A 57,025-nucleotide genomic window follows, 5' to 3' on the forward strand; every position below is an offset into this window, starting at 1 on the left:
TCAGACCACGCATCCGCCCGGGACGGGTGGCCACGCGGCCTCCGGCGGCGAGGGGGCTTCCCGCCGTGATTTTCTCTACCTCGCCACCGGTGCCGTGGGTGCCATTGGTGTCGCGTCGGCCGTCTGGCCGTTCATCGACAGCATGAACCCGGCCGCCGACACCCTCGCGCTGGCTTCGATCGACGTGGATCTGGCCCCGGTCCAGGAAGGCCAGGCGATCACCGTCACCTGGCGCGGCAAGCCGGTCTTCGTCCGCCACCGCACCGCGAAGGAGATCGAGGAGGCCCGCACCGTCAACCTCGGCGACCTGCGCGACCCGGCCGCCGACGACGCCCGCGTGAAGAAGCCGGAATGGCTGATCGTCGTCGGCATCTGTACGCACTTGGGCTGCGTGCCGCTGGGCCAGAAGCCGACCGATCCGCGCGGCGACTACGACGGCTGGTTCTGCCCGTGCCACGGCTCGCACTACGACACCGCAGGGCGCATCCGCAAGGGTCCCGCCCCGGCCAACCTCGTCGTTCCGCAGTACGCTTTCACGAGCGACACCGCGGTCCGGCTCGGCTAAGCGGCCCTTAAGGTTCTGGAGACCCCAAGATGGCTCAGGCTCACGCCCCCCAGTTCAAAAACCCCGTCGTGAAGTGGATCGACAGCCGCCTGCCGATCTTCACGATGCTGGACCATGAGTACAACCAGTATCCGATGCCCCGGAACGTCAACTATCTGTGGGCGTTCGGTGCCATCGCCGGCATCATGCTGGTCATCATGATCGCCACCGGCCTCGTGCTGGCGATGCAGTATGCGGCCAACACGCACATCGCCTTCGAGTCGGTCGAGCGCATCATGCGCGACGTCAACTACGGCTGGCTGCTGCGCTACGTCCACGCCAACGGCGCGTCGATGTTCTTCATCGCCGTCTACATCCACATGTTCCGCGGTCTCTACTACGGCTCCTACAAGGCGCCGCGCGAGATCCTGTGGATCCTCGGCGTGTTCATCCTGCTGGCCATGATGGCGACCGCCTTCATGGGCTACGTGCTGCCGTGGGGCCAGATGAGCTTCTGGGGCGCCACCGTCATCACGAACCTGTTCTCGGCCTTCCCGCTGGTCGGCGACCCGATCGTGACCTGGCTGTGGGGCGGCTTCTCGGTCGACAACCCGACGCTGAACCGCTTCTTCGCGCTGCACTTCCTGCTGCCGTTCGTGCTGCTGGGTCTGGTCGTCCTCCACACCGCCGCCCTGCACGTCTCCGGCTCCAACAACCCGCTGGGCATCGACGCCAAGGGCCCGCAGGACACCGTGCCGTTCAACCCGTACGTCACGGTCAAGGACGGCTTCGCGGTCGTCGTGTTCCTGATCTTCTACGCGGGCTTCGTCTTCTTCGCCCCGAACTACCTCGGCCACCCGGACAACTACATCCCGGCCAACCCGCTGGTCACCCCGGCGCACATCGTTCCGGAATGGTACTTCCTGCCGTTCTACGCGATCCTGCGCGCGATCCCGGACAAGCTGGGCGGCGTGCTCGCCATGTTCGGCGCCATCGCGGTGCTGGCGGCCCTGCCGTGGCTCGACACCTCCAAGGTGCGCAGCTGCAAGTTCCGTCCGATCTACCGCCAGTTCTTCTGGATCCTGGCCATCGACGCCCTGGTTCTGGGCTACGCCGGCGCGATGCCCGCGGAAGGCGTGTGGCTGCTGGTCGCCCGCATCGGCACGGCCTACTACTTCTTCCACTTCCTGATCCTGCTGCCGCTGCTGGGCAAGCTGGAGCGTCCGCTGCCGCTCCCCGCCAGCATCTGCGAACCGGTTCTGAAGGGCGGTGGCCGCGTTGCCGCCGGCGCCCACGCCAAGCCCATGGAGAAGGCATAATGCGCTCTCTGAAGTCTGCCATCCTCTCCGCGGCCGTCGCCCTGGGTCTGGCCGGCGCCGCGCAGGCGTCGGAAGCGGTGCACATTCCCAAGCAGGAGTGGTCGCACAGCGGCGTGTTCGGCACCATCGACAAGGCCTCGGCGCAGCGCGGCTTCCAGATCTACAAGGAAGTCTGCTCGACCTGCCACTCGGCCAAGCTGGTCCCGATCCGCACGCTCGCCGGCATCGGCTTCAACGAGGACGAGCTGAAGGCGATCGCCGCCGGCTATGAGGTCCAGGCCGGTCCGAACGACGCGGGCGAGATGTTCATGCGTCCGGGCATCCCGGCCGACCGCTTCCCGTCGCCGTTCCCCAACGACAACGCCGCCCGCGCCGCCAACAACGGCGCCCTGCCGCCGGACCTGTCGCTGATGGCGAAGGCCCGCGTCGGCGGCGAGGACTACCTCTACGCCTTCCTGACCGGCTTCGAGGAGAACCCGCCGGAAGGCGTGACCCTGATGCCGGGCATGAACTACAACAAGTACTTCCCGGGCCATCAGGTGGGCATGCCCAACATCCTGATGCCGGACGGCGTGACCTACGCCGACGGCACCCCGGCGACGGTGCAGCAGCAGGCCCACGACATCAGCACCTTCCTGACCTTCATCGCCGAGCCGCACATGGATGCGCGCAAGCAGATGGGCGTGAAGGTGATCCTGTTCCTGATCGTGCTGGCCGGCCTGATGTACGCCACCAAGCGCAAGCTGTGGAGCACCCTGCACTGAGCCGTGTCCCGGCCCGGTGTGGATGATTGAAGACTGGACAGGGCGCCTTCGGGCGCCCTGTTCTTTTGTGGCCGAGGCTTTTACCGACGACCCCATTTCCAGGCGAAGGTGGTGCAGATGACCGACAGTCTGATCGACGAGATCGTGGATTTCTGGTTCGACGAGGCGACGAAGCCCTACTGGTTCCGCCAGTCCGACAGCTTCGACCGGGCGGTGCGCGACACGCTGCTTCCCCATCACGAGGCGGCGGCGGCGGGCCGCTACGATCACTGGCTGGAGGATGTGGACGGTTGCCTGGCTCTTTGCGTCCTGCTGGACCAGGTGCCGCGCAACGTCTTCCGCGGTTCCCCGCGGGCCTTCGCGACCGACGGCAAGGCGCTGGCGGTGGCCCGCCACGTGGTGGAGCAGGGCTACGACCTGGAATGCAGCGGGGACGAGCGGATCTTCCTTTACCTGCCGTTCGAGCATCAGGAGGACATGGATTGCCAGGATCTGTCCTGCACCCTGTTCCGGGAGCGGGTCGGCGATCCGGAGGTCGTGGATTACGCCGAGCGCCACCGCGCGGTCATCGCGCGCTTCGGCCGCTTCCCGCACCGCAACGCCGCGCTTGGCCGCGCGACGACGCCGGAGGAGGAGGCGTTTCTCAAGGAACCAGGCTCGTCCTTCTGACGGCCCCGCCATCCTGGACCCGCGGCTCCAGCCAGCGCTTCAGCGCGGCCAGCAGCTCGGGACGGCGCACGGGCTTGGGCACATAGTCGTTCATGCCGGCGGACACGCAGCGCTCGCGGTCCTCGGCGAAGCCGTGGGCGGTGACCGCGATGATCGGCACTCCGGCGCGGGGGCCGGTCAGCGCCCGGATCGCCCGGGTCGCGGCGATGCCATCCACCTCGGGCATGGCGACGTCCATCAGCACGGCGTCGTAGGGCGTTTCCGCCGTGGCGACGGTGGCGATGGCCTCCGCCCCGCCGTCGGCGGTGTCCACGGTGAAGCCGGCCTTGCGCATCAGCGCCGCCGTCAGCAGCCGGTTGGTCGGGCTGTCGTCCACCACCAGCAGGTGGCCGCCGTGCGCCATGGCCCAGGCGATCAGCCGGTCCTCCGCGGGCGAAAGCCGCAAGGACGAGGAGCCCGACGCGGCGCTCGGTGCCGGCCCGGTGTCGGAGGACTCGTCCGACGGTCGGTGCAAAATGGTGTGGTCCACGACGAGCCTTTGGCATTTTGCAATTCAATTTGCGCCGGACCGCCGCAGACTCTCGGTTTCCCGAGGGGATAAGATGGCCGGCAGGCTCAACCAAGCAAGCAACGGGCCAGTTGGTTACGAGATCGAACTTTTCCCGCCACCCGCGATCGGGGGGACGCGGGAACGCCAGCGTGGAGAAGGTATGATGGGATTGGTTGATCGGCTCTGGGTGGCGTTCGCGGCCCTGAACGGTGCGGTTGCGGTGGGTGCCGGCGCTTATGCCAGCCACGGGCTGGCCGGCGATCCGCGCGCGCAGGAGCTGTTCCGGCTGGCCGGACAGTATCAGATGTGGCACGCGCTGGCCCTGGTCGCCCTGGTCGCTCTGCTGCGCACCGCCGACGGCCCGGCGCGCCTGGCGCTGCGCCTGTCGGGTTGGCTGTTCGTGGCGGGAATCCTGCTCTTCAGCGGAACGCTCTACGCGACCGCCACCAGCGGCCCGCTGCCCTTCGCCATGACCGCCCCGACCGGCGGCAGCGCCTTCATCGTGGGCTGGCTGGTGCTGGCCCTGGCGGTTCTGCTGTTCGGGCGGCGCTTCCTCGGGCGGGTCTGAAACGAGAAGGGCGGCGCTCAGGCCGGGGCGCTGCTCGTTTCCTCGGCGGAGGTCGGCGACCCCTCGTCCTTCTTGCGGGTGACGGGTGCGCAGAACAGCTCATGGAGAGTCGCCATGATGGTCTGCGCTTCGTGACCGTTCAGTGAATAGTAGATGTTCTGGGCGGCGCGGCGCGTCCGCACCAGCTTGTCGCGGCGCAGGCGCGCCAGATGCTGGGACAGGGCCGATTGGCTGAGGTCGACCAACTCCTCCAACTCGCCGACCGACTTCTCGCCTTCGGTCAGGTAGCACAGGATGAGCAGGCGGCGCTCGTTGCTCATGGCTTTGAGCAGCGTGCTGGCCCGCCGTGCGTTGCTCTGCAGATCGGCAATGTTCATGAAACGACCGTTTCTGTCGGCGCCAAGCAACAGCGAACCGTTGCGCCCAACCCTTGCGCCGCAGCACCGCCGTTTATCGTTCGTGTTCAATCATATGGAAGAGTGTACCGCGCTGTCTACCCGTGGATGTCCCGTAGTCGAAAGAATGTTCCCCGTTCCGTGAAATCACCGTTCGTCGGGTTGGCGACCTTCAACGGGTTGAAGCCGCGCGCGCCGCCGTTCTAGACTCGCCGCCTCGAATCGTTGCGGCGGTGCCCAAAGGCGCCCAAAGGAGTGCAAGGAACGATGGCCGACCAGACGCTCGACGCCAAGGGGCTGCAATGCCCGTTGCCGGTGCTGCGCGCGCGCAAGGCGCTGAAGACGGTGCCGCCCGGATCGACGCTGACCGTCGAGGCGACCGACCCCAGCGCGCCCAAGGATTTCGCCGCCTTCTGCGAAGCCACCGGCAACCGGCTGGCCTCCAGCGTGGAGGAGGGGGGCGTCTACCGCTTCGTGATCGAACGCTGCGCCTGACGTCGCGCAAAGAGGACACGCCTGCACGCCCGCCGCGAAAAAGGGGTGGAGACGGCGGTTGGGGGATGTGACGATAAGCCCCGCAATCATCCTGTACTTTCATTAGCGATCCGGGAAGAATGGGTGCAGGGAAATGCCTCGAACACGAACGAAAAAGACAGAAAAGCATGTTCACCACCCTGTTCACCCACGCCGCCTGCCTGGACCACGACACAGGGCTGGGCCATCCGGAGTGCGCCGACCGGCTTCGTGCGGTTCTGGCGGCTCTTGAGACCGAAGAATTCTACATGCTCGAACGGCAGGAGGCGCCGCTCGCCACCCTTGAGCAGCTGTCGCGCGCACACCCGCGGGAACATGTCGAGCGCATCCTCGCCCTGGTGCCGGAGCTGGAGCATGCGGGAATCGACGCGGACACGGTGATGTCCCCCGGTTCGGGCGAGGCCGCGCTGCGCGCCGCCGGCGCGGTGGTCGCGGCGGTGGACGCGGTGGCGTCGGGCCATTCGCGCAACGCCTTCTGCGCCGTGCGCCCGCCGGGGCATCACGCCGAATACGAAAAGGCCATGGGCTTCTGTCTGTTCAACAACGCTGCGGTCGGTGCCTATCACGCGCGGGCGGCGCACGGGCTGCAGCGGGTGGCGGTGATGGATTTCGACGTCCACCACGGCAACGGCACGCAGGACATCTTCCAGCGCGACCCGGACCTGCTCTACTGCTCGACCCATCAGTCGCCGCTCTATCCCGGCACGGGCGACGCGGGGGAGAAGGGCGAGTATGGCAACTGCGTCAACGCGCCGCTCGCCGCCATGTCCGGCTCGCCGGAGTTCCGGCACGCGATGACCCACATCATCCTGCCGGCCATCGACCATTTCAAACCGGACCTGCTGATCATCTCCGCCGGGTTCGACGCCCATTCGCGCGACCCGCTGGCCGGGCTTCACCTGACCGACGACGACTTCGCCTGGGCCACGCGCAAGCTGGGCGATCTGGCCCGCACCCATTGCGGGGCGCGCATCGTGTCGGTGCTGGAGGGCGGTTACAACCTGCGCGCCCTGGCCACGGCCACCGCGGCGCACGTGCGCGAATTGATGTATTGCTGAGCTTTCTGATTCTCTCGGCCGATTCTTCCGGCTAGGCCCGTGGTGGGAGCGTGATACGCCCGCCGCGGGCCTTGCGCATTTGGGGGCTGAGCCATAATTTCGGTTTTCGGTCCCATCGCGGGCACCCCATCGTATGGATCATTCGCCGGATGGATCATGGCTGACGCAGCTCACATACCCCCCGACATCGCCGCCCTCAGCTTCGAGGACGCGCTGGCCGAGCTTGAGCGCATCGTGCGCCAGCTCGAGGACGGGCGCGGCAAGCTCGACGACGCGATCTCCTCCTACGAGCGCGGTACTGCGCTGAAGCGGCATTGCGAGGCGAAGCTGCGCGAGGCCCAGGCCAAGATCGACCGCATCACCGTTGCCGCCGACGGCACCCTCGGCACCGAACCCGCCCGGATCGACTGACGTGCAGACCGACCTCAAGACAGCCATGGCCGACATGGCCGCCGATGTGGAGCGTGCGATCCTGCACCTCCTGCCGACGACCGACCTTCCCGAATCGCGTGTGCTGGAGGCGATGCGCTACGGCTGCCTGAACGGCGGCAAGCGTCTGCGCCCCTTCCTGGTGTGCCAGTCCGCGGCGCTGTTCGGCGTCAACCCGGACTGCGCGCTGCGCGTCGCCGTGGCGGTGGAGTTCGTCCACAGCTACTCGCTGGTCCACGACGACCTGCCGGCGATGGACGACGGCGATCTGCGCCGCGGACAGCCGACCGTGCACCGCAAGTTCGACGAGGCGACGGCGATCCTGGCCGGCGACGGGCTGCTGACCTACGCCTTCGAGGTGCTGGCCGACCCGGCGACCCACGAAGACCCGAACGTGCGCTGCCAGCTCGTGGCGGCGCTGGCCAAGGCGGCCGGGCCGCACGGCATGGTCGGCGGCCAGATGCTCGACCTGATCGCCGAGCATGAGACCTTCGACCTCGGCACGACGACGCGGCTCCAGCGCATGAAGACCGGCGACATGATCGCCTTTTCCTGCGAGGCCGGCGGCATCCTGGGCAAGGCCCCGCCGCCGCAGCGCCTTGCGCTGCGCGCCTACGCCCACGACCTCGGGCTGGCCTTCCAGATCGTCGACGACCTGCTGGACATCGAGGGGACGGAAGCCGAGACCGGCAAGTCGGTCGGTCGCGACGCGCAGGCCGGAAAGGCGACCTTCGTGTCCATCCTCGGGCAGGACCGTGCCCGCTCGCAGGCCGCCATGCTGGCCGTCCAGGCCAAGGCGCACCTGGAGATCTTCGACGGGCGCGCCGATATCCTCAAAGCGGTCGCCGACTTCGTCGTCGCGCGGCGGACCTGAACGGAGGACGTTTCCAACGTGACCCTCAACGACAAGACGCCGCTTCTCGACCTCGTCCGCACCCCCGCCGACCTGCGCGCGCTCAAGCCCGAGCAGCTCCGGCAGGTGGCCGACGAGCTGCGGACCGAGACCATCAGCGCGGTGTCGGTGACCGGCGGTCATCTGGGCGCCGGGCTGGGGGTGGTCGAGCTGACCGTCGCCCTGCATTACGTGTTCCAGACCCCGGCCGACCGGCTGATCTGGGACGTCGGGCATCAGTGCTACCCGCACAAGATCCTGACCGGGCGCCGCGACCGCATCCGCACCCTGCGCACCGGCGGCGGCCTGTCGGGCTTCACCAACCGGTCGGAGAGCGAGTACGACCCGTTCGGTGCCGGCCACAGCTCCACCTCCATCTCGGCGGGGCTGGGCATGGCGGTGGCCCGCGACCAGCTGGGCCGCGACAACCATGTGGTCGCCGTGATCGGCGACGGCGCGATGAGCGCCGGCATGGCCTACGAGGCGATGAACAACGCCGGCTCGGCGAACAGCAAGCTGATCGTCATCCTCAACGACAACGACATGTCCATCGCGCCGCCGGTCGGCGCGATGAGCGCGTACCTGTCGCGGCTGATCTCGTCGAAGCCCTATCTCAGCCTGCGCCATCTGGCCAAGGACATCGCGGAGCAGCTGCCGCGTCCGCTGCGCACGGCGGCGCGCCGGGCGGAGGAATACGCCCGCGGCATGGTCACCGGCGGCACGCTGTTCGAGGAGATGGGGTTCTACTACATCGGCCCGATCGACGGGCACAATCTGGACCACCTGCTGCCGGTCCTGCAGAACGTGCGCGACGCCGACGACCATAAGCCGGTCCTGATCCACGTCGTCACCAAGAAGGGCAAGGGCTACGGCCCCGCCGAGGCTTCGGCCGACAAGCTGCACGCGGTCGCCAAGTTCGACGTCGTCACCGGCGCCCAGTCCAAGCCCAAGTCCAACGCCCCGACTTACACCCGCGTCTTCGCCAACGCCCTGATCGCCGAGGCGGAGCGCGACCCCAGCGTGCTCGGCATCACCGCGGCCATGCCCTCGGGCACCGGGCTCGACCTGTTCGGGCAGCGCTTTCCCGACCGCTGCTTCGACGTCGGCATCGCCGAGCAGCACGCGGTGACCTTCGCCGCCGGGCTGGCGACCGAGGGCTTCAAGCCCTTCTGCGCGATCTATTCGACCTTCCTGCAGCGCGCCTACGACCAGGTGGTGCACGACGTGGTGCTGCAGCGCCTGCCGGTGCGTTTCGCACTCGACCGCGCCGGTCTGGTCGGGGCGGACGGGGCGACCCACGCGGGGGCCTTCGACGTGGCTTATCTCGGCTGCCTGCCCGACATCGTGCTGATGGCGGCGGCGGACGAGCTGGAGCTGATGCACATGGTTGCGACCAGCGCCGCCATCGACGACCGCGCCTCGGCGCTGCGCTACCCGCGCGGCGAGGGGGTGGGGCTGGAGCTGCCGGAGCGCGGCGAGGTTCTGCCCATCGGCAAGGGCCGCATCCTCCAGGAAGGCACCAAGGTCGCGATCCTCAGCTACGGCACGCGTCTGGCCGAGGCGCGCAAGGCGGCGGCGGAACTGGGTGCCCGCGGCCTGTCGACGACGGTGGCCGACGCGCGCTTCGCCAAGCCGCTGGACGAGGAGTTGGTGCGCCGTCTGGCGCTGGAGCATGAGGTGCTGATCACCATCGAGGAGGGCTCGGTCGGCGGCTTCGGCAGCTTCGTGCTGCAGCATCTGGCGATGGCCGGCCTGCTGGACGGCGGGCTGAAGATCCGCCCGATGGTCCTGCCCGATCGCTTCCTCGACCATGACAGCCCGGCGAAGCAGTATGAGGACGCCGGTCTCGCCGCGCGCCACATCGTCGCCACGGCGCTGCAGGCGCTGGGGATCGAGGCAACGGCGGTGCGGGCCTGAGTCCGTAGGAAAAGCGTCGCCGCCCGGCCCTGAATCCAACCCTGGACGAAGGAGCTAATGCCATTAGCCTAAGGTTGGGCGAGGCGCTTTCTCTGGTGCGGATGGGACCGCTGTCTTACAATTCGAAAACAATAGATAATTAACGTATCCGGCGGGACTGGGTGTTGTCGAACATGCCTCAGGTGTTTGCAGCGGGTGCTGGGCGCGCATCCGACGAAAACGGCGCTTCGGCTCAGGATGGTCCGGGGATGTTCCGGTCCATCGTTGAGTCGTCTTCAACGCCGACCGCCGTGATCGACGGAGCGTCCTTGCGTTGTCTTTACGCCAACGCCACCATGCGCGCCCTGGGTCTGGAAAAAGGGCATCCGCTGGCGGACCGCTTCCCGGAGGCCACCGCCGAGCGCGTCGCCGAGGCGCAGGGCAGCGGCGAGACCGTTCGCCTGCGGATCACCGGGCCGGACGAGGTGTGCTGGAACCTGGATCTGGCCGCGCTCGACGGCGGGCCGTCTCTGCTGGCCACGCTGCGTCCCGCGGAGTCAGAATTGACCGAGACTGCCCACCACCACGCGCGGGAGGTCAGCCACCGGGTCAAGAACACGCTCCAGCTCGTCTCCAGCCTGCTGACGCTCCAGACCCTGTCGGCCAAGGACCCGGACATGCGCCGCGCCTTCCAGGAGGCGTGCAGCCGCATCGGCACGGTGACCCAGGCGCACCAGCGCGTCCACGCCGCCGCCCGCGGCAGCCTCGTCGATTTCGGGGCCTATCTGAACGACGCCTGCCGGGAGATGGAAAGCCACTTCGCCGTGGGCGGGCCGGAGCGCCGCATCGCCGTGACGGTGCAGACGGCGATGCTGCCGGTGGACACCGTGATCCCGCTCGCCCTCATCGTCAACGAGCTGCTCGGCAACGCCACCAAATACGCCTATGCGGCGGGCAGCCCGGGGGAGATCGAGGTCAGCCTCGTGCCGCGTGAGGAGGGAGGGCGGCGCCTGACCGTCGCCGACCACGGGCGCGGCCTGCCGCCGGGATTCGAGGTCGCGCGGGCCGACTCGCTGGGCATGAAGGTGGCGCGGGCCTTCGCCGGCCAGCTGAAGGGAAAGCTGCGCGCGGAGCCGAACGGCCCGGGCACGCGCTTCGTCCTCGACCTGCCTTTCTGACCGTCCGCCGCCGTTGACGGCTCATCGCCTCTTGCCGAACGCCGCGTCCTGCGCCATGCATCCACCCTTGTCGACGGGAGAGGTGTGAGATGGCGCGGGTGCGTGCGGATGTGACGCTGGTGGAGCGCGGGCTGGCCGAAAGCCGGGCCAAGGCGCAGGCGTTGATCCTGGCCGGGCTGGTCTACTCCGACACCAAGCGCATCGACAAGGCCGGCGACACGATCGCCGAGGACGCCCCGCTGTCGGTGAAGGGGCAGGACCATCCCTGGGTGTCGCGCGGCGGGCTGAAGCTGGTCAAGGGGCTGGACGTCTTCGGCATCGACCCCACCGGCCTGAACGCCGTCGACGTGGGCGCCTCGACCGGCGGTTTCACCGACGTCCTGCTGAGCCGCGGCGCCGCCAAGGTCTACGCCGTGGACGTCGGGCATGGGCAGCTGGCGTGGAAGCTGCGCAACGACCCGCGCGTGGTCGTCCTTGAGAAGACCAACGCCCGCCACCTGACCAGTGCCGAGATTCCCGATCCCGTCGGCGTCGTGGTGTGCGACGCCAGCTTCATCGGGCTGGAGGTCGTGCTTCCCGCCGCCCTGTCCCTGGCCGTGCCGGGCGCCCGCCTCGTCGCCCTCATCAAGCCGCAGTTCGAGGTCGGCAAGGGCCGGGTCGGGAAGGGCGGGGTGGTGCGCGAGCCGGAACTGCACCAGGAGGTCTGCGACCGCATCCGCGGGTGGCTCGACGCCCTGCCGGGGTGGCGCGTTCTGGACATCACCGAAAGCCCGATCACCGGCCCCGAAGGAAACAAGGAGTTCCTGATCGGGGCGGTGAAGGACCTCTGATCCGGATGGAACCGTAAACCGTTGCGGGACCGCCCCTGCGTCGCACCTTGAGGACAGCGGCCTCCTCCTTCAGCCGCTAACCCGGCGGTTGTGCTCCGGTGCCGATTGCTGCTCGAACAGGCGGCGGTACAGACCGGACGGGCGGTGCAGCAGGGCGGCGTGGGTTCCCTCCTCGACGACGCGACCCTGGTGGAAGACCAGGATGCGGTCCAGGCTGCGGACGGTGGACAGGCGGTGGGCGATGACGAGGGCCGTGCGGCCCTGCATCAGCCGTTCCATCGCCTCCTGGATCAGCGCCTCCGATTCCGAATCCAGGCTGGAGGTCGCCTCGTCGAGGATCAGGACCGGCGCGTCGGCCAGGAAGGCGCGGGCCAGCGCCACCCGCTGACGCTCGCCGCCGGACAGCTTGACGCCGCGCTCGCCGACCAGCGTTGCGTAGCCCTTGGGCAGGCGCGTGATGAAGTCGTGCGCGTTGGCCAGCCGGGCCGCCCGCTCGATCTCCGCCGGCGTCGCCCCGGGGCGGCCATAGGCGATGTTCTCCGCCAGCGAGCGGTGGAACAGGATCGGCTCCTGCGGGACGATGGCGATCTGCGAGCGCAGCGAGGTCTGTGTCGCCCCCGCCACGTCCTGCCCGTCGATCCGGACCTGCCCCCCGGTCACGTCGTACAGCCGTTGGATCAATTTCACGAACGTGGTCTTGCCCGAGCCCGACGGCCCGACCAGCCCGATCCGCTCGCCCGGCCGGATCGTCACCGACAGGTCGCGGTAGAGCGGCGTCGTGTGCCCGCCATACTGGAAGGTGACGCGGTCGAAGCGCACCTCGCCGGCCGTGATGCGCAGGGGCACGGCGTCCGGCCGGTCCTCCACCCCCAGCGGTTCGGCATGGATGTCCACCAACTCCTCCATCTCATTGATCGAGCGCTGGAGGTGATTGATGTGCATGCCGATGTCGCGCAGATAACCATGGACCACGAAATAGGTCGTCAGCACATAGGCGACGTCGCCGGGCGTCGCCTGCCCCCGCCACCACAGCCACAGGGCGGTCGCCACCACGGCGCTGCGGATCAGCAGCAGGACGGCGAGCTGGGCCGTGCTGTGGCGGGTGTGGCGGGTCCAGGTGCGGCTGGTCCGGCGGCTCCATTTTCCGACCACCTGGGCCAGCCGCTCGTCCTCGCGCGGCTCGGCGCCGAACGCCTTCACCACCGCGTTGCAGCCGATGGCGTCGGCGAGCGTGCCGCCGAGCCGTGTGTCCCAGGCGTTGGACAGCCGCGCCGCCGGGGCGATGTAAAGCGTTGCGAAGAGCACGGTCAGCCCGATGTAGACCGTCGTTCCCAGAGCGATGACGAGCCCCATCACCGGCCATTGCAGACCGAGCAGCAGCATCGTTCCCGCCAGCACGACCAGCGATGGCCACAGCGCCAGCAGCAGCGTGTCGTTCAGCGTGTCGAGCGCCCACATGCCGCGCGTGATCTTGCGGACGATGGAGCCGGCGAAGCTGTTGGCGTGCCAGTCGGTCGAGAAGCGCTGGACGCGATGAAAGCTGTCCTGGCCAACGTCGGCCATGATGCGCAGCGTCAACGGGATGACGGCGCTCCAGGCGATGTGGCGCAGCACGACCATGCCGGCGCCGAGTCCGACCATGGCGGCGAAGGCGCCGACGGCGGCGTCGCGCGCCGTCGCACGGTCGTCCGGCAGAAGGGTCAGCGCATCGACCAGACGGCCGGCGAACAGCGGCATGAAGACGTCGGCCAGCGTCGCCAGCGCGATGGTGCCGGCGATCAAGGCCACCAAGGGCTTCCGGCGGCTCCAGTGACGGAAGGTGAAGGCAAGAACGGCGCGGATCGCGCCCGTTCGGCCGGTGCGTTTCAAAACAGCCATAACTCTGTCCGGCGCAGGAACGCGCCGTCTCCACGGCGGGCGGACCATGACGCGGCCATGGCTATGGCGCGATCAGGGCCGGGCGGCGCCGTCCGATGAATGGGAAAAATCGATGACCGTTGCCGGGCCAAAAAGCCCGCGATCGACCCTTGCGGTTGGGCGACCTAACGGTTGACCGGTGCGGGAGATGTCAGCAAGCAGATCGTACGCATGCAGCCTCCCAACTTTCAGAAATAAAACCGGACCGTTTGGATAACAGGCTTTGCGGAGCGCGCCAATACGCCTTTTGTAATAGTTGGGCTGCGCCGTCGGACTGCACCCCCGGACCGCGTCACGAGCGTCGGAGGGGAACCCTTTGCACAGCAAAGGGTTGATGTCGCGCTACGGGTCGCGTCAATCGGGCATGGTGGTAGCGGTGAACAGCGGGATTTTCCCGATTTCTCCCGTTGGCCAACGAAACGGCAGGCGAGCATCTGTCCCACCCGACCCGTAGCTTTTCCCTTTCCGGCCGGCATGCTCGCGGCGACAGGGCCGAAGCGAAGGCGGGTCGCGACGCCGGCCTCCGCGACCGGCCGGCTCAGGCCCTTGCTGTCTTCCGTTCGCGCACGATCGAGCTGAAGCAGGATCGCACCAGGTCGCGATCGTGCTTCAGCTCGATCGGACGGAGTGTGAACAGGACGCTCGCCATCGCCTGGTAGAATTGCATGTAGGACCAGTTCAGCCCGGCGCCGAGGACGGCGCCGGTGATGGGAACGGCCTGCAGCGCGACCTTCGGCACCACCGCGCCGGTGTAGCGGACGGCGACACGGGTGATGACGTCGGCCAGTTCCATGGTGCCCATGCGGGTGGCCAAACCGACGGCGCCGACACGGGTGGCGAAGAACGCGAGGTCCGCGTCATCGTCCTCGTCGAGCGGTCCCCCGTAGGCGAACGCCTCCAGGCAGGTGGCCTGCACGTCGACATCATCGAGGTTCGCGCCTTTCGAGCGGGCGACGTCGGCGATCGACCGCAGGATGGTGACCGTGGTGACCGGCAGCTCCACCAGCACCGCCGGCAAGCCGAAGAATCCGCTGATGCCACCGGACACGGCGGCCAGCGCGCCGTACCACCGGCTCGACGCCTCGCGTCCGGCCTCCTTGTCCATCCCGCTCAGCGCGGCCTGCTGCGCGTACTCCAGCGCCTCCCGCACCTTGTCGGTCACCACCTGCCTGAAGCCTTCCGGCAGTCTGTCGAGACCCTGCTCGATGGTGCTCCCCAGGGTCGTCATCAGGGTGATCAGCGCGCCCTGCGCGGCGAGATACTCGTCAGCCGCGCGGACCAGGGTGTCGTACTCATCGTCGCTGAGCAGAGCGCAGGCGTTGGTCTGGCGGGCAAGCATGGCGCCTTGCGGCATCGTACATCCTCCACACGATCGGGGGTGTTGGACAACGACGCGATCCCACACCGGGTTCCGCCATCATAGCCGGACCGGACGTCTCCTGCTCGCCGCCCGCCGCTGCGCGCCGTCGACCGGTGCAACGGAACCTCGCGGGCCGTGGGTTCGTCCCCCTCGGCCCGCGAAAGCGCTTCGCCATACTGATGGTGCCCCGCTCAATTCCGTTCGGTGTCGGCGCCGAAGGGACCAGCGGGAGTGGGGCGCGTCGTTCACCGTCCGCCGATCACTGTACGCCGATGTGCTCCTTCAACAACGCGTTCACCGTGCCGGCGGCCTCCATCTGCACCATGTGGCCGGCGTTCGGAATGACCTCCGCACGGGCGTTGGAGCCGAGCGCCGTCGCGTGCGCCGCGGGGATGATGCGGTCCTGCCCGCCCCACACCACCAGCGTGGGCTTGCCCGCGGCGGCCACCGCCCCGTGCAGGACACCGGCCTGGGCGCCGCCGTCGAACAGGGCCGCGGACAGCGCCCGCAGCGCGCCGTCCACGCCGTCCAGGCGCTTGTATTTCAGGACGTCCTCGGTCATCTGGCGGCTGACGAGGCCGGGGTCGGCGAACAGGGTCTCCAGCACCGGCTTCAGGTCGCGCCGTCCCGTGGCCGCGATGAAGCCCTGGATGTAGGCGTGGTTGATCTCCGGGCCCAGACCGGCCGAGGCGATGAGGGACAGCGACGCCACGCGGTCCGGCGCGTCGAGCGCCGTCCGCATCGACACCGCCCCGCCCATGGAATGGCCGACCAGATGGGCCGGGCCGATGCCCACCGTGTCCATGAAGCCGCGCAGGGCCGCCGACAGGCCGGCCAGCGTCGGGTCGGCCACCGCCTTGGTGGACTGGCCGTGGCCGGGCAGGTCCAGCGCATAGACCGTGGCGCCCTCGGCGAGCGCATCGATGGTGAACAGCCAGTTGTCGAGATCGCCGCCGAAGCCGTGGACCAGCAGCACCGTCGGCCCGCCGTCCCCACGCTTGGCGTAACGGAGCGTGCCGGCCGGCGTCTCGGCGAAGAGGTAGCGGGGGGCGGCCTCCGCCTCCGCGCCGTCGTCGCCCTTGGGCACGGCGTAGCCGGCGACGAAGGCGTCCACCTCGGTTTCCGGCACGTCGGGGTCGGCCAGCACGGCGATCAGCGCTTTCACCGGATAGACGTTCCCCGGTTCGGCCAGCACGCGGCGCAGCGTGCCGGCCTCGCCGGCCTCCACCACGTTGGTGATCTTGTCGGTCTCGACCTCCAGCAGATCGTCGCCGACGGCGATGGTCGATCCCGGCTGCTTCAGCCAGCCGGTGATCTTGCCCTCCGACATGGACAGGCCCCACTTCGGCATGACGATGGGCTTGATGCGCTCATTCTGCATGAACCGTGCTCCAGATCAGGCCGCGATGGGTCAGGCCGCGATGCTGCGCGGCGACGTGCCGGTGGGCGACAGCGTCCGCCGCACCGCCTCGGCGATGGATTGCGCGTTCGGGATGTAGAGGTCCTCCAGCACCGGGGAGAAGGGCACCGGCACGTGCGGCGCCGTCACCATCTGCACGCCGGCCTTCAGCGCGCCGAAGGCGTTCTGGCCGACGAAGGCGGCGACGTCCGACGCGATGCTGCAGCGCGGATGCGCCTCGTCCACCACCACCAGCCGGCCGGTGCGCTCCACGCTGTCGATGATGGTGTCCCAGTCGATGGGCGACAGGGTGCGCAGGTCGACGACCTCCGCCTCCACCCTGTCCCTGGCGAGCGTCTCCGCGGCCTCCATGGCGCGGTGGACGGTCAGGCCGTAGCTGACGATGGTCACGTCGCCGCCGTCGCGCAGCACGTTCGCCTCGCCGAAGGGGATGGCGTAGGATTCCGCCGGCACGTCGCATTCCAGGCCGTACAGGTTCTTGTGCTCGCAGAAGATCACCGGGTCGTTGTCGCGGATCGACTGGATCAGCAGGCCTTTGGCGTCGTAGGCGTTGGACGGGCAGACCACCTTCACGCCCGGGATGTGGGTGAAGACCGGGGTCAGCATCTGCGAGTGCTGGGCAGCCGCGCGGAAGCCGGCGCCGACCATGGCGCGGATGACCACCGGCGTTTCCGCCTTGCCGCCGAACATGTAGCGGAACTTGGCCGCCTGGTTGAAGATCTGGTCGAAGCAGACGCCCATGAAGTCGATGAACATCAGCTCCGCCACCGGGCGCAGCCCGCAGGTCGCCGCCCCGATGGCCGCTCCGACATAGGCGGATTCCGACAGCGGCGTGTCCATCAGCCGGTCGCCGTGCTTGGCGTACAGCCCCTTGGTGACGCCCAGCACACCGCCCCAGGCGTCATCCTCGCCGGGTGATCCGGTGCCGCCCACGATGTCCTCGCCCATGACGACCACGCTCGGGTCGCGGGTCATCTCCAGGTCCAGCGCTTCGTTGATCGCCTGCTTCATGCTGATTTTGCGCGCCATGATGCGTTCCTCCGTTTCGCAGGCTGGTCAGTAGGAGACGTAGACGTCGGTCAACAGGTCGGCCGGGCCGGGCAGCGGGGCGGCCTTGGCCGAGCGGACGGCGTCCTCGATCAGCTCCGTCGCCTCCTTGTCGATGGCCTCCAGCTCGGCGCGGGAGACGACGCCGGCCTCGATCACGCGCTCGGCGAACATCCTGATGCAGTCGCGGCTGGCGCGGATCGCCTCCACCTCGCCCTTCGCCCGGTAGGTCTGGGCGTCGCCTTCGAAATGGCCGAAGAAGCGGACCATGTTGCATTCCAGCAGCGCCGGCCCGCCGCCCTCGCGCGCGCGCCGGATGATCTCTCCGGCCGCCTCGTACACGGCGAAGAAGTCGGTGCCGTCCACCGTGACGCCCGGCAGGCCGAAGCCGCTGGCCCGGTCGATGTAGGAGTCCACCGCCACCGCCCAGTTGCGGGACGTGGATTCGGCGTAGCCGTTGTTCTCCACCACGAAGATGGCCGGCAGGTTCCACACCGCGGCGAGGTTCAGGCTTTCCAGGAAGGTGCCCTGGTTGGACGCGCCGTCGCCGACGAAGCTGATGCCGACCCCGCCGTCGCCGCGCACCTTGGCGGCCAGCGCCGCGCCGCAGGCCAGCGGGGCGCCGGCTCCGAGAATCCCGTTCGCGCCCATCATGCCCTTGGACAGGTCCGCGATGTGCATCGACCCGCCCTTGCCCCGGCAGGCGCCGGTGGAACGGCCGTAGATCTCCGCCATCATCTCGTGCACGTCCACGCCCTTGGCGATGCAGTGGCCGTGGCCGCGGTGGGTGGAGGCGATGCGGTCGCTGTCCTTCAGGTGCATCATGATGCCGGCGGCGCTGGCCTCCTCGCCGGCGTAGAGATGCACGAAACCGGGGATGTCCCCCTTGGCGAAGTCGATGTGCAGCCGCTCCTCGAACTCGCGGATCGTCCGCATGATCCGATAGGCTTTCAGCAGGTCGTCGCGGCTCAAGGGAAACGGTCCCTGGGAAGCAAGATCGTCGGTCACGGTGTTTCTCCCCTTTTTGGTTTCGAGAGGGCTGGTTTTTAAAGGGCGGCCTTGGAAAGCGTGGCCGGGGCGGGCGCGGGGACGCCGGCCAGCAGCCGGTTCTGGGCGGCGAACCGCATGCAGCCGCCCACGTCGACGGTGCGGAAGGCGTCGTCCCGCAACGTCAGGGACACGCGGTCGCGCGCCGAGAAGGAGACCTCGCGCTCGCCATCCAGCGCGATGGAGCCTGCCTTCACCTCCGGCACGAAGGGCACGCCGGCCGGCATGCGGCGCCAGTCGGTGACGCCGACCGCGGTGACCATCCCCGGCGCGATGGGCGCGCGCAACTCGGTCCGGTAGGTGCCGGCCTGCCGCTGCGCGGGTGTGGCGAGGCGGACCATCAGCCCGCCGCTCTCGTCGCGGGCGACCGGTTCCAGCAGGCCGGCGATGGCGGACATGCCGATCACCTCCGGATCGGCGAAGGTCACGAACAGCTCCCGGAAATTCTCCGTCCGGTAAAGCGCGCGGGCGCCGATGTAGCGCTCCGTCACCAGCGCCACGTCCACCAGCGCGATCTCCCGCACATCGCCGCCGTTGACGCAGACGTCGATGCGCTTGTTCATGGAAAAGGCGATGGGGGCGGGCACTTGGCCGGTCACGGCCAGCCCGGTCGCCAGCCCGGTGATGGTCGGCTCCCGGTGTTCGGGGAAGGCGTTGTTGGTGCCGGTGGAGATGCCGGCGATCGGCACGTCGCCGCAATGGGTCGCCACGGCGCGGTGCGTGCCGTCGCCGCCGAGCACGACGATGGCGGCCACGCCGGCCTGCCGCATGGCCGCGGCGGCCCGATGGGTGTCGGCCACGGTGCCGGTCACCGGCATGTCCACGAGGTGGATGGCGGGATAGGGCGCGTCGCCGTGCGCGCGGGCGCGGGCGACGCCGCGCTCCACATGGCCGCGGATGCCGCCCTGTTCCGGCATCATCAGGGCGTCGCTCACCCCGCAGGCGCGGAGCGCGGCCAGGACGCGCAGGACGATGTTCGCCCGATCCGTGATCTGCAGGCTCGCCGCGTTGGCGACGACCCGGCGTATGTCACGGGCGGAGACTGGATTGGCGATGATGCCGACAACGGGAACCACGCTGCAGTCCCTCCCAGCTTCTGCGTCGGTGAGCGCATTGCAGGGGGCGTGCCACTTTGTTTGTGGTGCGGATTGTCTCTGAAGTCGCGGAACTTCGGCCGGGTGGGGCGGGGTGGTGTTGCACGACCCGCCGCAGGCGGGTGCCACAGGTGTTGCATCGGTGGAGCGCCCACCCCGGAGGGGGGAAGGGTTTCAGGCCCGATGCGGCGCCACGATCCCATGGCGGCGCATCTGACGGTGGACGGTCGAGCGGTCCACGCCCAGGTCGCGCGCCACCGCCGACACGTTCCAGTGCTGCCGGCGCAGCGCCTCGCGCAGACGGTCGGCCTGATCGTCCCCCGCCGTGGGGGAGGACGATGGCAGGGCGTCGGCCGGCCAGGCCTCGAACTCGCCGCTGCGATGGACCGGGTCGGGCAGGTCGTCCAGCGCGATCATTCCATCCGCGCAGACGGCGCAGGCGTAGTCGAGCACGTTCACCAGTTCCCGCACGTTGCCGGGCCAGCTGTGGGCACGCAACGCCGCCAGCGCCGGAGCGGTGATGACGAAGCCGATGCCCTCGCGGTCCACCCGCTCGGCCAGCAGGCGGTCGATCAGCCAGTCGAGGTCGCCGCGCTGGCGCAACGGCGGCAGGGTGAAGACGGCGCCGTTCAGGCGGAAATACAGGTCGTCGCGGAAGGCGCCGGCCTTCACGAGGTCGACCAGATTGCGGTGCGTCGCCGCGATCACACGCACGTCCACCGACACGGCCCTGGTCCGGCCGACCGGAGTCACCTCCCGCTCCGCCAGCACGCGCAGCAGCCGGGTCTGCGAGGACAGCGGCATGTCGCCGATCTCGTCCAGGAACAGGGTGCCGCCGTCCGCCTCCAGCACCAGCCCTTTCTTGCCGCGCGCCGCCGCGCCGGTGAAGGAGCCGGCCTCGTGCCCGAACAGCTCGCTTTCGATCAGCGATTCCGGCAGGGCGGCGCAGTTCACGGCGACGAAGGGCTTTCCGGCGCGGACGCTGGCCCGGTGCAGAGCCTTGGCGAAATGCTCCTTGCCGGTTCCGGTCTCGCCGTGGATCAGCAGGCTCATGCGCGTGTTCACCAGCTTCGCGGCCCGCACCAGCATGGACGTCAGGGCGGGATCGCCGCCCGACACGGCCTGGAGGGGCGCCGGCAGGTTCGTTTCCTCGACGGGGCGCGGGCGCGGCACGGTGATGGCCGGCGGCGGCATCGCCTGGGCGAAGAGGGGGGTGCCGCAGCGCTTCAGCCGCAGCGTGCGCTGGTCGGACGGCATGGACCGCACGAACCGCAGGAGGTCGTCGACCTCCGCGTCGAAGACGTCGGAGAAGGACCGGCCGAGCAGCGGCGCGGCGCCGGTCTCGCCCTGGGCCAGCACCCGGCGGGCGCGGTTGTTGAAACCGATGATCCGGCCGGCGCCGTCCAGCGCGACGACCAGATCCGGATCGACCTCCGCGAACTCCTGCGAGGAGGAGAGCTTGACCACCCAGTCCCGCCGGAAGTTGTTGTAGAGGTTGGCCGTTTCGATCTTGTGCGCGTAGCCGCGGACCATCTGCAACGCCAGATGCTGGCTGATCTTCGGCTCCGGCGAGCGCAGGGCGGAGATGTCCAGCACCGCCGCCAACTCCCCGCCGCTGTCGTAGACGGGGGAGGCCGTGCAGGTCAGGCCGATGTGGGTGGCGTCGAAATGGTCGGTCTGGTGAACGGTCAGCGGCTCGCCCGTCGCGATGCAGGTGCCGACGGCGCAGGTGCCGGCGCGCCCCTCGTTCCAGTCGGCCCCCAGATACAGCCCGGCGTGGCGCAGGTGGTCGTCGAAGGTCGGGTCGCCGATGAAATCCACGGTGATGCCGTTGCTGTCGGTCAGCAGCAGCACATAGCCCATGCCCGCCACCTGCCGGTACAGCGCCTCCAGCCCGAAGCGGGCCATACGCAGGAACTCGTCCATCGCGTCGCGGTGCACGCGCAGACGCTCGTTCGGCAGAATGTAGGCCTCGCGCGCGACGGCCGGGTCGAGCTTGTGGTCGGCCACGCAGCGGCGCCAGGACTCCTGGATGATCGAGTCACGCCTGGACCCAACCCCTTCGGAGACTCGCAGCAGCTCGTCGATGTGCGCCGTCCGCGCGCTGTCCATCGTCGATCCTCCCCGATCGGCCTTGCCAAGTCGGTCTTGCCAAAATCGGTCTTGCCAAAACCGGCTTCGATTGGTTTTGCAAACCAACATTTTGGCCGCGATGGTACCAACGCGCTCGGGCTTGGCGCAACGTGTGCAAAAGCATCATTCGAGGGCGGACAAATGCGGGGGCGAGACGCGCGTGCCCCGGAAACCCCCGCCGCGTCCATCAAAGGGCGCGCCCCCCCTTCGCTCCAACCCCCTTCGCTCCAACCCCCTTCGCTCCAACTATGGCGGGCGCGGACACCTTCACGGTCTCAGGTCAGCGGATCGGGCCGGTCTTACAAGCGGTCGTGGGCCACGCGGAACCAATGCTCCGCGTGCTGGCGGCAGGTTTCGGCTTCGACGGCGTCGCCGGCCCGCTCGGCGTCGTCGGCGCGGGCCAGCCACTGGGCGTGCTTCTGCTGGGCGGAGCCGTTCACCTTCGGTTGGGTGTGCGCCGGGGCTCCGGAAGCGGTCTGCCGCCGGGCCGGCTTGCCGATCCGCGGTTGCCGACGGGCCCGATCACCCGCCGGATTGTCAAAAGGCATGAAGGTCGATCCTTGGATGGTCAGCGGACCGCGAACAGGAGCGAAGGATCATCCCCGAACGCTCAATCCTGGTTTTCTCTCGTCACGCTGGAAAACGCTCGGAAAGCTTCGGTCACATCATTCATGACCTGCGGGAAGAACGCAACGCGGCCGGCGAGCGGGCCCTCGCTGATCGCGGTGGGGCGGGGGAGCGGGCGCGGCAGGGGCAGCGGCTTGCCGGGGTCCCGCTCGTCGGCACGGGGCGGTTCGTAGAAGTGGAGGGCGAGTTGGCCGTTGGGCTCGGCGGCGTAAGGCAGGCCGGGCTCGGTCCGGCGTTCCGCGCCGGGAAAGACATACTGATCGCCCTGGGCGGTCCTTTCCGTCAGCGGCATCCAAGACACCCCTTCGCCCGTTGAAGCCCCGCTCAACCTATCAGCATTCCGCCGGTCCGCTCCAGCGAATACGGTGTACGGTCGATTGTGGAGCGTCGCGCGCCGGCGGCGGGGCTGTCCGCCCGGCCACCGGTGTGGGGCGGGGCGGATCAGACCGTCGGGATCGTTCCGCCGTCGATGACATGCTCCGCGCCGTGGATCGCGGACGCGCGGTCCGAGGCCAGGAAGGCGATGAGTTCCGCGACCTCCTCAGGCCGGGCCGGGCGCCCGAGCGGGATGCCCCCAAGCGCGTCCAGAACGCTTTGCCGCGCGGTCTCGGGTGTTCCGCCGGTGCTGGCCGCGATGCGGGCCATCAGCGCGTCGGCGGCCTCCGTGTAGATCCACCCCGGCGAGACGACGTTCACCCGCACCCCCTTGGGGCCGACTTCCTTCGACAGCGCCTTGCTGTAGGTCGTCAGTGCCGCTTTGGCGGCCGCATAGGCGGTCGTGGAATCATGGAGCGGCAGCCGGCGCTGGATGGATGAGACGTGGATGACCGCGCCGTTGCCGCGGCTGATCATCGGCGGAAGCAGGGCTCGATCGAGCCGCACCGCGGCGAACAGGTTCAGGTCAAGCTCGGCCCGCCAATGATCGTCCGTCAGCGCGGCGAAGCCGCCGCCGGGGGATGCGGAGCCCCCCAGGACATGCACGAGCACGTCGACGCCGCCAAGGATGTCCATGGCCGCCTCGGCGAGCGTCCGGACGCCTTCCGGAGTGGTCAGGTCCGCTTCCACCAACCGTGCGCCCGCCGGATCGCCGGCACCGTGGCGCGCCGCCGTCAGGACTTGGGCCCCGCCCGCGACGAATCTCTGGACGGTCGCCCGGCCGGTGCCCTTGGTTCCGCCGGTGACAACGACACGGCGCCCCTGGAACTCGAGGGGATCGATGCGGGCGGCCATCACGCGATCGCCAGAGCGACGATCGCCCCGTCCTCGAGCTGGAAGCGGAAGGTGAAGCGGATCGGGCTTCCCTTGAAATCGCCCGAGGTCACGCCGTCCACCGCGATCCGGCCATCCTCGTCGCGCCAGGACTCGGGGGTGAAGATCGCCCGGCTGCCGAGAATCGCCGTGCGGATCCAGGTCTTGAGCTGTTCGCGTCCTTCATGCCGCCCGCCATCGTCGAGGACGACCGCCTGCGGTGCGAAGGCCGCGAGCATGCCGTCGGCGTCGAGACGGGCGTTGGCCGCGACATAGTCGGCGACCGCCGCGGGCAGGTCAGCCGGGGGAAGATCATGGGCCATGGGCTCTCTCCGGGAATGTGTTGCGACGGAGAGAGGGTGCTATTAAGCTTTCGGGATGACAAGAACCGACGAAAAAGTAAGGTACTTACCGGAAGGTAAGCGTGCGTCCTACACGGCGCGGTCGGCGGCCCAGAGCGTGCAGAACGTGCTCCGGGTCCTGGAGGGCCGGTGGAAGCTGGTGATCCTGTTCCAGCTGTTCGGCGGTCAGGTGCGGCGCTTCTCCGATCTTGAGAGGGCCATCCCCGGCATTTCCCAGAAGATGTTGATCCAGCAGCTTCGCCAGCTCGAAAACGACGGCGTGGTCGGGCGCATCGTTCATCATCAGGTCCCGCCGAAGGTCGAGTATCACCTGACGGAGTGGGGCCAGTCCCTGTGCCCGGCGCTTGACGCGCTGCTGGTCTGGGCGGAGGGCGCCCCCGCCGGCCTTCGGTCGCAACTCATCCAGGAAGGGCAGGAGGGCGACGCGCAAAAGCCGGAAGCCGACGCCACATAGTGGGCGCCGGTCCCGGACGTCGCCTCGTCCGGCCGAAGCCTCCATCCCCAGGCGGACTCGGCCGTCAGACGCTCGAGGCCGTCCAGGCGGTGCTGCCGTGCTGGGTGGAGCGCTGACCGCCCGTCGCCACGGCACGGCTGACGATCTCGCCGTCGAGATTGATGAAATAGTCCGCGGTGCGCACGAGTTGCTCCGGCGTCAGACCGTTGGCCCTCAGCTCCTCCCACATCTTGGCCATCTCATGTTCCGGCCGGCCGAGATAGGAGTCGGTGATGCGGTCCATCAGCTTCTGCTGGTCGGCCGTCACATAGGGCATGTAGCCGCGGTCGTTGACGGGCAGCGCCATCTGGAACGCCGGCGGGTCGCTGGTCCGGTTCCGGACGACCTTGTCCCGTTCGCTCTTGTAGGCGGCCAGCTCCTTCTGCATGCGGGCGATCTCGTCGCTCTCGGCCGATGCGGCCGAAGGGGCCGGCGGATCGGAGGCGTTCGCCGACAGCAGGTCCGAGAAGCTGGGCGCGCCGGTGGATGGGCCGGCGCCGGGCGTCCGGCTCCGGTCCGGGACGGCCGCGGGACCGGCGGTCGGATGAGTCCCAAGGATTTGCACATTCCCCTCCATCACGGTTCATGGGCGTTGTCGGTGGAGGAGGGAATAGCAAAGGTTGTGCCATGCCCGCGCCGCGCCGGAAAAGCCGCATATGCCGTCCGCAGGCCGTCCGGCGAGCGTCAAGTGGCGGATTCGCTCGACTTGCGCGTGATCGGACTTTGCCCATGGGCACAATTTGCCCGGCGGAGGAGGATTGGTGAGGGAACCGGTCGTGACGCCGCAGGATCGGCAACGTTTTGGTGCAACCCAAATTGCCAAGCGCGTGCCGACTTGCTATAGGTCCCCACCCCCTTCCGCTGGTGGACGGCCGTCCGCGATGCACACGTTCAGCACCACCGTCACCCGGCGCGCCCTTCTGATGCTGCTCGCCGCCGCGTTGACGCTGTTGGGGATCGTCGCGATGTCGGGATGGCTGGCCGAGAGCGCGCGGGAATTCTCGGGGGCCGTTGGCCGCACGACCGCGTTGCGGGTCGCCGCCGGGACGCTGCTCAGCCAGCTGCAGGACGCCGAGGTCGGTCAGCGCGGGTATCTGCTCACCGAGGATCGCCGGTATCTCAAGCCCTACGAAGCCGCCGTCACCGCGGTCGACGCCACGATCGCCCGGCTGCACGACCTTGCCGACGGGGATGCCGACGAGTTGCGCATCGTCGACCGCCTCGCCGTCCTCGCCGCCGCCAAACGGGAGGAGCTGGCGCAGACCATCGCGCTGATGGAGGCCGGCCGCCGGGACGAGGCGCTGTCCGTCGTGCGCACCGGCCATGGCATGATGCTGATGGACGACGCCCGGCGCTCGCTCGCCGATCTGATCACCCCCGCCGATGCGCAGCTCGACAGCCAGCTCGCCGCCCTCATCGGGCAGGTCCGTGCATCGGGTTGGGTGGCCAATCTGGGCGGCCTGTTCATCGTGCTGGTCGTCGGCGGCGCCGTCTGGATCGCCATCCGCTACACGCGCGACCTCATGCGGGCGCAGCACGCGATCCAGGCGCTCAACGATTCCCTGGAACAGCGCGTCTCCGAGCGCACGATGGAGCTGCAACGCGCCAACGGCGAGATCCAGCGCTTCGCCTACATCGTCAGCCACGACCTGCGCGCGCCGCTGGTGAACGTGATGGGCTTCACCGGCGAATTCGAGGCGGGGCTGGCGAGCATGCGCGCCCACCTTGACCGCCTGCCGCGGGACGGCGGCGACACCGTGGCGTCGGAGGCGCGCCGGGCGGTGGAGGAGGACCTGCCGGAGGCCATCGGCTTCATCCGTGCCTCGACGACGAAGATGGACCGGCTGATCAACGCCATCCTCGCCCTGGCGCGCCAGGGCGGCCGGGCGATGAACCCGGAACCGGTCTCCATGCGGGCGCTGCTGGACGCCGTGGTCGCCAGCCTCCGCCATCAGGCCGGCGAGCAGCGCTGCGCCATCGCCATCGAGGGGCTCCTGCCGGTCCTGATGGCCGATCGGCTCGCCCTGGAGCAGGTGTTCGGCAACCTGCTCGACAACGCGATCAAGTATCTCGATCCGGCGCGGCCGGGACGGATCGTCGTCCGCGGACGGGCCGACGAGGATCGCCTGCTTTTCGAGGTCGCCGACAACGGGCGCGGAATTGCGCCGCAGGATCACGAGCGGATCTTCGAGCTGTTCCGCCGGTCCGGCGCTCAGGACCGGCCGGGGGAGGGGATCGGGCTGGCCTATGTGCGGACGCTGGTCCGGCGCCTGCAGGGCGACGTCACCGTCGAATCGGTTCCTGGACAGGGCAGCGCCTTTCGCATAAGCCTTCCCAAAGCCCTTGCCCTGCCATCGGAGGCACCCGCTCATGGCGCATGACACCCAGTCGATGCGCATCGTCATGATCGAGGACGATGAGGGGCATGCCCGGCTGATCGAGAAGAACATCCGGCGGACCGGCGTCACCAACGACATCGTTCCCTTCGCCGACGGCACCAGCGCGCTGGCCTATCTGTTCGGCGCGGACGGAAGCGGGCGGGAGAGCATGGGGCGGGCGCTTCTCATCCTTCTCGACCTGAATCTTCCCGACATGACCGGGATCGACATCCTGGCCCGCCTCAAGGCCAACCCCCACACCCGGCGCTTTCCGGTCGTCGTGCTGACCACCACCGACGACCTTCAGGACATCCGGCGCTGCTACGACATCGGGGCCAACGTCTACATCACCAAGCCGGTGAACTACGACAGCTTCGCCGACGCGATCCGGAAACTGGAACTGCTCTTTTCCGTCATGCAGATCCCCGGGGCGGAAGCATGAGCGACCCGACCGTCCGCATCCTCTACATTGACGACGACGTCGCCATGGCGCGGCTGGTGCAGCGCAGGCTCGAACGGCGCGGCTACGCCGTGGAATGGGCGAAGGACGGCTGGGAGGGGTTGGCGCGGCTGGACCAGGGCGGCATCGCGGTGGTCGGCCTGGACCACGAGATGCCGGGGGCGACCGGGCTGGACATCCTGCCCGGCCTGCTGTCGCGCGAGGACGCGCCGCCGGTCATCTATGTCACGGGCGCCGGCGACACACGGGTGGCCGTCGCGGCGCTGAAGGCCGGCGCGGACGATTACGTCCCCAAGGAGGCCGGCGACGGATTCTTCGACCTGCTGGTGGCGGCCATCGAGCAGGCCCGGGAGAAGGCGCATCTGCGCCGGGAGCGGGAGCGTGCGGAGCGCGAGGTGCGCGCCGCGCGGGACCGCGCGGAGTTGCTGCTGCGCGAGGTCAACCACCGCGTCGCCAACAGCCTCGCCATGGTCGGCGCCTTCATCCAGATGCAGCAATCCGACCTGTCCGACCCCGAGGCCCGCGCCGCGCTGCAGGAGACCCAGGCGCGCATCGTCGCGATCGCCGGCATCCACCGGAGCCTCTACACCTCCGACGATGTGCGCTCCGTCCGGCTCGACCTCTATCTGGAAACGCTTCTCGCCGGGATGCACACCGCGATGGCGTCCCGGCGCCCGGACCGTTTCATCGTCGCCGCCGACGCGGTGTCGGTGCCGACCGATCAGGCCGTGTCGCTGGCGGTGATCGTGACCGAGCTGGTCACCAACGCCTGCAAATACGCCTATCCGGATGGCCAGACCGGCAGCATCCGCGTCCGGGCCACGGCCGCCGACGGGGCTCTGTCGGTGAGCGTGGAGGATGACGGCGTCGGTTTCCGCAATGGCGACGCTCCGCGTGGAACCGGCCTCGGCACGCGGATCGTCCAGGCGATGACGGCCAGCCTGGGGGCGCGGTTGGCCTATGACCGCAAGCAGGCCGGCACCTGGGTGACGCTGACGATGCCGCTGCCGACGCCGTGACGGCGGCCCGCAGGGTCCTGAGCCTCAGGCGGCACTGATGCCGGGATTGCGGCCCATGTCCTGGACCGCCGTGGCCACCACCGCACCGACCAGCGCGCCGGAATTCCTGCTGCGCAGCGGCAGCGAGACTCCGGCGCGGCCGGGAATCAGCGTTTCCCCTTACCGGGCAGGCGGTGCAGCAGTTCACCCACGATGCCGCGGCGGAACAGCAGCACGCAGACGACGAAGATCGCGCCGATCACCACCGGCACCGGCAGGCTGGTCGAGGCGAGATAGCTTTCCAGCGTCACCACCAGCGCCGCCCCCACCACCGGGCCGAGCAGCGTGCCCATGCCGCCGAGCAGCGTCATCAGCACCACCTCGCCCGACATCTGCCACGTCACGTCGGTCAGCGAGGCGAGTTGGAAGACCAGCGCCTTGGTTCCGCCGGCCAGCCCGGCCAGCGCCGCCGACAGCACGAAGGCCAGCAGCTTGTAACGGTCGGTGCGGTAGCCCAGCGACACGGCGCGCGGCTCGTTCTCGCGGATCGCCTTCAGCACCTGACCGAAGGGCGAGTGGACCGTGCGCCAGATCAGGGCGAAGCCGCCGAGGAAGATTGCCAGCACGACGTAGTACATGGTCAGCGGCCGGCTGAGGTCGAACAGCCCGAACAGATGCCCGCGCGGCACCGCTTGGATGCCGTCCTCGCCATGGGTGAAGGGCAGTTGCAGGGCCAGGAAGAAGATCATCTGGCTCAGCGCCAGGGTGATCATGGCGAAGTAGATGCCCTGCCGGCGGATGGCGAGCAGGCCGAAGACCAGCCCCATCGCCCCGGCGGCCGCGGTGGCGGCGAGCAGCCCGGCCTCGGGCGTCCAGCCCCATTCCTTGACCGCGTGGGCGGCGACGTAGGCCGCCCCGCCGAAGAAGGCGGCATGGCCGAAGCTCAGCAGACCGGCGAAGCCGATCAGCAGGTTGAAGGCGCAGGCGAACAGCGCGAAGCACAGCACCTTCATCAGGAAGACCGGGTACAGGGCGTAGGGCGCCAGGACCGCCAGAAGCAGCAGGGCCCCGGTCAGCAGGACCTTCGGGGAACCGCCGCGCAGGGCGAGACCTTCGTGCAGCGTGTCCCTGGTTTGCAGGCTCATGGCTTATCTCTCCCGCCCGAACAGGCCGGCGGGCTTGACCATCAGCACCACAGCCATGATGACGAAGACGACGATGTTGGAGGCTTCCGGGTAGAAGACCTTGGTCAGGCCCTCCAGCAAACCCAGCCCCAGGCCGGTGACGATGGCGCCGAGGATCGAACCCATGCCGCCGATCACCACCACCGCGAAGACGACGATGATGAGGTTTGAGCCCATCATCGGCGAGACCTGATAGATCGGTGCGGCCAGCACCCCGGCCAGCCCGGCCAGCGCCACCCCGAAGCCGTAGGTCAGCGACACCATCACCGGCACGTTGATGCCGAAGGCCTGGACCAGGGTCGGGTTCTCGGTGGCCGCCCGCAGATAGGCGCCCAGCTTCGTCCGCTCGATGGCGAACCACGTGCCCAGGCAGACCAGCAGCGAGGCCGCCACCACCCAGCCGCGGTAGGTCGGCAGATACATGAAGCCGAGGTTGGTCCCGCCCTTCAGCAGGTCCGGGATCGGGTAGGGCTGGCCCGACACGCCGTAGTGATGGCGGAAGGCGCCCTCGAAGATCAGCGCGAGGCCGAAGGTCAGCAGCAGGCCGTAGAGATGGTCGACCTTGTAGAGCCGGCGCAGCAGCGTGCGCTCCAGCGCCAGCCCGACCAGCCCGACCACCAGCGGCGCCAGAATCAGTGCCCCCCAGTAGCCGACACCGGCGTAGGTCAGCAGAAGCCACGCCACGAAGGCGCCGACCATGTAGAGGGCGCCGTGCGCCATGTTGACGACGTTGAGCATGCCGAAGATCACGGCCAGCCCGAGGCTGAGCAGCGCGTAGAAGGAGCCGTTGATCAGGCCGAGCAGAAGCTGGCCGAACAGGGCCTGCGGCGGAATGCCGAGCAGTTGGGACATCGGGCGTTCTTCTCCCGCTCACACGCCGAGATAGGTGTGGAGCTTGTCCATATTGGCGTGGAGCTGGTCGTTGGGGATCATGTCCACCACATGCCCCTCCTCCATCACGTAGTGACGGTCGGCGATGGTGGCGGCGAAGCGGAAGTTCTGCTCGACCAGCAGGATGGTGAAGCCGCGCTGCTTCAGCGCCCGCACCGCCACGCCGATCTGCTCGATGATGACGGGGGCGAGTCCCTCGGTCGGCTCGTCCAGCAGGATCAGGCCGGCGCCGGTGCGCAGGATGCGGCCGATCGCCAGCATCTGCTGCTCGCCGCCGGACAGGCGCGTGCCTTGCGTCGCGCCGCGGCCCTTCAGGTTGGGGAACAGCGCGTGGATCTGCGGGACCGTCATCCCGCCCTCCTTCACCACCGGCGGCAGCGCCAGATTCTCGTCCACGCTGAGGCTGGAGAAAATCCCGCGCTCCTCCGGCACATAGCCGATGCCGAGGCGGGGAATCCTGTGCGGCGCCATACCGATCAGCTCCTGGCCCTGGAAGCGGATGGAGCCGGTGCGCTTGCCCATGATCCCCATGATGGCGCGCATGGTGGAGGTCTTGCCGGCGCCGTTGCGGCCGAGCAGCGTCACCACCTCGCCCTGCCGCACCGCGATGTCGACGCCGTGCAGCACATGGCTTTCGCCGTAGAAGCCGTGCAGGTCGGCGATGTCGAGCATCGCCGTCCCGGTCCGGGCGGTCGTTGCGCGCATCCCCTCAGGCATGTCCGGTCCCCATGTAGGCTTCCATGACCTGCGGGTTGCGCGAGACGGCCTCGTACGGCCCTTCCGCCAGGATTTCGCCGCGGCGGAGCACGGTGATGGTGTCCGACAGGTGGGCGACGACCGACAGGTTGTGCTCCACCATCAGAATGGTGCGGTCGGCGGAAACGCGCTTGATCAGCGCGGCGGTGCCCTCGATGTCCTCGTGGCCCATGCCGGCCAGCGGCTCGTCAAGCAGCATCACCTCCGGGTCGAGTGCGAGCGTGGTGGCGATCTCCAGCGCGCGCTTGCGCCCGTAGGGCAGCTCGGCGGCCAGATGGTCGGCCCACGGGGTGAGGTTCACCGCCTCGATCAGCTCCAGCGCGCGGCCCCGCAGGTCGCGCAGCGTCTCCTCGGACTTCCAGAAATGGAAGCTGGTGCCGAGCGGGCGCTGCAACGCGACGCGGACATTCTCCAGCACGCTGAGGTGCGGGAAGACCGCGGAGATCTGGAAGGAGCGGACCATGCCGAGCAGCGCCACGTCGGCGGGCTTCATGGCGGTGATGTCTCGTCCCTTGTAGAGAATCCGGCCGCGCGTCGGTGTCAGGAACTTGGTCAGCAGGTTGAAGACCGTGCTCTTGCCCGCCCCGTTCGGGCCGATCAGCGCGTGGATGGTGCCGCGGCGGACCTGGAGGTTCACCTCCTTCACCGCGACGAAGCCCTTGAACTCCATCGTCAGGCCACGCGCTTCCAGGATGATGTCGCCGGTGTGCCCGGCCGTGTGTCCGGTGGTCATGTCTGTCCTTTCCCGGTGATGAGCCGGCCTCGCGCTGCCTCGGACTCAGGCCGGTGACGCCGCCGGCGCCGCGTCGCCGAAGCGCCGCGCCCCGACGGCGTGTTTCGCCTTACATCTTCTTGACGAGCGGGCAGTCGCTTTCGGACAGCGGCCGGAAGGCGCGTTCGGCGGGAACGCTGCGGACCAGCTTGTAATAGTCCCAGGGCGCCTTGGATTCCGCGGGGGTCTTCACCTGGAACAGATGCATGTCGCGCAGCACCCGGCCGTCCTCGCGCACCGAGCCGTTCTTCGTCATGAAGTCGTTCACCGGGGTCGCCTTCATCGTCTTCATGACGTCGGGGGCGGCGTCCGTCCCGGCGGCCTTGATCGCCTTCAGGTAATGGCTGACCGCACCGTAGACGCCGGCCTGATAGAAGGTCGGCATCGCCTTGCGCTTCTCGAAGAAGCGCTTGGAGAAGGCGCGCGTCTCGTCATTCATGTCCCAGTAGAAGGGGGTGGTCAGCATGATGTCCTGGGTTGCCGGCAGGCCCAGCGCGTGGACCTCGCTGATGGCGAGCAGCAGCGCCACGATGTTCTTGCCCGACTGGCCGAGGCCGAACTCCGCCGCCTGCTTGATCGCGTTCTGGGTGTCGGCCCCGGCGGTGGCGAGCGCCACGACCTTCGCCGGCGACGCCTGGGCCTGGAGCAGGAAGGACGAGAAGTCGGCGTTGTTGGCGGGCACCCGGACGCTGCCCAGGACCTTGCCCTTCTGGCTTTCGACGACGGCGCCGGTGTCACGCTCCAGCGCATGGCCGAAGGCGTAGTCGGAGGTCAGGAAGAACCAGCTGCTCAGGCCCGAGGCCACCACCGCCTCGGCCGTCACGTGGGCGAGGGCGTAGGTGTCGTAGGTCCAGTGCAGCCCGTTCGGTGTGCAGGCCTTGCCGGTCAGGTCCGAACTGGCCGGGGAGGAGAAGATGGCGACGCGGTTGGCCTCCTTGGTGATCTGCTGCACGGCCAGGGCCACCGCGGAGTTCGGGACGTCGATGATGGCGTCCACCTGATCGACGTCGTACCAGCGCCGCGCCGTCGAAGCGCCGATGTCGGCCTTGTTCTGATGGTCGGCGAAGATCAGCTCGACGGGCGTGCCGTTGACGGCGCCGCCGAAATCCTCCACCGCCATCTGCGCGGCGGCGATCGAGCCCTGACCGGTGCTGTCGGAGAGCTGGCCCGACAGATCGGTCAGGATGCCGATCTTGATCTTGCCGTCGCTGTAGGCGGCGCCCTGGGCGTGGGCCGGTGCGGAATAGGTCTGGGCGAGCAGGCAGGCGGCGATGGCCGCCGTCACGGCGTAGCGCTTCACGATTTCCTCCCAATGAATCTTTGGACCCGAGATTTTCTTATGATGGTCAGCCGGCGTTCCGGGATGCGGCCATGCTCTGGGCGGCGTGCTGGGCCGCGAGCCGGCCGAACACGGCGCCGCGCAGGACCGAGGTCGAGCCGGTGTAGACCTGGTGGTAGAGGCCGACGGTCTCGCCCGCCGCGTAGAGGCCGGGCATCGGCTGGCCGTTGCCGTCCAGAACGCGGGCGTCCACGTCCACCTTCAGCCCGCCGAAAGTGAAGCAGTTGGCCGAGACGATGGGGAAGGCACGGAACGGCCCCTTGACCAGCGGGCGCGCCCAGTTGGTCTTGGGCGGGGTCAGCCCGGTCGTCGCCAGACCGTCCACCCGCGTCGGGTCGAAACCGGCGGCGTCGGACGGGCAGGCGGCGTTGTAGGCGGCGACCGTCGCCCTGGTGGCGTCCGCCGGCAGGCCGAGCTTCTCGATCAGGGCGTCGAGCGTTGGCGCCTCGATGGCCGGCACGTCGCTGCGGATGCTGGTGCGCCAGCGCGGGATGTCCTCCACCTGATCGTCGAACAGGACGTAGGCGAGCCCTTCCGGCTGGTCGGCGACGACGCGCGTGATGTGGTCGTAGGTGGCGTCGGCGGTGCCCGGCGCCTCGTCGAGGAAGCGCTCGCCCCGCTTGTTGACCAGCACGCCGTAGGGCCAGATGAAGATCACCGCCTCGGGCTGGCGGGAGCGCGGATCGACCGGCTCGGCGTGGTAGGAGCCGAAATCGCCGGCCGGCGCCGCCCCGGCATCAAGCGCCATGCGGATGCCCTCGCCGCGGTTGTAGTAGCCGCCGCGCGCCACCGGCCGCACATGCTTGGCGCGCGCCCCCATGTAGCGGGTCATCATCTCGGTGTTGCCCTGATAGCCGCCCGAGGCCAGGACCGTCGAACGGCCGCGGATGGCGACGCGCAGGCCGTCCGGCCCGGTGGCGTGGACGCCGCCGATGCGACCCTGCCCGTCGCGCAGCAGGTCGAGCGCGGTGGTGCGGTAGAGCACGCGGGCGCCGAGCGCCTTCGCCTCCGCCATCAGCCGCTCGATCAGGGCGAGGCCACCGCCCTGGGCGGCGATGCGCTGGGTGTTCTGGGTCAGCAGATAGATCGGCTGCGGCTCGAAACGCAGGCCGAACTCCTTGAGCCAGCCGATGGTCGTCGGCACCCGCTCGGCGAAGCGGGCGATCACCTCCGGATCGGGGAAGGGATGGGCCTTCACGTAATCGGGCCAGTATTCATAGGGCTCGGCGGCGGCGGCCAGAACGTTGGGGTCGATGTTCAGCCCGGCGTTGGCGGCGAAATGCTCCTCGAAATCGTCGGCGATCTCGGAATCGTTCTTCATCCGCATGTAGGCTTCGGTCCAGCGCGAGTTGCCGCCGAAATCCTCCTCCGGAGCCCGCTCCAGCAGCGTGACCGACAGCCCGGCCTGCAAGGCCGTCACCGCCGCCGAAAGCCCGGCGATGCCGCAGCCGACGATCACCAGATCGCTGATATCATTGTCGCTGGGGGTGTTGTTGCCGGCCGGGCTCATCCTGGTTTCCTCCGTCATTTCATTCGTCTCCTGACCTGTCCCGCTTCATCCGGCGAGGCGTTTCTGATTCTTGCCCGGTGCACGGTCGGTGGCGCCGTTGGTGGTGCCGTCGGCCACGATGACCCCGGCCTCCACCAGCCGTTCGATTACCGCCGGGTCATAGCCGGCCTCCGCCAACACGGCGCGCGTGTCCTGGCCGACGCGCGGCGGATCGCAGCGGATCGCCAGATCGGCAGCCGCCACATGGATCGGCAGCCGGGGCAGGGCTGTCCGTACCCCGTTGGGCAGGGTGGTCGGCATCAGCCCGCCGGTCGCCCGCAGATGCGGGTCGTCGAACAGATCCTCCGGCCGGGCGATCGGGGCGAAGGGGATGCGGGCGCGCTCGCACACCGACACCGCCTCCTCCATCGACAGGCCGCCGAACAGCGCCGTCAGCAGCGGCAGCAGGCGCGGCCGGGCGGCGATGCGGTCGTTGTTGGTGCGGAACTGCGGATCGTCGCGCAGGTCCGGCCGGTCGATGGTGGCGCAGAAGCGCTCCCAATGGCTGTCAGTGGTGATCCCGACGAAGATCGGCCGCCCGTCGGCAGTGTGGAAGGTCTCGTAGACCGCCCAGGCCGACACGCGCTCCGGCATCGGCGGGATCGGCGCGTCCGACTGGGCGGCGTAGCAGAGATGCTGCCCCATCAGGAACACCGTGGTCTCAAACAGGGCGGATTCGACGGTCTGCCCCCGGCCGGTCCGCTCCCGCTCGCGCAGCGCCACCAGGATGGCGATGACCGCGAACATGCCGCCGGTGATGTCCACCACCGACGTGCCGGCGCGCAGCGGCCGGCCGCTCGGCCCGGTCATGTAGGCGAGCCCGGTCATCATCTGCACCACCTCGTCGAGCGCGAGGCGCCCGGCGTACGGGCCGTCGAGGAAGCCTTTCAGGCTGGCGTAGATCAGCCGTGGGTTGATGGCGGCCAGCGTCTCGGCGCCCAACCCCAGCCGGTCCATCGTGCCGGGGGCGAAATTCTCCACCAGCACGTCGGTCTCGGCGACGAGGCGGCGGGCGATCTCGCGTCCTTCCGGCGATTTCAGGTCGACGGCGAGCGAACGCTTGTTGCGGTTGAAATAGCCGAAATAGCCGGTGCCGAAGCCCTTCAGATGGCGGGTGGGCTCGCCGTTGGGCACCGGCTCGATCTTCACCACGTCGGCGCCGAGGTCGGCGAGGATCATGGCGCAGGACGGCCCCATCACCGTGTGGCCGAAGTCGAGCACCTTGACGCCGGCCAGGGGCAGCGGATTGTCGGCGGACGGGCCGGTCATGCGCCGCCTCCCGGCACCGGGCGCGGCGCGGCGCCGTCGTAGCGGTAGGGGATGGACGGCGGCATCGGCCCCTTGATCCGGCCGCCCTGCTGCGACTGCTCCCAGGCGTGCGCCAGGATGCCGACCGAGCGCGACAGCACGAACAGCCCGCGCCCGAGCCCGGACGGGAAGCCGAGTTCGGCGAACACCACGGCGGTGGCGCCGTCAATGTTCATCGGCACGCGCTTGCCCTTGCGGGCGGCCAGCGCGTCCTCGACGGCGCGGCCGATGGCGGCGACCTCCCCGGTGACCGCCCCCTCGCCCGTCGCCTCCTCCACCAGGGCCAGCAGGCGGCCGGCGCGGGGATCGACGGGGTGGAAGCGGTGGCCGAAGCCGGGAATGTGCTCGCGCCGCTCCAGCCGGGCGGCGATCTCGGCGTCCGCCGCCGCGGCCAGGGTGGCGCCTTCCGCCATGCGGGCGGCGATGGTCGTGTACAACTCCATGCATTGCTGGCCGGCGCCGCCATGGACGTCGCCCAGCGCGTTGATGCCGGAGGCCATGGCGTTGTTCAGCCCGACGCCGCAGGTGGCGGCCATGCGGGCCGTGGCGATGGATGGCGCCTGCGGCCCGTGGTCCACCGCCGCGACCAGCGCGGCCCCCAGCAGCCGGCCCTGGGCCGGCGTCGGCAGGTCGCCGCGCAGCATCAGCCAGACCATGTCGGGAAAGCCGATCGTGCCGATCAGTTCCTCGATGGCGTAGCCGCGCACCCGGATCGAACCTGGATGGATGTCGATGATCGACGTCCGCCACCAGCCGGCGGCGGTATCGATGGTCGCTTCGGACATGGGAATGCTCCCGGGGCAAGGCCCCTGCAGGCCCGGCCTCAGCCGAGCACGAAGGGGTTGGCGCGGTTGGGCTTGGTGGTGATCCAGACGCTCTTGGTCTGGAGATATTCCTTGATCGCCTCCACGCCGCCCTCGCGGCCGAGGCCGGAGCGCTTGTAGCCGCCGAAGGGCGTGGTGAAGCTGGTGGAGCGGTAGTTGTTCACCCACACCGTCCCGGCGCACAGCCGGTCCACGCACTGCATCGCGCGGTGCAGGTCGCGCGTCCACACGCCGGCCGCCAGCCCGAACTCGACGTCGTTGGCTATGCGCAGCGCGTCCTCCTCGTCCTCGAAGGGGATGACGCAGAGGACCGGGCCGAACACCTCCTCCTGGGCGATGCGCATGTCGTTGCGGACGCCGGTGAAGATGGTCGGCGCGACGAACTGCCCCTGGCCGTACTCCGGTCCCGACAGGGCATGGCCGCCGAGCGCGCAGACCGCGCCCTCCGCCTTGGCCATCTCGATCATCCGCAGGATCTTCTCCCACTGCGCGCGGGTGGCGATGGGTCCGATCTGCGTGTCCATCTTCGACGGATCACCGATGCGCGCCTCGCCCGCCGCCGCGACCAGCTTCTCCACGAAGGCGTCGTGGATGGTCTTCTGCACCAGCAGGCGCGAGCCGGCCATGCAGGTCTGGCCCGAGGCGCCGAACACGCCGGAGATGGCGCCCTTCACCGCCTGGTCGAGGTCGGCGTCGTCGAAGACGATGTTCGGCGACTTGCCGCCCAGTTCCAGCGTCACCTTCTTCAGGCCCGGCGCCGCCGCCTCGTTGACGCGCTGGCCGCCGATGTCGCCGCCGGTGAAGGCGACCTTGGCGGTCAGGCGATGGCGGACCAGCGGCTCGCCGACCTCGCCGCCGAAGCCGGTGACGACGTTGACGACGCCGCGCGGGAAGCCCGCCTCATGGGCCAGCTTCGCCAGCTCCAGGATGGAGGCGGAGGTGTATTCCGACGGCTTGATGACGATGGTGTTCCCGGCGGCCAGGGCCGGGGCCATCTTCCAGGTGGTCAGAGCCAGCGGCGAGTTCCACGGCGTGATGGCGACGACGACGCCGAGCGGCTCGTACTTCACATAGTTGAAGACGTCGGCCTTGTTGATCGGCACGACGGCGCCCTGAACCTTGTCGGCGAGGCCGGCGTAGTAGTGGAACCACTGGGCGACGTTGCGCACCTGCCCGCTGACCTCGGCCATCAGCTTGCCGTTGTCGCGCTGCTCGATGGCGCCCAGCCGGTCGACGTTGCGCTCGATCAGCTCGGCCAGCCGGCGCAGCAGGGCGCCGCGCTGGGTCGCGGTCAGCCCGGCCCATTCCGGAGCCAGGAAGGCGCGGTGCGCCGCTTCGATCGCGCGATCGGCGTCGCCCTGCGTCCCGCGCGGAATCTCCGCCCACGCCCGCCCCGAATAGGGCTCCGTCGATTCGAACCACTCGTTGGACACCGGATCGCACCAGTCCCCGTCGATGAACAGCCTGTAGCGTTCCACCCTTCGCCTCGCAGAAGTTCTGTTAGATAGAACCATGTTTCACCTAAGAGAACATAGGTGCGCTAAATGCGTCAACCCCGAACCGTTCAGCACCGAACATTTTTCGGCCCTGGACATCCTTGACGTCCGAGGGTTGTGTCGGGGAAAAATGCACGCTAAGGCCTGCTGATGGCCGAGCGTGCCGACGCCGGGCCGTCAACGAAGGATGCGATATGACCGACGAAAAGCCCAAGACGACCACGGCTCCCGCCGGCGGGGTGGAGGCCGTCGACCGGGCGTTGAGCGTCGTCGGCTGCTTCCAGGCGGGCGACCACGCGCTGAGCCTGACGGAGATCGCGGCGCGGACCGGGCTCTACAAGAGCACCATCCTGCGGCTGACCGTGTCCCTTGAAAAGGCCGGCTATCTCATCCGCCACCAGGACAAGTCCTATCGGCTCGGGCCGGAGCTGATGCGGCTGGGCGGGCTCTACCAGCGCTCCCTGCGCCTGGAGGACCATGTCCGGCCGGTGCTGCGCCAGCTGATGCGCGAGAGCGGGGAGAGCGCGTCCTTCTTCCGGCGCGAGGGGGCGTGGCGGATCTGCGCGTTCCGCGAGGATTCGACGCAGGCGATCCGCGACCACGTCCACGAAGGCGACCGCCTGCCCCTGGATCGCGGGGCGGCCGGCCATGTGCTCCTCCGCTTCTCCGGGACGGTGTCGGCGGAGGACTTCGCCGCCCTGCCGCTGCTGTCCTTCGGCGAGCGGGAGTCCGAGACCGGGGCCGCCGCCGTTCCGGTCTTCTCCCAGCGGGAGGGGCTGGTCGGCGCCCTGACCCTGTCGGGCCCGCTGACGCGCTTCACCGAGGAGCGCGTGGCGGTGATGATGCCCCTGTTGCTGGCGGCCGGCCACCGGCTGTCGGAAACCCTGGGCGGCCATTACCCGAGCTGAGGGTTCGTCTGCGGGCGGAGCCGGGGGGCGTCGCTCTGCCCAGGCGGCTTGCCAGCGCCGCCGCCTTGCGGTAGAAAACACCTCTGGTCGGCAGTTCACCAAGGCGTCGCCGCCCCGTTCCGGGGAGCTAAACCTGCCACGACACCCCATCGACCGACACCTCATCGCGTGCCGCGTCGGAAGTTGGCGACCACCGGCATCCCTCCGCGGATTGGCGCGTTGTGAGGATGAATCCATGTCCAGAACGCCGCTGCCCTACAGCGCGGGCGATATTTCCGCTCTTGCGCGCTCGCTGCGCGCGCAACTTGCCAACCGGACCGAGCCGCCCGGCCATGTCGAATGGCTCAACATGCTGGCCAAGGCGGTCGGCTGCCGGAACTTCCAGCATTTCCGGGTCCAGGCCCAAACACAGGCCCAGATCCAGCCCCAGGCCCAGACGGTGGAGCAAATCACGGCGCAGGACCCTCCCGGCGTGACGGTGGACGCGCCGCCACCGGTCGATCCGGTCCGGCTCCTGAAGGTGGCACGCTGCTTCGACGCCGCCGGCGCCCTGCTGCGCTGGCCGCCGAAGCGCAGCGAGCGCGACCTGTGCCTGTGGATTCTGTGGTCGCGGATCGACGCCGGCCGGGCGATGGGCGAGGGCGAGGTGAACGACGTCCTGCGCGGCGCCAACCGGTTCGGCGACCATGTCCTGCTGCGCCGCGAGCTGTGCGATTTCGGCCTGCTCGACCGGACGCGCGACGGGCGTGTCTACCGGCGCGTCGAGCGCCGGCCGCCGCCGGAGGCGCTCGCCATGATCCGGCGCCTGAAGGCGGCACCCGCCGCCGGAGGGGCGCCGTCCTGAGGCGTCGGTCTCCGGCGGGTCGGCGGTGGCCTAGTCGCCCAGCGCGAAGGCCACCGCGGCGTCGGTGTGGAGCGCCGTCGTGTTGAACATCGGAAACCCCGGCCGGTCAGCCTGATCGACCAGCAGGAAGATCTCGGTGCAGCCGAGGATCACTCCCTGCGCTCCGTCTTCGGCCATCCGGTCGATGATCTCCAGATATTGGGCCTTGGACTCCGGACGCAGGTCGCGCCGCACCAGCTCGTCGAAGATGATGCGGTCGACCGTCGCCTTGTCGGGATCGGAGGGCACCATGATCTCGACCCCGAAGCGCTCCTCGTAACGGCGGCGCAGGTCCTCGGAGAGCATCGTCGCCATCGTGCCGAGCAGTGCCACCCGCGACAGGCCGGCGGCCCGCATCGCCGCACCGGTCGGGTCGGCGATGTGGATGAAGGGGGTGGCGCGGTCGGCCATGATCGGCTCGACCACACGGTGCATGGTGTTCGACACGCACAGGATCACGTCGGCCCCGGCGCGCTCCAGCGCGTCGACCTTGCCGGACAGATAGCGCCGCGCGGCGTCCCATTCGTTCCGTCGGACGAAATGCTCGATGTTGCCGAAGTTGACGCTGACGATGACGATCTCGCCGTTGTCCCAGCCGCCGAAGCGGGCGTTCAGCCCCTCGTTCAGCAGGCGGTAATATTCGGCGGTGGCCTGGTTGCTCATGCCACCGAGGACGCCGATGGTCTTCTGGGGCAAGGGCCGGGCGGTGGGCGTCGTCATGTCGTGATCCTGTCGGTTGGGCCGCGGATGATAGAGCGGCCGCAGCGGAATCGCCAACCCTTCAGGCCTTTTCCACGGTCCGCCCCTCCTGGGTGAACAGGTAGGGGACGAAGCTGCGGTGGTGCTCGTCCACCGAGAGCTGGCTGCCGATGGGCGGGAAGGCGCGCTGCTGGCAGTCGGTGCGCTCGCAGATTCGGCAGTTCACGCCGATCGGCACGGCGGCGGCCTCGTTGGAGGTGTCGATGCCGGCGGCGTAGACGATCTCGTTGGCGTGGGTCGCCTCGCAGCCTAGCCCGACGGCGAACTGGCGCGACGGCTTCAGATAGGCGCCGCCGCGCTTGGTCACCGTGCGGGCGATACCGATGTAGGTGGTGCGGTCGGGCATGGTGGCGAACTGCACCAGGATCTTGCCGGGCTGGGCGAAGGCCTCGTGCACGTTCCACAGCGGGCAGGCGCCGCCGAAGCGCGCGAAGTGGAAGCGCGTCGCCGAATGGCGCTTGGTGATGTTGCCGGCCATGTCCACCCGCACGAAGTAGAAGGGCAGGCCGCGCGCCCCCGGCCGCTGCAGGGTGGACAGCCGGTGGCAGACCTGCTCGAAGCTGGCGCCGAAGCGGCTCTGCAACTGCTCGACGTCGTGGCGCAGCGCGCGGGCCTGGGCGGCGAAGGCGCGGTAGGGCAGGACCAGCGCCCCCGCGAAATAGTTGGCGAGCCCGACGCGGCAGATCGACCGCGCGTCCTCGCTGGAGAATTTCGCCTGGGCGACGCGCTCCTCGATCACGTCGCCGAAGCCCAGCAGGGCGATCTGGTGCGCCATGTGGAAGGCGCGGCTGGGGCCGTTCAGCAAGGCGGACAGGCGCAGCGTGCCGGTGCTGCCGTCGTAGCTGCGCATGGCCGTCTCGCCATCGTCGGCGACGATCTTCACACGGACGTCGTGCCGCCGCTTCAGATAGGCGGCCAGCTCGTTCAGCAGGGCGCCGGAGTGGATCTTCTCCGTGTTCCACAGATTTTCCGCCGCCTCGTCCAGCGGGCCGATGTAGTTGTTGCAGTAGTGGAAGTAGTCGCGGACCTCCTCGTAGGGGAACTGTGGCCCGGCGAAGGCGTCGCTCGGTTCCTGGTTGGACAGGCTGTCGGCCAGCGACTGCACCCGCTCGTGAAGCTTCTGGTAGGCCTGGTGCAGGCTCAGCACGCGGCGGGCCAGTTCCGGGCTTGAGCCGACGGCGCTGCGCAGCTCCGCGTTGGTCAGCGGCGCCCCGGCGAACAGCGGGTCGGCCAGGGCCTCGCGCAGGTCGGCGACGAGACGGCTGTCCTCGTCCTCGACGAAGTTGGACAGGTCCACCTCGAACACGGCGGAGATCTTCAGCAGCACTGGCAGGGTCAGCGGACGCTGGTTGTTCTCGATCTGGTTCAGGTAGCTCGGCGACAGGTCCAGCGTCTTGGCCAGCGCCGCCTGGGTCAGCCCGCGCTGTTCGCGCAGGCGGCGGAGCTTGTAGCCGAGGAAGAGCTTCTGCATGGACCCGCCTATCACCCGAAGATTATGCCGAAGTGCATATTTGCAATCTTGGCAAACCGCGCGCTGCGTTTGCAAAGATGTTCGCAACTTCGCACATTTTTCCCGCCCGGCCAATTGCCCTGTTGCAAATCTTGTGAATAATCCAGGCGTTCCGGTGAGGGGACCGCTGCCACAAGGTTCGCAAGGTCCTCCGCCGCTCGCCAAAGTGGGAAACGCCTGATGCAAGAAATTCTGGCCAAGTTGGACGCCATGCGCTCCGGTGCGCGGCTGGGCGGCGGCGAAAAGCGCGTCGCCGGGCAGCACGCCAAGGGCAAGCTGACCGCGCGGGAGCGCATCGAACTCTTCCTCGACGAAGGCTCGTTCGAGGAGTTCGACATGTTCGTGCAGCACCGCTGCAACGACTTCGGCATGGAAGGCCAGAAGGTTCCCGGCGACGGCGTGGTCACCGGTCACGGCACGGTGAACGGCCGCCTCGTCTTCGTGTTCAGCCAGGACTTCACCGTCTTCGGCGGCTCGCTGTCGGAAGCCCACGCCGAGAAGATCTGCAAGATCATGGAGCAGGCGATGAAAGTCGGCGCGCCGGTCATCGGCCTGAATGATTCCGGCGGCGCCCGCATCCAGGAGGGCGTGGCCTCGCTCGGCGGCTACGCCGAGGTGTTCCAGCGCAACGTCAACGCCTCGGGCGTCATCCCGCAGATCTCGCTGATCATGGGGCCGTGCGCCGGTGGTGCGGTGTATTCGCCGGCCATGACCGACTTCATCTTCATGGTGAAGGACAGCTCCTACATGTTCGTGACCGGCCCGGACGTGGTGAAGACGGTCACGCACGAGGTGGTCACGGCGGAGGAGCTGGGCGGGGCGATCACCCATTCCAGCAAGTCCGGCGTCGCCGACATGGCCTTCGAGAACGATGTCGAGGCGCTGCTCCAGCTCCGCCGCTTCATCGACTTCCTGCCGGCCTCCAACCGCGAGCGGGCGCCGGAGCGTCCCTGCACCGACCCGATCGACCGCGACGACCTGTCGCTCGACACGCTGGTGCCGGAGAACCCGAACAAGCCCTACGACATGAAGGAGCTGATCCTCAAGACGGTCGACGAGGGCGACTTCTTCGAGCTTCAGCCCGACTATGCCAAGAACATCATCATCGGCTTCGGCCGCATGAACGGCAGCACGGTCGGCATCGTCGCCAACCAGCCGATGGTTCTGGCCGGCTGCCTGGACATCGACAGCTCCAAGAAGGCCGCGCGCTTCGTGCGCTTCTGCGACGCCTTCGAGATTCCGATCCTGACCCTGGTGGACGTCCCCGGCTTCATGCCGGGCACCTCGCAGGAGTACGGCGGCATCATCAAGCACGGCGCCAAGCTGCTGTTCGCCTACGCCGAGGCCACCGTGCCGAAGATCACCGTCATCACGCGCAAGGCCTACGGCGGCGCCTATGACGTGATGGCGTCCAAGCATCTGCGCGGCGACATCAACTACGCCTGGCCGTCGGCGGAGATCGCGGTGATGGGGCCGAAGGGTGCCGTGGAGATCATCTTCCGCGGCGACATCGGCGACACCGCCAAGATCGAGGCGCGCACCGAGGAGTACCGGCAGAAGTTCGCCAACCCGTTCGTGGCGGCGTCGCGCGGCTACATCGACGACGTCATCATGCCGCACGGCACCCGCCGGCGCGTCATCAAGGCATTGTCCATGCTGAAGAACAAGCAGCTCCAGAACCCCTGGCGCAAGCACGACAACATCCCGCTCTGAAGGCGCGCCGCCCCATGACGACCCTGTTCTCAAAGATCCTGATCGCGAACCGCGGCGAGATCGCCTGCCGCGTCATCCGCACGGCGCGCCGCCTGGGCATCAAGACGGTCGCCGTCTATTCGGACGCCGACAAGAACGCCCTGCACGTCGAGATGGCCGACGAGGCCGTCCACATCGGCGCCGCCCCCTCGGCGCAGAGCTACCTGCTGATCGACCGCATCGTCGACGCCTGCAAGAAGACCGGCGCCCAGGCCGTCCATCCCGGCTACGGCTTCCTATCGGAGAAGCGCGAGTTCCAGGAGGCGCTGGCAGCATCCGGCATCGCCTTCATCGGCCCGGACGCCCACGCCATCCAGGCGATGGGCGACAAGATCGAGTCCAAGAAGCTGGCCAAGGCGGCGGGCGTCAGCACGGTGCCCGGCTATCTGGGCGTCATCGCCGATGACAGCGAGGCGGTGACCATCGCCCGCGACATCGGCTACCCGGTGATGATCAAGGCGTCGGCCGGCGGCGGCGGCAAGGGCATGCGCGTGGCCTGGAACGACGAGGAGGCCCGCGAAGGCTTCCGCTCGGCCCAGAACGAGGCGCGTTCCTCCTTCGCCGACGACCGCGTCTTTGTCGAGAAGTACATCCAGCAGCCGCGCCACATCGAGATCCAGGTGCTGGCGGACGGGCAAGGCACCGCGCTCTATCTGGGCGAGCGCGAATGCTCGATCCAGCGCCGCCACCAGAAGGTCATCGAGGAGGCGCCGTCGCCCTTCCTCGACGCCGCGACCCGCAAGGCGATGGGCGAGCAGGCCGTGGCGCTGGCCCGCGCCGTGGACTACAAGTCCGCCGGCACGGTCGAGTTCATCGTCGACGCCGAGCGCAACTTCTACTTCCTGGAGATGAACACCCGTCTCCAGGTGGAGCATCCGGTCACCGAGCTGGTCACCGGCCTCGACCTCGTCGAGCTGATGATCCGCGTCGCGGCGGGCGAGAAGCTGACGCTGCGCCAGGACGACATCAAGCTGCACGGCTGGGCCATCGAGTCCCGCGTCTACGCCGAGGACCCCTTCCGCAATTTCCTGCCCTCGACCGGCCGGCTGACCCACTACCGTCCGCCGTCGGAGGACCCGCATGTCCGCGTCGATACCGGCGTCTACGAGGGCGGCGAGATTTCCATGTACTACGACCCCATGATCGCCAAGCTGTGCAGCTGGGGGTCGACGCGCGACGCCGCCATCGCCCGCATGCGCGAGGCGTTGGACCAGTATTACATCCGCGGCGTCAGCCACAACATCCCGTTCCTCGCCTCGCTGATGGCCAACCAGCGCTTCGTCGACGGCCGGTTGACCACCAACTTCATCGCCGAGGAATACCCGACCGGCTTCCACGCCTCCGACCTGCCGCCGGACGATCCGGCGGTGCTGATCGCTGTCGCCGCGGTGATCCACCGCTGCCTGAACGACCGCGACATCCAGATCAGCGGCAAGATGCCGGGCAACAAGGTCCGGGTGCGCGACGACTGGGTCGTCGTGATGGACGGCACGCAGCACCCGGTCCATGTCCGCCCGACGGACGGCAGCCCGCAACGCATCGGCTACACCGTCGATTTCGAGGGCAAGCACCATGTGGTGTGGAGCGACTGGATGCTCGGCCAGCCGCTGTTCCGCGGCACGGTGAACGGTGCGCATGTCTGCGTCCAGGTGGACCGCGTCGGCGTCGGCTACCGCCTGTCGCACTCCGGCAGCCAGGCGCTGGTCAAGGTGCTGACCCCGAACGCGGCGCGGCTCGACGCGCTGATGCCGGTGAAGGCACCGCCGGACATGTCGAAGTTCCTGCTGTCGCCGATGCCCGGCCTGCTCGTCTCGGTCGCCGTGACCGAGGGGCAGGAGGTCAAGGCCGGCGAGGTGCTGGCCGTGGTCGAGGCGATGAAGATGGAAAACATCCTGCGCGCGGCGCAGGATGGCACGGTGTCCAAGGTGCACGCGACGCCCGGCTCCAGCCTGGCGGTCGATCAGAAGATCCTGGAGTTCGCGTGAGCCAAGCGGGCTCCGACATATAGGGAAAGGTAAGGACGATGGCTTTCGCAAACACGCTTTCGCAGCGTGCCGCTTCGCTTCTCGAGACGGTCGCCCCGCGGGGCGGCCTGCTCACCGCCGCCACTGCGGCGGTTCTGGGCAGCCTGCTCCTGGCCGCCTCGGCCAAGGTTCAGGTCCCGTTCTGGCCGGTGCCGATGACGATGCAGAGCATGGTCGTCATCCTGCTCGGCATGGCCTACGGCAGCCGGCTCGCCACGGCGACGGTCCTGCTGTACCTGCTGGAAGGCCTCGCCGGTCTGCCGGTCTTCGCCGGTCCGGGCGCCGGCCCGGCCTACATGGCCGGCCCGACCGCCGGCTACCTGCTGGGCTTCGTCCTGGCCGCCGGCGTCACCGGCTGGCTGGCCGAGCGCGGCTGGGACCGCAGCCCGCTCAAGGCCGTCGGCGCCCTGGCGATCGGCCATGCCCTGCTGTTCGTCCCGGGCGTGGCCTGGATGGCCGTCCTGTTCGGCGGCGAGAAGGCCGTCGCGCTGGGCCTGACGCCGTTCCTGGCCGCTACGGTCCTGAAGACCGCGCTGGGTGCCGCGATCATGCAGGCCGCCTGGAAGGTCGTCGCCCGCCGGTCGCAGGGCTGAGGGTAGGGGGGATTTTGCCCCCTCCCTAACCCTTCCCCGCCTTTGGCGAGGGAGGGGACTTATCTCCCTCTCCCGCGAAGCGGGGGAGGGCCGGGGAGGGGGCAAGCGCCCACCCATTCATTGATCGTTTCAAATCATTCGAACCAAGAAGCCGTGTCGAGGAGACGTCCCATGAGCGAGTTCCCGAAGAAGACCCAGGCCGACTGGCAGACCCTGGCCACCAAGGACCTGGGCGCCAACGGGACGCTCGACGACCTCGTCTGGAAGACTCCGGAGGGGCTGGACGTCAAGGCCCTCTACACCGCCGACGATCTGGAGGGGCTGGAGCTGGACAGCCTGCCCGGCTTCCCGCCCTTCACCCGCGGCCCGCGCGCCACGATGTACGCGGTGAAGCCCTGGACCATCCGCCAGTACGCCGGCTTCTCGACCGCCGAGGACTCCAACGCCTTCTACAAGGCGAACCTGAAGGCCGGGCAGATGGGCCTGTCGGTGGCCTTCGACCTCGCCACCCACCGCGGCTACGACAGCGACCACCCGCGCGTGGTCGGCGACGTGGGCAAGGCTGGCGTCGCCATCGACAGCGTCGAAGACATGAAGATCCTCTTCGACGGCATCCCGCTCGACAAGATGTCGGTGTCGATGACCATGAACGGTGCGGTGCTGCCGATCCTCGCCGGCTACATCGTCGCGGCGGAGGAGCAAGGGGTCAGCCAGGACAAGCTGAGCGGGACCATCCAGAACGACATCCTCAAGGAGTTCATGGTCCGCAACACCTACATCTACCCGCCCGAACCCTCGATGCGGATCATCGCCGACATCATCGAGTACACGGCGCTGAACATGCCGAAGTTCAACTCGATCTCGATTTCCGGCTACCACATGCAGGAGGCCGGGGCGACCGCGGTTCAGGAGCTGGCCTTCACCATCGCCGACGGCCTCGAATACGTCCGCGCCGCCATGTCCAAGGGGCTGCCGGTCGACAAGTTCGCGCCGCGCCTGTCCTTCTTCTTCTCCATCGGCATGAACTTCTTCATGGAGATCGCCAAGCTGCGCGCCGCGCGCCTGCTGTGGTCCACCCTGATGAAGCAGAAGTTCGACCCGAAGGACGCCCGCTCGCTGGCGCTGCGCACCCACTGCCAGACCTCCGGCGTCAGCCTGACCGAGCAGGACCCCTACAACAACGTCATCCGCACCACCATCGAGGCGATGGCCGCGGTGCTGGGCGGCACCCAGTCGCTGCACACCAACGCCTTCGACGAGGCGCTGGGCCTGCCGACCAAATTCTCCGCCCGCATCGCCCGCAACACCCAGCTCATCATCGCCGAGGAGTTGGGCGTCACCAACGTGGTCGATCCGCTGGGCGGCTCCTACTACATCGAGAATCTGACCCACAGCCTCGCCAAGGCCGCGCTCGACCTCATCAACAAGGTCGAGGATCTGGGCGGCATGACCAAGGCGGTGGACAGCGGCATGCCCAAGCTGCTGATCGAGGAGGCCGCCGCCCGCCGGCAGGCCCGCGTCGACCGCGCCGAGGAGGTGATCGTCGGCGTCAACAAGTACCGTCCGGAGAACCCCGAGATGGTCGACGTGCTGGACATCGACAACACGGCGGTCCGCGAATCCCAGATCGCCCGCCTGAACAGCGTGCGCGCCAACCGCGACGACGCCAAGTGCCGCGCCGCCCTGGAGGCCCTGACCAAGGCCGCCACGGAGAAGTCCGGCAACCTGCTCGCCCTGGCGGTCGAGGCCACCCGCGCCCGCGCCACGGTCGGCGAAATCTCCGATGCGCTGGAGAAGGCCTTCACCCGCCATGTCGCGGTCATCCGCTCCGTCTCCGGCGTCTACGGAGCCGCCTACGAGGGCGACGAGGGCTTCAAGAGGATTCAGGAGGAGGTGTCCGCCTTCGCCGCCGAGGAGGGCCGCCGCCCGCGCATCCTCGTCGTCAAGATGGGCCAGGACGGTCATGACCGCGGCGCCAAGGTGATCGCCACCAGCTTCGCCGACATCGGCTTCGACGTGGACATCGGACCGCTGTTCCAGACCCCGGAGGAGGCCGCCCGTCAGGCGGTGGAGAACGACGTGCACGTCATCGGCGTGTCGTCCCAGGCCGCCGGCCACAAGACGCTGGTCCCGCAGCTGGTTGAGGAGCTGCGCCGCCAGGGCGCCGGCGACATCCTCGTTGTCTGCGGCGGCGTGATCCCGCCGCAGGACTACGACTACCTCTACAAGGCGGGCGCGGCGGCCATCTACGGCCCCGGCACCAACATCCCGAAGGCCGCCTCCGACATCCTGGCCATCCTGCGCAAGCAGAAGGCCGCGGCGTGATGACGAGCGAGGGGGTGTGGCTCTCTCGCGCTCCACAGCCAGGGGTCGTCGTGGCCCCTGGAATCCGGGATTTGACCCATGGGCAGCGGCGCTGGGCTGAGGAAAACGGCCCGGCGTTGAATGCTTATGATGAGTTCGTTGCGAAGCATGGTGTGTTCAGCGAAGGCAAGCGGCTATTCTGAACGGCCTTGCCGTCTTTTCCCGTTCAGTGGGGAAAGGGGGTAGAGCGGAGGCTCGTAGCGAAAGTTTCTTCCTTTGTCCATCACCGCCGAAACCGACCTCTACGCCCCGGTGAAGGCCTTCCTCGAAGCCCAGGGCTACGATGTGAAGGCCGAGATTCACGGCTGCGACCTCGTCGCGGTGCGTGGGGCCGAGCCGCCGTTGATCGTCGAGCTGAAGAAGCGCTTCACCCTGGACCTGCTGCTTCAGGGGGTCGACCGACTCGCCCTGACCGACACCGTCTATCTCGCCGTGCCGCAGCCGGGGCGCAAGGCCAGCGGCGCGTCGCCCCACGACAGCGGGGTGCGCAAGCTGTGCCGGCGGCTGGGCGTCGGCTTGCTGATCGTCGACACCGGCCGGGCGGCTGGGCATGAGGTGGAGGTCCTGCTCGACCCCGTTCCCTACAGCCCGCGCAAGGACAAGACGCGCGCTGCCCGCCTGCTGGGCGAGCACGCGCGGCGCCGCGGCGATCCCAACCGCGGCGGCTCCACCCGCGTGCCCATCGTCACCGCCTACCGCCAGGACGCGCTGCGCTGCGCCCGGCTGCTGGCCGCCGGACCGCTGTCGCTGAAGGCGCTGCGCGCGGCCGGGGCGCCGAAGGACGCCGCGGCCATTCTCCAGCGCAACGTCTACGGCTGGTTTGAGCGCATCGCCAAGGGCACCTACGGGCTGAGCGCGGCCGGTGTGCAGGGGGTGGAGACCTTCGCCCACGCGCTGGCCGCCGAATGACGGCCCGTCACTCCACGAAATCCTCGCGGCTGAGACCGTAGCGCTTCAGCTTGTCGTAGAAGGTCTTGCGCGGGATGCTCAGCGCCTCGATGGCGGCCTTCACGCTGCCTTTGCAACGGGCCAGCTCGCTTTCGATCAGGCTCTTCTCGAACAGGTCCACCTGCTCGGCCAGGGAGAGGCCGCTGCGTCCCGCCGCCATCGCCGGAGCGGTGCCGCCCACCGCGGAGAGCGTGTCGTCCAGCCCCAGCACGAAGCGGTCGGCGGCGTTGCGCAGCTCGCGGACGTTGCCTGGCCAGTCGTGCGCCGCCAGCCGCTGCACCTGCGCCGGGCTGGGCGCGCGCGGCTCGCGGTTGTAGCGGGCGGCGGCCTGGACGACGAAATGCTGGAACAGCAGGGGGATGTCGTCGCGGCGGTCGCGCAGCGGCGGGATGGTCACGACGACGACGTTGAGCCGGTAATAGAGGTCCTCGCGGAACTTGCCCTCGCTGGCCGCCTTGCGCAGGTCCACCTTGGTCGCGGCGACGACGCGCAGGTCCACGGGGATCAGCTCGTTCGAGCCGAGCGGCTCCACCACCCGCTCCTGGATCACGCGCAGCAGCTTGACCTGGAGCGACAGCGGCATGCTCTCGATCTCGTCGAGGAAGAGGGTGCCGCCGCTGGCGTGCTCGATGCGCCCGACGCGGCGCTTGCCGGCCCCGGTGAAGGCCCCGGCCTCGTGCCCGAACAGCTCACTCTCGAAGATGGCCTCGGGCATGGCGCCGCAGTTCAGGGCGACGAAGGGATGCTTGCGCCGGTTGCTGCCAGCGTGGAGGGCGCGGGCGACCATCTCCTTGCCGGTGCCGGTCTCGCCCAGCACCAGCACGTCGGCGTCGGTGTCGGCCACCGCGGCGATGGCGCCGCGCAGCCGCTCGATCCCCGGCGTCCGCCCGACGATGGGCGAGGCCTCACCGGCGGGCAGCCCGGCCAGTTGGTCGCGCAGGCGCCGGTTCTCCCGGACCAGCCGGCGCTTCTCCACGGCGCGCCGCGTCACCTCGACCAGACGGTCGGAGGGAAAGGGCTTTTCCAGGAAGTCGTAGGCGCCGCGCCGCATCGCCTCCACCGCCATCGGCACATCGCCGTGGCCGGTGATCAGGATGACCGGCAGCTCGGGATCCAGCGCCAGGGCGCGCTCCATCAGCTCCAGCCCGTCGATCTGCGGCATGCGCACGTCGGTGACCAAGGCGCCCGGCCAGTCGCGGCCGAGATGGCGCAGCGCGCGCTCCGCCCCGTCGCAGGCGGTGACGTCGAAGCCGGCCAGCTCCAGCGCCTGCTGCCCGGCGAGGCGGACGGACCGCTCGTCGTCCACGAAGAGGACGGGGCCGCCCGGGGCGGTGCTGCCGGTCGTCATGTCTGGGAATCCCTGCGCTTGAGGCGGATGGTGAAGAGGGCGCCGCCCTCCGGGTGGTTGGCGGCGGTCAGGCTGCCGCCGAAATCCTCGACGATGCCGTGGCTGATCGACAGGCCGAGCCCGAGCCCGTCGCCCGCCTCCTTGGTGGTGAAGAAGGGCACGAAGATGCGCGGCAGGTCGGCCTCGGCGATGCCGGGACCACTGTCTCTGACCGTCAGCACCGCCTCCTCCCCCTCCGCGGCCAGGGCGATGCGGACATGGCGGCGGGGGGAGGCGCGCATGGCGTCGGCGGCGTTGCCGATCAGGTTGACCAGCACCTGCTGCAACCGCACGTCCTCGCCGGTGACCAGCAGGGGGCTGGCGGGCAGGTCGGTGTCCACCGTTACGGAATCCCGGCGCAGCCGCGCCTCCAGCAGGGCCAGCGCCTGCCCGACGGCGGCGGCGGCGGACACCGCGCCCAGCGTGCCCGAGGCGCGCCGGGCGAAGCCCTTCAGGCTGCGGGTGATGGCGGCCATGCGGTCGGTCAGGTCGGCGATCTCCGCCAGATTGTCGCGCACCGCGTCCGGCCGCCCGCGCTCCAGCAGCACCACCGCGTTGTCGGCGAAGCTGCGGATGGCGGCCAGCGGCTGGTTGATCTCGTGCGCCATGGCCGCCGACATCTGGCCCAGCGCCGCCAGCTTGGCCGCCTGGGTCAGCTCGTTCTCGGTGGCGCGCAGCTCCGCCGTGGCGGCGGCCACGCGGCGCTCCAACTCGGCCCGCGCCTCCTCCTGAAGGGCCAGCCGCTCCACGAGGTTCAGGCGGCGCTGGGCCAGCGCATGGCCGGTCAGGGCGGCCAGCGCCACCACCGCGGCGGCGAGCAGCCCGGCCTGCTGGGCGCGGGTGGCGACCGGGGCGAGGCTGGTCAGGGCGTGGATCGTCCAATCGCCGCCGGGCACCGCGGCGGATTGCAGGAGGTAGCGCCGCTCTGCGTTGCCTTCCCGCAGCGTGATGCGGTCGGACGCCCCGCCGAAGGCCCAAGGCAGGGTGGGGATCTCCTCGGTCGCGGGGGGCGCCGCCGCGGGCAGCGTGACCGGCAGGCGGCGGGGCAGCGCGTTGTAGCGCCAGCCCTCCACGTTGGTGATGAAGACGACGCCGTCGCGGTCGGAGACCAGAACCTTCTCCCGGCCGTGCGACCAGGCCCGCTCCAACTCCTGGAAGCCGACCTTCAGGACCACGACGCCGGCCCCCCGATCGCCCGTCCGGTCCTCTGTGCGGTTTTCCGCCACCACCCGCTGCGCCGTGTAGTAGCCGGGGACGAGCGAGGTGGTGCCGAGCGCGAAATGATGCCCCTCCCCCCGCTCCATGGCCGACTGGAAATAGGGGCGGTAGCTGAAATTCTGCCCGACGAAGCTGGGCGCGGCGTTCCAGTTGCTGGCCGCGACGGTGGTTCCCGTCCCGTTCATCACATAGAGGGCGGACGCCTTCAGCGTCGCCGCGATGGCCTCCAGCTTGCGGTTCAGGCGGTCCACCCGCTCCGGGCTGGGATCGCGCAGCAGGTCGGCGACCTCCTGGTCGCGGGCGAGCACCATCGGCACGGCGGCGTGGCGCTCCAGCTCCGTGCGCAGGTTGGATTCGTAGAGCGAGAGCTGCGCCGCCCCCTGTTCGCGCAGGGATTCGCTGGCGTTGTCCGCCGCCAGACCCGCGGCCACCGCCGCCGCCAGCGGCATGCCGACGACCAGCACGGCCAGCATCACCCGCCGCGGACGGGCAAACAGGGCGGACGCCCGCCGGGAGAGCCAGTCGCGGCTTTGCGAAAATGTCCAGCGGGTGGGGACGATCCTAACCAACGGTCCTCAATCCATGCTGCGCCGCAACAAGAAATCGCGCGGAGCGGGCGATGTGCGGATTTTCGCACATGGATTCCGCCCCTGTCGTGCGGATTCTGACCCACGCGCTCCGTCAGAGCGCTGCGATTCCTCAGTTTTAATTTTGGCACACCGCTTGCTTTAAGAGGGGCATGACGGGCCGGCCGCCGACCGCGAGACAAGAGCGGCAGCCCATTTCAGGAACGCCACGAGGAGACGACCATGCACGCCCAAGGGCAGCCCCAGAAAAAGCCATTCTACACGAACCTGACCGTCCAGGTTCTGACCGCGATCACCATCGGCATTCTGCTCGGCCATTTCTATCCGGCTCTTGCGGTGCAGATGAAGCCCCTGGGCGACGTCTTCATCAAGATGATCAAGATGGTCATCGGTCCGATCGTCTTCCTGACCGTGGTCACCGGCATCTCCTCGATCGGCGACATGAAGAAGGTCGGCAAGGTCGGCGGCAAGGCGATCCTGTATTTCGAGATCGTCACCACCTTCGCCCTGGGGCTCGGCCTGCTGGTCGTCAATCTGGTGAAGCCGGGCTCGGGGATGAACATCCAGGCCGGCTCGCTGAAGGCCGACGCCGTCGCCAAATACGCCACCGAGGCGCAGAACCACACGACCATCGACTTCCTGGTCAACATCGTCCCGGACAACGTCATCGGCGCGTTCGTCAAGGGCGACATGCTGCAGATCCTGTTCTTCGCGGTGATCTTCGGCGTCGCGCTGTCCGCCATGGGCCAGAAGGGCAAGGTGGTCGAGGACATGTTCGAGAAGGTGTCGCACGCTCTGTTCGGGGTGATCGGCATCCTGATGCGCGTCGCCCCGCTGGGCGCCTTCGGCGCCATGTCCTTCACCATCGGAAAGTATGGCGTGTCGTCGCTGACCTCGCTCGGCCAGCTGATGGCGGCGGTCTACATCACGATGGCGCTGTTCGTCTTCGTCGTGCTGGGCAGCATCGCCCGCCTGTACAACTTCAGCCTCCTGACCTTCCTGCGCTACATCAAGGACGAACTGCTGATCGTCCTCGGCACCTCCTCGTCGGAGTCCGTGCTGCCGCGCATGATGGAGAAGATGCAGAAGTTCGGCTGCTCCAAGCACGTGGTCGGCCTCGTCATCCCCACCGGCTACTCGTTCACGGTACCTCCATCTACCTGTCGATGGCCGCGATCTTTATCGCCCAGGCCTTCAACATCGACCTGACGATCTGGCAGCAGCTCACCATCCTCGGCCTGCTGATGCTGACCTCCAAGGGGGCGGCCGCGGTCACCGGCGGCGGCTTCGTGACGCTGGCGGCCACCCTGTCGGCCACCGGCCACCTGCCGATCGAAGGTCTGGCCCTGCTGCTCGGCGTCGACCGCTTCATGTCGGAAGCCCGCGCCATCACCAACCTGATCGGCAACGGCGTCGCCACCATCGTGGTCGCCAAGATGGAAGGCGAGTTCGACGAGAGCAAGGCGGTCGCCGAATACCAGGAGCACTTCAAGGAACCGGCCCTGGCCCGCATCTGAGGCGGGGGCTGTCCCCGGTCCGGTCTGCGGTCCCGGGGGGTGAAAAGGAGGGGGCGGTCCGCCGCGGGCTGCCCCTTTCCCATTCCGGTGCCCGGCCAATTCGGGTATAAGCCGGAGGGGAAACAGTTCGTCGTTCGGCAAATTAACTGAAATCAAGTTAAAAGGGGAGAGGACGTATGTCCGGCGACTTCGACGCGATGGCGCTTGAGTACCACCGGAATCCGAAGCCCGGTAAGCTGGCGATCGTCGCCACCAAGCCCATGGCGAACCAGCGCGACCTCGCGCTGGCCTATTCGCCGGGCGTGGCCGCGGCGTCCAGCGCCATCGCCGCCGACCCGTCCCAGGCGGCGGAGCTGACGGCCCGCGCGAACCTCGTGGCGGTCGTCACCAACGGCACGGCGGTGCTGGGCCTGGGCGACATCGGCCCGATGGCCGCCAAGCCGGTCATGGAGGGCAAGGCCGTCCTCTTCAAGAAGTTCGCCGGCATCGACTGCTTCGACCTGGAGCTGAACGAGAAGGACGTCGACGGTCTGGTCGACACCATCGTCCGGCTGGAGCCGACCTTCGGCGCCATCAATCTGGAAGACATCGCCGCCCCCGCCTGCTTCGAGGTGGAGCGCCGCTGCCGCGAGCGGATGAAGATCCCGGTCTTCCACGACGACCAGCACGGCACCGCCATCGTGGTGGGTGCGGCGGTGCTGAACGGGCTGAAGCTGGTCGGCAAGGACATCTCCACCGTCAAGGTCGTCTCCACCGGCGGCGGGGCGGCGGGCATCGCCTGCCTGGACCTGATGCTCAGCCTGGGCGTCAAGCGCGAGAACGTCTGGCTGGTCGACCGCATCGGCGTGGTCCACAAGGGCCGCAACGAGGAGATGAACCCCTACAAGGACGCCTACGCGCAGGACACCGACGCCCGCGTGCTGAACGACGTCATCGACGGGGCGGACATCTTCCTCGGCCTGTCGGGCGCCAAGGTGCTGAAGCCGGAGATGCTGGTCCGCATGGCCGACAAGCCGCTGGTGCTGGCGCTGGCCAACCCGGAGCCGGAGATCATGCCGGACCTCGCCCGGCAGGCCCGCCCGGACGCCATCATCGCCACCGGCCGCTCGGACTTTCCCAACCAGGTCAACAACGTCCTCTGCTTCCCCTTCATCTTCCGCGGCGCGCTCGACGTCGGCGCGACGACGGTGAACGAGGAGATGAAGATCGCCGCCACCCACGCCATGGCCAGCCTCGCCCAGGCCGAGCCGTCCGACGTGGTGGCCGCCGCCTATGTCGGCGAGAACCTGCGCTTCGGCCCGGACTACATCCTGCCCAAGCCCTTCGACCCGCGTCTGGTGATCGAGGTGTCCTCGGCGGTCGCCAAGGCCGCCATGGAGTCGGGCGTGGCGACGCGGCCGATCGTCGATTTCCGCGCCTACCGCGACAGCCTCGGCCAGTATGTCTTCCGCTCCGGCCTCGTCATGAAGCCGGTCATCACCAAGGCGAAGGCGGCCCCCAAGCGCATCGTCTACGCCGAGGGCGAGGAGCCGCGCGTGCTGCGCTGCGCCCAGGTGGTGGTGGACGACGGCATCGCCCATCCGGTCCTGCTCGGCCGCGCCGACGTGATCGAGCGGACGATCGCCGACATGGGCCTGCGCATCCGCATTGGCAAGGACGTCGAGGTGATCGAGGCCGCCCGTGACCTGCGCTGCCACAACTACGCCGAGGTCTATCGGCAGATGATGGGCCGCCGCGGCGTGTCGCCGGCCAACGCGCTGAACGTCGTGCGCAGCCAGCCGACCGTCTTCGGCGCGCTGATGGTCCGCCGGGGCGAGGCCGACGGCATGGTCTGCGGCACCTCGGGCCGCTACGGCGACCACTTCAACCACGTCATGGGGGTGATCGGCCTGCGCAAGGGCGTGAAGGTCGCCGCCGCCATGAACGGGCTGATCTCGCAGAAGGGCACGCACTTCATCTGCGACACCTACGTCAACCCCGACCCGACCGCCGAGCAGGTGGCCGAGATCGCCCGGCTGGCGGCGGAGGAGGTGAAGCGCTTCGGCATCGAGCCGAAGGTGGCTCTGCTCTCCCACTCCAACTTCGGCAGCGCCGACACCCCGTCGGCCCGCAAGATGCGGCTGGCCTACCAGCTCATCGCCGAGGAGAATCCCGACCTGGAGGTGGACGGCGAGATGCACGCCGACGCCGCCCTGTCGGAGGTGCTGCGCAAGGGCGTTCTGCCCGACAGCCGCCTGAAGGGCGAG

At 68.9% G+C, this 57,025-nt stretch carries 52 protein-coding genes and 1 pseudogene (2 of these 53 only partly in view); 26 read left to right on the forward strand and 27 right to left on the reverse strand.

All coding sequences use genetic code 11. The annotated features are described in order from the left end of the window. The 4 genes from petA to ACWPN5_RS17810 all read left to right on the forward strand — a co-directional run. Positions 1-565, forward strand: the 3' portion of a protein-coding gene (gene petA, locus ACWPN5_RS17795) for a ubiquinol-cytochrome c reductase iron-sulfur subunit (protein WP_145679343.1). It extends 5 nt beyond the left edge of the window; only the last 565 of its 570 coding nucleotides appear in the window; the start codon falls outside the window, past its left edge; it ends in the stop codon at positions 563-565. 29 nt (positions 566-594) lie between these two features. Then, a complete protein-coding gene (locus ACWPN5_RS17800; RefSeq protein WP_137105363.1) occupies positions 595-1,863 on the forward strand; it encodes a cytochrome b in 1,269 nt (422 codons plus the stop codon). After that, positions 1,863-2,627, forward strand: coding sequence for a cytochrome c1 (locus ACWPN5_RS17805; protein ID WP_035676897.1), 765 nt, complete (start codon positions 1,863-1,865; stop codon positions 2,625-2,627). Before ACWPN5_RS17800 ends, ACWPN5_RS17805 begins: the two co-directional genes overlap by 1 nt. Positions 2,628-2,744: 117 nt before the next feature. Further along, positions 2,745-3,296 (forward strand): DUF924 family protein, encoded by a 552-nt coding sequence (locus ACWPN5_RS17810; protein ID WP_145689806.1) that lies wholly within the window; start codon positions 2,745-2,747, stop codon positions 3,294-3,296. Here the strand turns inward: ACWPN5_RS17810 and ACWPN5_RS17815 are convergent. Further along, positions 3,271-3,825: a response regulator gene (locus ACWPN5_RS17815; protein ID WP_492296603.1), complete on the reverse strand. Its 555-nt coding sequence runs from the start codon at positions 3,823-3,825 to the stop codon at positions 3,271-3,273. The genes ACWPN5_RS17810 and ACWPN5_RS17815 overlap by 26 nt on opposite strands. A 181-nt stretch (positions 3,826-4,006) precedes the next feature. On the opposite strand from ACWPN5_RS17815, the gene ACWPN5_RS17820 reads away from it, so the two are divergent. Then, positions 4,007-4,414 carry a DUF423 domain-containing protein gene (locus ACWPN5_RS17820; RefSeq protein WP_247888861.1) on the forward strand — a complete coding sequence of 136 codons (408 nt, stop codon included), beginning with the start codon at positions 4,007-4,009 and terminating at the stop codon, positions 4,412-4,414. A 17-nt stretch (positions 4,415-4,431) separates the two neighbouring features. Here ACWPN5_RS17820 and ACWPN5_RS17825 read toward each other — a convergent pair whose 3' ends face one another. After that, positions 4,432-4,791: an ArsR/SmtB family transcription factor gene (locus ACWPN5_RS17825; protein ID WP_145689808.1), complete on the reverse strand. Its 360-nt coding sequence runs from the start codon at positions 4,789-4,791 to the stop codon at positions 4,432-4,434. A 285-nt stretch (positions 4,792-5,076) separates the two neighbouring features. Here ACWPN5_RS17825 and ACWPN5_RS17830 point away from each other — a divergent pair, with 285 nt between their 5' ends. From ACWPN5_RS17830 to ACWPN5_RS17860, 7 genes are all read left to right on the forward strand, one after another. Then, complete coding sequence (locus ACWPN5_RS17830) at positions 5,077-5,304, forward strand: sulfurtransferase TusA family protein (RefSeq protein ID WP_137105360.1); 228 nt, start codon at positions 5,077-5,079, stop codon at positions 5,302-5,304. Positions 5,305-5,471: 167 nt separating this feature from the next. Next, a complete protein-coding gene (locus ACWPN5_RS17835; protein ID WP_145689810.1) occupies positions 5,472-6,401 on the forward strand; it encodes a histone deacetylase family protein in 930 nt (309 codons plus the stop codon). Positions 6,402-6,557: 156 nt separating this feature from the next. Next, positions 6,558-6,812 carry an exodeoxyribonuclease VII small subunit gene (locus ACWPN5_RS17840; protein WP_040134280.1) on the forward strand — a complete coding sequence of 85 codons (255 nt, stop codon included), beginning with the start codon at positions 6,558-6,560 and terminating at the stop codon, positions 6,810-6,812. Positions 6,813-6,837: 25 nt separating this feature from the next. Beyond that, positions 6,838-7,704 carry a polyprenyl synthetase family protein gene (locus tag ACWPN5_RS17845; RefSeq protein WP_051658404.1) on the forward strand — a complete coding sequence of 289 codons (867 nt, stop codon included), beginning with the start codon at positions 6,838-6,840 and terminating at the stop codon, positions 7,702-7,704. An 18-nt stretch (positions 7,705-7,722) separates the two neighbouring features. Then, positions 7,723-9,639, forward strand: a complete 1,917-nt coding sequence (gene dxs, locus ACWPN5_RS17850) for a 1-deoxy-D-xylulose-5-phosphate synthase (protein ID WP_145689811.1) — start codon at positions 7,723-7,725, stop codon at positions 9,637-9,639. Positions 9,640-9,887: 248 nt separating this feature from the next. Continuing rightward, positions 9,888-10,796 carry a histidine kinase dimerization/phosphoacceptor domain -containing protein gene (locus ACWPN5_RS17855; RefSeq protein ID WP_492296605.1) on the forward strand — a complete coding sequence of 303 codons (909 nt, stop codon included), beginning with the start codon at positions 9,888-9,890 and terminating at the stop codon, positions 10,794-10,796. Between the two features lie 89 nt (positions 10,797-10,885). Beyond that, positions 10,886-11,626 carry a TlyA family RNA methyltransferase gene (locus ACWPN5_RS17860; RefSeq protein WP_492296607.1) on the forward strand — a complete coding sequence of 247 codons (741 nt, stop codon included), beginning with the start codon at positions 10,886-10,888 and terminating at the stop codon, positions 11,624-11,626. A 69-nt stretch (positions 11,627-11,695) separates the two neighbouring features. Here ACWPN5_RS17860 and ACWPN5_RS17865 read toward each other — a convergent pair whose 3' ends face one another. The 11 genes from ACWPN5_RS17865 to ACWPN5_RS17915 form a co-directional block, all read right to left on the reverse strand. Next, the gene (locus ACWPN5_RS17865; protein ID WP_492296609.1) at positions 11,696-13,414 is read right to left on the reverse strand and encodes an ABC transporter ATP-binding protein; all 1,719 of its coding nucleotides are present in this window, start codon (positions 13,412-13,414) and stop codon (positions 11,696-11,698) included. 667 nt (positions 13,415-14,081) lie between these two features. Beyond that, complete coding sequence (locus tag ACWPN5_RS17870) at positions 14,082-14,897, reverse strand: EcsC family protein (protein ID WP_492296611.1); 816 nt, start codon at positions 14,895-14,897, stop codon at positions 14,082-14,084. A 265-nt stretch (positions 14,898-15,162) separates the two neighbouring features. Then, entirely contained in the window at positions 15,163-16,284 is a 1,122-nt protein-coding gene (locus ACWPN5_RS17875; RefSeq protein WP_492296613.1) for an acetoin dehydrogenase dihydrolipoyllysine-residue acetyltransferase subunit, read from the reverse strand. Between the two features lie 30 nt (positions 16,285-16,314). Continuing rightward, positions 16,315-17,352 (reverse strand): alpha-ketoacid dehydrogenase subunit beta, encoded by a 1,038-nt coding sequence (locus ACWPN5_RS17880; protein WP_492296615.1) that lies wholly within the window; start codon positions 17,350-17,352, stop codon positions 16,315-16,317. Between the two features lie 27 nt (positions 17,353-17,379). Further along, positions 17,380-18,378, reverse strand: coding sequence for a thiamine pyrophosphate-dependent dehydrogenase E1 component subunit alpha (locus ACWPN5_RS17885; RefSeq protein WP_432612501.1), 999 nt, complete (start codon positions 18,376-18,378; stop codon positions 17,380-17,382). Between the two features lie 38 nt (positions 18,379-18,416). Beyond that, on the reverse strand, positions 18,417-19,493 hold the full coding sequence (locus tag ACWPN5_RS17890; protein WP_492296617.1) for an ATP-NAD kinase family protein: 1,077 nt from the start codon (positions 19,491-19,493) through the stop codon (positions 18,417-18,419). A gap of 192 nt (positions 19,494-19,685) precedes the next feature. Next, positions 19,686-21,623 (reverse strand): sigma-54-dependent Fis family transcriptional regulator, encoded by a 1,938-nt coding sequence (locus ACWPN5_RS17895; RefSeq protein WP_492296619.1) that lies wholly within the window; start codon positions 21,621-21,623, stop codon positions 19,686-19,688. Between the two features lie 320 nt (positions 21,624-21,943). Then, entirely contained in the window at positions 21,944-22,192 is a 249-nt protein-coding gene (locus ACWPN5_RS17900; protein WP_145689820.1) for a DUF4167 domain-containing protein, read from the reverse strand. Positions 22,193-22,254: 62 nt separating this feature from the next. Then, positions 22,255-22,563, reverse strand: a complete 309-nt coding sequence (locus ACWPN5_RS17905; protein WP_145689821.1) for a hypothetical protein — start codon at positions 22,561-22,563, stop codon at positions 22,255-22,257. A gap of 149 nt (positions 22,564-22,712) precedes the next feature. Continuing rightward, a complete protein-coding gene (locus tag ACWPN5_RS17910) occupies positions 22,713-23,501 on the reverse strand; it encodes an SDR family oxidoreductase (protein ID WP_492296620.1) in 789 nt (262 codons plus the stop codon). Further along, on the reverse strand, positions 23,501-23,842 hold the full coding sequence (locus tag ACWPN5_RS17915; RefSeq protein WP_492296622.1) for a nuclear transport factor 2 family protein: 342 nt from the start codon (positions 23,840-23,842) through the stop codon (positions 23,501-23,503). Before ACWPN5_RS17915 ends, ACWPN5_RS17910 begins: the two co-directional genes overlap by 1 nt. Positions 23,843-23,978: 136 nt before the next feature. On the opposite strand from ACWPN5_RS17915, the gene ACWPN5_RS17920 reads away from it, so the two are divergent. Next, complete coding sequence (locus tag ACWPN5_RS17920; RefSeq protein WP_200477354.1) at positions 23,979-24,335, forward strand: winged helix-turn-helix transcriptional regulator; 357 nt, start codon at positions 23,979-23,981, stop codon at positions 24,333-24,335. A gap of 64 nt (positions 24,336-24,399) precedes the next feature. Here ACWPN5_RS17920 and ACWPN5_RS17925 read toward each other — a convergent pair whose 3' ends face one another. Beyond that, positions 24,400-24,939, reverse strand: coding sequence for a hypothetical protein (locus ACWPN5_RS17925; RefSeq protein ID WP_492296624.1), 540 nt, complete (start codon positions 24,937-24,939; stop codon positions 24,400-24,402). A 316-nt stretch (positions 24,940-25,255) separates the two neighbouring features. Between ACWPN5_RS17925 and ACWPN5_RS17930 the strand changes: the two genes are divergently transcribed. The 3 genes from ACWPN5_RS17930 to ACWPN5_RS17940 are packed head-to-tail and all read left to right on the forward strand — an operon-like array spanning position 25,256 to position 28,231. Next, the gene (locus ACWPN5_RS17930) at positions 25,256-26,755 is read left to right on the forward strand and encodes a sensor histidine kinase (RefSeq protein ID WP_492296625.1); all 1,500 of its coding nucleotides are present in this window, start codon (positions 25,256-25,258) and stop codon (positions 26,753-26,755) included. Next, on the forward strand, positions 26,745-27,194 hold the full coding sequence (locus tag ACWPN5_RS17935) for a response regulator (RefSeq protein ID WP_145689827.1): 450 nt from the start codon (positions 26,745-26,747) through the stop codon (positions 27,192-27,194). The genes ACWPN5_RS17930 and ACWPN5_RS17935 overlap by 11 nt, the downstream gene beginning before the upstream one ends. Further along, positions 27,191-28,231, forward strand: coding sequence for a sensor histidine kinase (locus tag ACWPN5_RS17940; RefSeq protein WP_492296627.1), 1,041 nt, complete (start codon positions 27,191-27,193; stop codon positions 28,229-28,231). Before ACWPN5_RS17935 ends, ACWPN5_RS17940 begins: the two co-directional genes overlap by 4 nt. Positions 28,232-28,377: 146 nt before the next feature. Here ACWPN5_RS17940 and ACWPN5_RS17945 read toward each other — a convergent pair whose 3' ends face one another. From ACWPN5_RS17945 to ACWPN5_RS17985, 9 genes are all read right to left on the reverse strand, one after another. Beyond that, entirely contained in the window at positions 28,378-29,355 is a 978-nt protein-coding gene (locus ACWPN5_RS17945; RefSeq protein ID WP_145689829.1) for a branched-chain amino acid ABC transporter permease, read from the reverse strand. Between the two features lie 3 nt (positions 29,356-29,358). Beyond that, positions 29,359-30,246 (reverse strand): branched-chain amino acid ABC transporter permease, encoded by an 888-nt coding sequence (locus tag ACWPN5_RS17950; protein WP_145689830.1) that lies wholly within the window; start codon positions 30,244-30,246, stop codon positions 29,359-29,361. Positions 30,247-30,264: 18 nt separating this feature from the next. Further along, entirely contained in the window at positions 30,265-30,990 is a 726-nt protein-coding gene (locus ACWPN5_RS17955; protein WP_492296629.1) for an ABC transporter ATP-binding protein, read from the reverse strand. A gap of 4 nt (positions 30,991-30,994) precedes the next feature. Next, positions 30,995-31,774 (reverse strand): ABC transporter ATP-binding protein, encoded by a 780-nt coding sequence (locus ACWPN5_RS17960; protein ID WP_492296630.1) that lies wholly within the window; start codon positions 31,772-31,774, stop codon positions 30,995-30,997. Positions 31,775-31,883: 109 nt separating this feature from the next. After that, on the reverse strand, positions 31,884-33,113 hold the full coding sequence (locus ACWPN5_RS17965) for an ABC transporter substrate-binding protein (protein ID WP_492296632.1): 1,230 nt from the start codon (positions 33,111-33,113) through the stop codon (positions 31,884-31,886). Positions 33,114-33,159: 46 nt separating this feature from the next. Continuing rightward, a complete protein-coding gene (locus tag ACWPN5_RS17970) occupies positions 33,160-34,680 on the reverse strand; it encodes an FAD-dependent oxidoreductase (RefSeq protein ID WP_492296634.1) in 1,521 nt (506 codons plus the stop codon). Positions 34,681-34,707: 27 nt separating this feature from the next. Beyond that, positions 34,708-35,970, reverse strand: a complete 1,263-nt coding sequence (locus ACWPN5_RS17975) for a CaiB/BaiF CoA transferase family protein (protein ID WP_492296636.1) — start codon at positions 35,968-35,970, stop codon at positions 34,708-34,710. Further along, on the reverse strand, positions 35,967-36,794 hold the full coding sequence (locus ACWPN5_RS17980; RefSeq protein ID WP_492296638.1) for a citryl-CoA lyase: 828 nt from the start codon (positions 36,792-36,794) through the stop codon (positions 35,967-35,969). The genes ACWPN5_RS17975 and ACWPN5_RS17980 overlap by 4 nt, the downstream gene beginning before the upstream one ends. A gap of 38 nt (positions 36,795-36,832) precedes the next feature. Beyond that, complete coding sequence (locus ACWPN5_RS17985) at positions 36,833-38,311, reverse strand: aldehyde dehydrogenase (protein ID WP_492296640.1); 1,479 nt, start codon at positions 38,309-38,311, stop codon at positions 36,833-36,835. Positions 38,312-38,523: 212 nt separating this feature from the next. Here ACWPN5_RS17985 and ACWPN5_RS17990 point away from each other — a divergent pair, with 212 nt between their 5' ends. Then, on the forward strand, positions 38,524-39,237 hold the full coding sequence (locus tag ACWPN5_RS17990; protein ID WP_200477363.1) for an IclR family transcriptional regulator: 714 nt from the start codon (positions 38,524-38,526) through the stop codon (positions 39,235-39,237). Positions 39,238-39,472: 235 nt separating this feature from the next. After that, positions 39,473-40,081 carry a DUF2087 domain-containing protein gene (locus ACWPN5_RS17995; protein WP_492296642.1) on the forward strand — a complete coding sequence of 203 codons (609 nt, stop codon included), beginning with the start codon at positions 39,473-39,475 and terminating at the stop codon, positions 40,079-40,081. Between the two features lie 30 nt (positions 40,082-40,111). Here ACWPN5_RS17995 and ACWPN5_RS18000 read toward each other — a convergent pair whose 3' ends face one another. Beyond that, a complete protein-coding gene (locus tag ACWPN5_RS18000) occupies positions 40,112-40,840 on the reverse strand; it encodes an aspartate/glutamate racemase family protein (RefSeq protein WP_200477365.1) in 729 nt (242 codons plus the stop codon). Between the two features lie 61 nt (positions 40,841-40,901). Next, the gene (locus tag ACWPN5_RS18005; RefSeq protein WP_145679376.1) at positions 40,902-42,350 is read right to left on the reverse strand and encodes a helix-turn-helix domain-containing protein; all 1,449 of its coding nucleotides are present in this window, start codon (positions 42,348-42,350) and stop codon (positions 40,902-40,904) included. A 219-nt stretch (positions 42,351-42,569) separates the two neighbouring features. On the opposite strand from ACWPN5_RS18005, the gene ACWPN5_RS18010 reads away from it, so the two are divergent. From ACWPN5_RS18010 to ACWPN5_RS18035, 6 genes are all read left to right on the forward strand, one after another. Further along, a complete protein-coding gene (locus tag ACWPN5_RS18010) occupies positions 42,570-44,102 on the forward strand; it encodes an acyl-CoA carboxylase subunit beta (protein ID WP_492296645.1) in 1,533 nt (510 codons plus the stop codon). A gap of 23 nt (positions 44,103-44,125) precedes the next feature. After that, positions 44,126-46,126, forward strand: coding sequence for an acetyl-CoA carboxylase biotin carboxylase subunit (locus ACWPN5_RS18015; RefSeq protein WP_492297992.1), 2,001 nt, complete (start codon positions 44,126-44,128; stop codon positions 46,124-46,126). Between the two features lie 38 nt (positions 46,127-46,164). Beyond that, positions 46,165-46,758, forward strand: a complete 594-nt coding sequence (locus ACWPN5_RS18020) for a biotin transporter BioY (protein ID WP_137141241.1) — start codon at positions 46,165-46,167, stop codon at positions 46,756-46,758. 171 nt (positions 46,759-46,929) lie between these two features. Beyond that, positions 46,930-49,083, forward strand: coding sequence for a methylmalonyl-CoA mutase (gene scpA, locus ACWPN5_RS18025; RefSeq protein ID WP_492296647.1), 2,154 nt, complete (start codon positions 46,930-46,932; stop codon positions 49,081-49,083). Further along, entirely contained in the window at positions 49,083-49,265 is a 183-nt protein-coding gene (locus ACWPN5_RS18030; RefSeq protein ID WP_492297994.1) for a type II toxin-antitoxin system CcdA family antitoxin, read from the forward strand. The genes scpA and ACWPN5_RS18030 overlap by 1 nt, the downstream gene beginning before the upstream one ends. Before the next feature lie 73 nt (positions 49,266-49,338). Continuing rightward, entirely contained in the window at positions 49,339-50,031 is a 693-nt protein-coding gene (locus ACWPN5_RS18035; protein ID WP_040134801.1) for a DUF2161 domain-containing phosphodiesterase, read from the forward strand. Positions 50,032-50,038: 7 nt separating this feature from the next. Here ACWPN5_RS18035 and ACWPN5_RS18040 read toward each other — a convergent pair whose 3' ends face one another. Next, positions 50,039-51,418, reverse strand: a complete 1,380-nt coding sequence (locus ACWPN5_RS18040; RefSeq protein WP_492296649.1) for a sigma-54-dependent transcriptional regulator — start codon at positions 51,416-51,418, stop codon at positions 50,039-50,041. Continuing rightward, entirely contained in the window at positions 51,415-53,244 is a 1,830-nt protein-coding gene (locus tag ACWPN5_RS18045) for a sensor histidine kinase (protein ID WP_492296651.1), read from the reverse strand. The genes ACWPN5_RS18040 and ACWPN5_RS18045 overlap by 4 nt, the downstream gene beginning before the upstream one ends. A gap of 240 nt (positions 53,245-53,484) precedes the next feature. Between ACWPN5_RS18045 and ACWPN5_RS18050 the strand changes: the two are divergent. Both ACWPN5_RS18050 and ACWPN5_RS18055 read left to right on the forward strand, forming a co-directional pair. Continuing rightward, a pseudogene (locus ACWPN5_RS18050) lies at positions 53,485-54,779 on the forward strand (dicarboxylate/amino acid:cation symporter). Between the two features lie 176 nt (positions 54,780-54,955). Beyond that, positions 54,956-57,025, forward strand: the 5' portion of a protein-coding gene (locus tag ACWPN5_RS18055) for an NADP-dependent malic enzyme (protein WP_145689841.1). Its footprint extends 249 nt past the window's final position; only the first 2,070 of its 2,319 coding nucleotides appear in the window; the start codon lies at positions 54,956-54,958; its stop codon lies beyond the right edge, outside the window.

Source organism: Azospirillum sp. UENF 211521, assembly GCF_058780535.1.

Bases quoted from the DNA above. Each gene is read 5' to 3' on its own strand.
- ACWPN5_RS18010 (WP_492296645.1), top strand. From the start codon at position 42,570: ATGCAAGAAATTCTGGCCAAGTTGGACGCCATGCGCTCCGGTGCGCGG.
- ACWPN5_RS17900 (WP_145689820.1), bottom strand. From the start codon at position 22,192: ATGCCTTTTGACAATCCGGCGGGTGATCGGGCCCGTCGGCAACCGCGG.
- ACWPN5_RS18000 (WP_200477365.1), bottom strand. From the start codon at position 40,840: ATGACGACGCCCACCGCCCGGCCCTTGCCCCAGAAGACCATCGGCGTC.
- ACWPN5_RS17970 (WP_492296634.1), bottom strand. From the start codon at position 34,680: ATGACGGAGGAAACCAGGATGAGCCCGGCCGGCAACAACACCCCCAGC.
- ACWPN5_RS17860 (WP_492296607.1), top strand. From the start codon at position 10,886: ATGGCGCGGGTGCGTGCGGATGTGACGCTGGTGGAGCGCGGGCTGGCC.
- ACWPN5_RS17980 (WP_492296638.1), bottom strand. From the start codon at position 36,794: ATGTCCGAAGCGACCATCGATACCGCCGCCGGCTGGTGGCGGACGTCG.
- ACWPN5_RS17960 (WP_492296630.1), bottom strand. From the start codon at position 31,774: ATGACCACCGGACACACGGCCGGGCACACCGGCGACATCATCCTGGAA.
- scpA (WP_492296647.1), top strand. From the start codon at position 46,930: ATGAGCGAGTTCCCGAAGAAGACCCAGGCCGACTGGCAGACCCTGGCC.
- ACWPN5_RS17855 (WP_492296605.1), top strand. From the start codon at position 9,888: ATGTTCCGGTCCATCGTTGAGTCGTCTTCAACGCCGACCGCCGTGATC.
- ACWPN5_RS17935 (WP_145689827.1), top strand. From the start codon at position 26,745: ATGGCGCATGACACCCAGTCGATGCGCATCGTCATGATCGAGGACGAT.
- ACWPN5_RS17845 (WP_051658404.1), top strand. From the start codon at position 6,838: ATGGCCGACATGGCCGCCGATGTGGAGCGTGCGATCCTGCACCTCCTG.
- ACWPN5_RS18040 (WP_492296649.1), bottom strand. From the start codon at position 51,418: ATGACGACCGGCAGCACCGCCCCGGGCGGCCCCGTCCTCTTCGTGGAC.
- ACWPN5_RS17930 (WP_492296625.1), top strand. From the start codon at position 25,256: ATGCACACGTTCAGCACCACCGTCACCCGGCGCGCCCTTCTGATGCTG.
- ACWPN5_RS17800 (WP_137105363.1), top strand. From the start codon at position 595: ATGGCTCAGGCTCACGCCCCCCAGTTCAAAAACCCCGTCGTGAAGTGG.
- ACWPN5_RS18020 (WP_137141241.1), top strand. From the start codon at position 46,165: ATGGCTTTCGCAAACACGCTTTCGCAGCGTGCCGCTTCGCTTCTCGAG.
- ACWPN5_RS17840 (WP_040134280.1), top strand. From the start codon at position 6,558: ATGGCTGACGCAGCTCACATACCCCCCGACATCGCCGCCCTCAGCTTC.
- ACWPN5_RS17835 (WP_145689810.1), top strand. From the start codon at position 5,472: ATGTTCACCACCCTGTTCACCCACGCCGCCTGCCTGGACCACGACACA.
- ACWPN5_RS17910 (WP_492296620.1), bottom strand. From the start codon at position 23,501: ATGGCCGCCCGCATCGATCCCCTCGAGTTCCAGGGGCGCCGTGTCGTT.
- ACWPN5_RS17955 (WP_492296629.1), bottom strand. From the start codon at position 30,990: ATGCGCGCAACGACCGCCCGGACCGGGACGGCGATGCTCGACATCGCC.
- ACWPN5_RS17825 (WP_145689808.1), bottom strand. From the start codon at position 4,791: ATGAACATTGCCGATCTGCAGAGCAACGCACGGCGGGCCAGCACGCTG.
- ACWPN5_RS17950 (WP_145689830.1), bottom strand. From the start codon at position 30,246: ATGTCCCAACTGCTCGGCATTCCGCCGCAGGCCCTGTTCGGCCAGCTT.
- ACWPN5_RS17805 (WP_035676897.1), top strand. From the start codon at position 1,863: ATGCGCTCTCTGAAGTCTGCCATCCTCTCCGCGGCCGTCGCCCTGGGT.
- ACWPN5_RS18005 (WP_145679376.1), bottom strand. From the start codon at position 42,350: ATGCAGAAGCTCTTCCTCGGCTACAAGCTCCGCCGCCTGCGCGAACAG.
- ACWPN5_RS17940 (WP_492296627.1), top strand. From the start codon at position 27,191: ATGAGCGACCCGACCGTCCGCATCCTCTACATTGACGACGACGTCGCC.
- ACWPN5_RS17905 (WP_145689821.1), bottom strand. From the start codon at position 22,563: ATGCCGCTGACGGAAAGGACCGCCCAGGGCGATCAGTATGTCTTTCCC.
- ACWPN5_RS18030 (WP_492297994.1), top strand. From the start codon at position 49,083: ATGACGAGCGAGGGGGTGTGGCTCTCTCGCGCTCCACAGCCAGGGGTC.
- ACWPN5_RS17820 (WP_247888861.1), top strand. From the start codon at position 4,007: ATGATGGGATTGGTTGATCGGCTCTGGGTGGCGTTCGCGGCCCTGAAC.
- ACWPN5_RS17880 (WP_492296615.1), bottom strand. From the start codon at position 17,352: ATGGCGCGCAAAATCAGCATGAAGCAGGCGATCAACGAAGCGCTGGAC.
- ACWPN5_RS17810 (WP_145689806.1), top strand. From the start codon at position 2,745: ATGACCGACAGTCTGATCGACGAGATCGTGGATTTCTGGTTCGACGAG.
- ACWPN5_RS17870 (WP_492296611.1), bottom strand. From the start codon at position 14,897: ATGCCGCAAGGCGCCATGCTTGCCCGCCAGACCAACGCCTGCGCTCTG.
- ACWPN5_RS17875 (WP_492296613.1), bottom strand. From the start codon at position 16,284: ATGCAGAATGAGCGCATCAAGCCCATCGTCATGCCGAAGTGGGGCCTG.
- ACWPN5_RS17995 (WP_492296642.1), top strand. From the start codon at position 39,473: ATGTCCAGAACGCCGCTGCCCTACAGCGCGGGCGATATTTCCGCTCTT.
- ACWPN5_RS17895 (WP_492296619.1), bottom strand. From the start codon at position 21,623: ATGGACAGCGCGCGGACGGCGCACATCGACGAGCTGCTGCGAGTCTCC.
- ACWPN5_RS17990 (WP_200477363.1), top strand. From the start codon at position 38,524: ATGACCGACGAAAAGCCCAAGACGACCACGGCTCCCGCCGGCGGGGTG.
- ACWPN5_RS17915 (WP_492296622.1), bottom strand. From the start codon at position 23,842: ATGGCCCATGATCTTCCCCCGGCTGACCTGCCCGCGGCGGTCGCCGAC.
- ACWPN5_RS17975 (WP_492296636.1), bottom strand. From the start codon at position 35,970: ATGACCGGCCCGTCCGCCGACAATCCGCTGCCCCTGGCCGGCGTCAAG.
- ACWPN5_RS17945 (WP_145689829.1), bottom strand. From the start codon at position 29,355: ATGAGCCTGCAAACCAGGGACACGCTGCACGAAGGTCTCGCCCTGCGC.
- ACWPN5_RS17830 (WP_137105360.1), top strand. From the start codon at position 5,077: ATGGCCGACCAGACGCTCGACGCCAAGGGGCTGCAATGCCCGTTGCCG.